Here is a 54,559-nt window from a genome sequence, read left to right as displayed (position 1 = left end):
CCTCCGCACACCGCCCCGCTCCCCGTCCGCCACCCGCTGGAACCCCCGGTCCGGGCCGACTCCGCGTCGGTCCGGACCGGCGAAACGAGCCCCCTCATGCCCGACACCTCGCCCTGCACCTCGGTTACCGCGCCTGCTCAGCCGGCGTCTTCGTCGGCAGCGATCTGTGCCTGCACTTCGGCGCTGTCGGTGTCGGCGGCGCGGTTGCCGTAGCCGCGGTGAATGACCATGAGTTGGTCTTGCGTGCCGTTCTTGTCGCGGTAGACGACGACCGCTGGTCCGGCGCCGCTGGTGTGGCCGGGGAACTTCTGGTCGTCGGCCCAGGGGCCGCTGCCAGGCTTGTAACCGGTCCACCACAGGTTCTGGTCCCCGCTGCCGTGGCCGCGGTGGACGCAGTAGAGCCTGTTGTCGAAGACTGCCAGGCCGGGCCCTTCCAGGCTGGAGTGGGCGCGGAACTTGTTGTCCGTTCCCCAGCCCTCGGCGCTCGTGCAGGTGGTGTGCCACAGGGAGGTGTCGTTGCCGCTGCCTCGGTGGACCATGTGGAGCGTGCTGCCATACACCGCCAGTGCAGGGTTCGAGGCTGTGGAGTGGCCGGGGAGCGGGGTGTCTTGGGTCCAGCCCCCCGAGTTGGTGAAGCTGGTGTGCCACAGCGTGCTGTCAGAGCCGGCACCCTTGTGGACGCAGTGCATCTGCCCGTCGTACACCGCCAGGGCCGGGCCGGCTGTCACCTGGCGCCGACGGGAGCGACGGCGTAAGCGCGACGCCAGGCCGAACGGGTGACAGCAGGCGCGCGGACCATGCCATGGGGACGGTGAACGTGAGCCGCTGGGGCACTGTGCTTCCCAGCATGTCCGCCGGATACCGCCTGGTCGCCCCCGTCAGCCGGTCCTGAGACTCGGCAACCGTCAGCGCGCATAGGGCGCGTTGGTCTCGCCCGCGATGGCGTCGAAGACGCGCAGGGCGGACTCGGACATCTCCTCACGCCAGCGCAGGTCCAGCACGATCGCGGGTGGGTGGCCGAGGTAGTAGGCGCGCTCGGTGCGCTTCAGGTTGACGGGCCGGCCCGTGGCCCGTGCGGCGCGTTCCCGCGCCACGATGTACTGAGTGCCCGCGTTGCCGCCCAACGGATGCTGGACGCTGAGCCAAGGGTCGAGCATCGCGGGAAGGAAGGAGAAGCCCAGTGTCGCGCTCAGGCGGGACAGGACGTCTTCGGGGTGGGTGGCGACGTCCTCGTAGTGCACCCGGCTGACGATGCCGGGCCAGCGGGCCGCAAGATCCTCTGTCCGGCGCATCTGGGCGACCCACTCCGCGGCCAGCTCCGCGGGGCGGGCGTCGGGGTACTTGCGCAGCAGGGAGTTGACCACCGCCCGGCCATCACGGGCCAGCACCACCAGATGACGGTGGACGGCGCCGGGCAGCAGTGCCGTCTGCTGATCGATCCAGCCGACCGCTTTCGTGGAGTCCACGACGAAGGGGCGCCCGCAGCGCCGGGCCAGCACCTCGTAGAGGTCGGGACCGGTGCTCGGCAGCGGGTCGCCCCACACGGGACAAGCGTCGGTGCAGAAGTTGCAGCCGACGGTCCGCCCCTGCGCGTCGGTGGTGCCGAGGCGGGTGCTGTTCCACGCCTCGCCGGCGAAGCAGACCGCCGGGTGCGCACCCAGCATCAGCCCAAGCAGCGTGGTTCCGGAGTGCCCGGCCCCCATGATGAAGATCACCGTCTTGTTGCGCCGCTCACTGTTCATCACTTCACAGCACCTCCGTCGCCGGGGCCGAGGAACCGTCACCGATCTTGTGACAGCTTGTGGAGTTCCGCGAACAGCTCGCCTCGCTCGAGGAGTTCATCGAAGGTGCCCTCCTCTGCGATGCTCCCGCCGGCCAGCACGATGATGCGGTCGGCGACGCGGGTGTTGGTGAGGTTGTGCGTGACGAACACGGCGGTCCGGCCTTCGGCCAGCGTCTTGAAGCGGCTGATCACCCGGTGTTCGGCGCGCGGATCCATCGCGGAAGTGGGCTCGTCGAGGACCAGGACGCCGGCCTCTCGGTAGCAGGCGCGGGCGACGGCGAGGCGCTGCCACTGGCCGCCCGAGAGATCGTGCCCGCCCCAGAACGACTTGGCCAGCAGTGTGTCGAGACCGTTCGGCAGTCCTGCCAGCACGCTGTCCGCGCCGGCCTCGCGGGCGGCAGCGTGCACGAGGTCGTCCTCGCCGCGGGTCTGACCGAGCGTGATGTTCTCCCTCGCGGCCATCGGCCACTTGGTGTAGTCCTGGGGGACCAGACCGACGCGCGACCAGACCGAGTGCGGATCCGCCTGGGCCAGATCGATGCCGTCCCAGCTGACGGTGCCGTGTGTGGGCAGGTAGAGACCGGTGAGGAGGTGGGCGAGAGTCGTCTTGCCGGAACCGTTCTCACCCACCAGGGCGACGACTTCACCGTTGCGCAGGGTCAGGCTGATGTCGTGAACCGCGAAGGCGTTCACCGGGCTGCCGGGGTGACGGTAGGACACTCGGTGGGCGCGGATCTCCCGGGGGCCGGCCGAGTCGATCGCCAGCGGTCCACGCGTGGCGCGCAGGGTGTCGGCGAGAGCCAGGAAGTTGCGCCAGTCCTGGAGGTGGAGCGAGGTGCGGAACAGCCGGGCGCTCGCCATCACCAGGGAGTTGAGCGCGCCGGTGGAGGAGCGGACGGCGACCACGGCCGTGACGGCGACCGCGAGCGCGATGGTGCCGTTCATCGTCAGCAGCCCGACGGTGAGCCAGGTGAGGGTGAGCATGATGCCGGTCCCGGCCGCTCCGCCGAGTGTCACCAGCAGCACTCGGGGTGCGGCCGCCCGGTGCCTGATCCTGATCCGCATCGCGACTTGGGCGTACCACTGGCGCAGGAACGCGGCCATGGTCCCCGCCCTGACTTCCGCGGCCGTCCGGCGGTCCGTGCTGTGCTGGCGCAGGATGTAGCGCAGTCGGTTGTCGGCGAGGCTGGTGTGAGCGGTGTGGTGGGCGATACGAGCCGTGCCCAGAGCGGCCGCCCCCTTGGGAAGCATCGCGAGAACCAGCAGCGGCAGCAGCAGGGGATTCAGCAGAGTGAGGATGGTCGCCGCGGCCGTCAACTGCGCCACCGCGCTGATCAATTGCTGCGCGTCGGCGATCAGGTCCTGGGTGGCCATCGCCCCCAGGCCGGCTGCCTGGAGCGAGTCGTTGAACTCCGGCTGGTCGTAAGCGGTCAGCTCGACCTCCGGGGTCTTGGCGAGGATGCGTTCCTCGGCGAGGGCGGTCACCTCCGGCCCCAGTTTCACCGCCGCGTACTGGGAGACCGCGTCCGACGCCGCCCGGGTGGCGGCCGCACCCGCCGCGATGAGCAGAGCCGGCACCGCGGCGTGCAGCCGCTCGGTGGCCTGGCCCTGCCCGACGAGGGCTCCGATCACCTGGGCGGTCGCGGCCAGGACCACCGCGGCGGAGGCAGCCGCGAGCAGCTGGGCCACCAGCAGTTGGAGGGCCGCCCACCGGTCGGCGGCCCAGCTCAACCGGGCGGCGGCCGCGATCGTGGCGGGCAGACGGGCCGCCATCTGCGCCAGACCCGCCGCCGCGACGTGGTCGTGATGCGGGTCGTCCCAACCCAGGCGCAGTTCGGGCTGTTCGGCGGAGGTCGAGGGAGCATGGGTCGGCACCCGTGTCATCCTGCCGTCACTTCCGGCGCCGCACGGTGACACCGCTCCGGACCGCGCCTCTCCGGGCGCGAAAACCCCACGTGCGGATGACAGCGCGGTGGAGGATTTCACACTGCCGGGAACGGTCCCGGTGGAATCGGCCGGCCGAGAAAAGGGGCGAGCTTCTCCCAGCCCTCGCCCGCGCCGATGTCCAATACCAGCAGATCCCCGGGGCGCCGGGCGAAGTGACGCTGTACGCGGACGAGTTGATCCTGGTAGACCCGAGCCAGTCGGACCGGGTCGAAGGTCTCCCCGCCACAGATCCGCGTACGGAACAGATACGCCGCCTCCCTGTGGGCGGCCCGCTCGGCCGCGGGCGCCCCCGACGGCCAGCCGGTGTCCCAGAGCCGCTCCACCGCACGCAACCAGCTCTCCGTCTCCCGTACGGTGACGACGAACCGTGCCCGCGGATGCCGCGCGTCCAGTGCCGTCAGGGACGCGAGTGCGAAGACGCTCGTCAGGCCGTCGTAGTGCCGCAGCGCCGGGAAGTCACCGTCCCCGCGGCGCAGGGCCGCCAGGTCCGCCGGGCCCAACGGGTAGTGGGCGAGGTCGAAACCGAGCAGATGGAGGGCCTCGACCAGGCTCCGGGTCGCCGTACCGGGCAGGCCGAGGGAAAATACCTTGGGCCGGTCGGCGGCGGGGCCATGGGTCTGCGGGGCGCGGGCCACGGTCTTCCGGACGTTGGCCATGGTCAGCCGAGGACGGCTGGGCAGGCGCAGCTCCCCGACCACGCGGGCCGCCAGTTCGGGCAGGCCGTCGAGGTACTGGCCCAGCGCGTGCGGGGTGACATCGGCGGGTACCACCGAGCGGCTGTGCTGTATCGCCTTTCTGGCGACCACGAAGTCCAGGTCGTCCCCCCAGCGCAGCAGGGCCGACTTCAGCACCGCGTGTGTGCTCTCGGTACGGCTGCGCACCTCGCGCAGAGCGTACTTGGCGAAGATGTGGTGATAGTGCTGGAAGTGGTCGTGCAGGATGTGGAAGCCCTTCAGCTGCACGTCGGGCTGGAGATGACGTCGGGCGAGGTGCCGCCGGAACGCCTCGGGCCGCAGCATCGGCCCGCGCCCCGCCGCTGGTGCCTCCGCTTCGACATCCACCTCCCGCATCGCCCGGACCAGGTCGGTTCGGCTGATGTGCACCCCGCAGTGGACCCGGCCGCGGAACCGGTCGTGCACGAAGCAGTCGACGTACGCAAGGTCGTTGGCGTCGAGAAAGGGCCTCATGTCCTCGAGGATCAGGCAGTCGGCGTCGACGTGGACGACATGCGAGGCCTCGCCGTGGTCGATGTGCACCTGGCGGTCCACGGCACGGGCGAGCGGCCGGATGTTCTCTGCGATGTGAACCCGGCGTGGTCGGATGTGCCGGATCGCGAGGCCGAGAGCGAGGTGGGTGGTGCGCTCACCGACCGTGCGGAGTACCAGGTCGACCGGGCGGCCGGCGGGCGGTGACCAGTCGCCGGGGAGGGTGCGGATCGCGCCGCTCACGGCCGGTCCGGGACGGGCGAGGGCCGGTTGACGTTCGGGAAGGGGCCGTCGGGGACCTCCTTGCCCAGGAAGGGGGCCAGCCGTTCATAGCCCTCGCCCCCGGCGATGTCGAGGACGAGTAGGTCGTCGTCCCGGTCCGCGAAGTGGTGCAGCACCCGCTCGACGTGGCGGCGGTGGACGCGGGCGAACCGTTCCGGGTTGAATTCGAGACACCCGTAGACGGCGGCACGCAGGAAGCGCTGCATGTCCGGATACCCCTCGCCACGGTCGGTCTTGCTGTCCACCGGTCGTGCCCAGTGTGTCGCGCACGAGCGCAGCCAGGCCTGCTCCTCCCGGACCGTCAGGATGAACTTGGCTCCGGGCCAGTCGAGATCGAGTTCCTCGTAGTACGGAACCACGCTGATGTCGGTGATCCCGTCATGGTCCGCCAGCAGCGGAAAGCGCCCGGTACCCGCGAGCAGGGTCCGGTAGGTGGCGGGGTCGGAGGGGTAGTGCACGGTGTCGAAGCCCAGGGTGCGCAGCGCGGCGGTCAGCGAGCGGGTGCCGGTGCGCGAGAGGCCGATACCGAACACCTTGGGACGAGGACGGGAGCGGTGCGGTGCCGCACCGGGAATACCACCGGTCACGTGATCCCCCTCCACATGGCTCGTGGGCCGGTGCTTCCGGACTCGGGCCGACGTGCCAGATCGATGACGGTCTGGTCGGCCATCGCCGCCAGGCCGTCGTCCAGCTCCGTGCGGGGCCGATATCCGAATGCCCGCGCCGCCAGGGCGATGTCGGCCGCGGTGTGCCGGGCCTCGCCACGGCTGCCGGGCCGTGGATCCAGGTTCACCGGGCCGACTAGACGCTCGACGGCCGCGATGGCGTGCTTCATGGACACCGGGGCGTCACCGCCGAGGTTGGCCACGCCGGTGAAAGAGGAACAGGCCGCGTCCCGCATCGCCGTGACGACATCGCGCACGTAGGTGAAGTCGCGGACCTGCTCGCCGTTCCCGTGGAGCGGGAAGGGCCCGCCGGTGAGCGCCGCTTCGATCAGCCGGGCCAGGGCCATGTCGGGCCTCTGCCGCGGGCCGTACACGCTGAACAGGCGTAGCGACACCGCGGGCAGGCCAAAGCTCATCCGATAGACCTCGCACAGATGTTCCGCCGACAGCTTGGTCACGCCGTACGGCGTGAGCGGCCGGGGGCACACCGACTCGCCCGTGGGAATGACCGGGGCGTCGCCGTACACGGAGGAACTGGAGGCGTAGACGAACTTCCGCAACGGTCGGTCCCGCATTGCTTCCAGGAGCCTTTGCGAGGCGAGCACATTACGACGGGCATACAGCTCGAAGTCTTTTCCCCATGAGGGCCGTACGCCTGGTTGACCGGCCAGGTGGTAGACGACATCCGCTCCGTCGAGGAGGGGTTCGAGAGCGGCTTCCAGCAGGTCCCCGCGGCGGAAGGCGAAGGACGGGTGCGGGATCAGGTCGCGCAGGTTGCGTTCTTTCAGTGCCGGGTCGTAGTAGTCGGTGAGCGAGTCGATGCCGAGGACGCTGTCACCGGACGCGAGCAGGTGAGCACAGAGGTGGGAGCCGATGAAGCCGGCGGCGCCGGTCACCACGGCCCGCGTCAAGGCCGCGACCTGGTTGTGTCGCCGAGCCCGGCCAGCACCCGGTCGGCCCGGATCCGCCAGGTGTGCCGGTCGTGGAGCTGCCGTCGTGCCTCGCCGCCCAGGGTGGCGCGCAGGTTTTCATCACCGACGAGCCTCTTGACCGCGGCCGCCCAGGTCTCGGCGGAGTCCGACGGGCAGAGCAGGCAGTTGACTCCGTCGGTCAGAATCTCCCGGAGTACCGGCAGATCAGAGGCGATGACCGCCTTGCCGTAGGACATGTACTCGAACAGCTTCATCGGCGATACCCAACGGCTGATCTCGCCCACGCCTCCGGCACAGTACGTCCGGCGCTGGTAAGGCGCCAGGACGACCTCGAACGCACGCTGGTAGGGGGCCAGCTCGGCAGGCGGGAGATGTCCGTGGAAGTAGACGTTGGGGCGTGTGCAGCGGCTCTGCCAGTGGGCGCGGTCGGCCGCGGTGCCGCCGACCAGATGGAAGTCGGCCTCGGGTACGCGGGCGGCGAGTTCGAGAATGACGTCGGTGCCGCGGCCCGGGTACAGATGACCGACGTAGCCGATCTTCGGTGCCTCCGGGCGGCCCGGCAGGTCTGCCACCGGCCCGTCGGCCGGGGCGGGGTCGGCACAGTCATGAGCCGTCACCAGATCCGCCCACCGCGACGAGACGAGCTCCGGAAAGACGCGATGGTAGTCGTCGGCGAGCGCCTGGGACACGAAAACCACGCGTCGCAGGTTCCTTCTGCGGAACAGGACGCCCTCGATCCTCCGGACGATCCGCCGCGGCCACATCAGATGCGTTTCGTACACCAGGGGGGCCAGGCCCGACGAGACGAGCAGAGCGCGCAGGTCTCGTCCGTACAGCAGATCGGGGGTGCCTCGTCGGTGGAGGTCGGCGCGGATCCGCCAGGCACGGATCCATACGCCGAGCCCCCGCAGGGCGGGCTGAGCGATGCTCCGCACCTCGAAGCGGTTGCGGGTGCCGTAGTAGCGGTGCACGTCGCCGGCGGGCACGGTCCCCGGCAGCGCGTAGAGGACGACCTCGTGCCCGGCGTCGGTGAAGGCATCGCACATCCGCATGACGTGGACGCCGTTCGCGTAGACGGAGGGGATGCTGCCGGAGTGCAGGTAGGCGATCCGCATGACTGGATGGGCCTCCGAGATGCCGGTGAGGGACACCCATGCTCCGCAGCGGGGCGTCGGGGCACAATGCCCGCCACCGGGCGGCCGTGGCACACAGGGGCGCACGGCAGCGCACGAGCGGGCCCGGCCTCACCCTTGCCAGCCAGATTTGACGGGCCGGCAGGGCCCATGGCGCCCCACGCGTCACACGCGCATCGACAAGGGCCGGTCACCGGGACGCCGTTCGCCTGTTCCATGCCGTGGCGGGCGGGCCGGAGCACGGAAACCCAGACCTGTCCGGTTCCCGCACCGGCCTTTCTCCCCCGATGGTGTGCCGTCCTGGTGTGCGGTACTTCTGATCGGGGCGTCACCCGACGCATCCACCGGGCCCGCGAGCAGCCATGGAGGACATCGTGGAGAACGAGGACATCGAGCAGGTCACCGAGGAACTCCCCGAGTACGCGCTCATGATCGACATTCCGGACCAGGACTGAACTGAGTAGTCCGGACAGGTCGCACCCCGCCCGTTGCGCCGGTGCTTCTGTCGGCCAGGTTCGTTCCGTCGGAGCCCCGGCAGTCCGGCGAAGGACGGGCCTTGGCCGGACACGGCACCGGCCCCTACCCCGGAGAGTCCTTGCCGCGGAGAGAGAGCGAACGCGTGGAGGTGAGCAGTTGCTGCGAGTAGCACCCGACACGCGCGAGGCGGTGCGAGATGAGGGAGCGGTCCATCGAGTGGTCTGTTCCGTCCTGACGGCGGCGGGACTCCCCGCGCCGCCGCAGGCGCATCCCGCCGTGGTGGCCGCCGCGTTCGCCCTTCGGACGGAGCCAGGACTCGCTCCTTCGGCGATCTTGCGCAGCATGCGTGACACCGAGGCCCGGGAGAGCCTGGCGCCCGCGGAGCCGTCCTCCCACCTCGTCCGATCGGTGACCCGCGCACTGTCCGCGCTGCCAAGCGGAGCCGACGTCTCCGAGGGCTCCCGGGTGACGTCCTGGCAGCGATCGGACCGGGCCGTACTCGACGAGAGCATCGCGCGGCTGGCGGCCACCTGGCCGCTGATGCTGAGCGAACTGCGCATCGGTGTCGCGCAAGTGGCTCTCTTGGAGGGCCCGGCGATCGACGGCTTCACCGACTTCACGACTCATGGCGCCATCTACGTCAACCGGTCGCGGCTGCGCACCAGTCCCCGCGGGCTGCCCGGTCCGGTGCGGTGCGCGGAGGCACTGGTGCACGAAGGCACCCACACCCGCTGCAACGCCGCCCAGCTGAGCGCTCCGTTCCTCACCCCGGCAGCGGACTCCGCGCATCCTCTGCGCACCCCCCTGCGCGCCGATCCCCGGCCTGTGGCGGGGCTGTTCCAGCAAATGGTCGTCCTGACCCGGAGCAGCGCGCTCTACGCGCTGCTTCTCGGCGGCGACACCTCGGCCGCGGACGTTCTGGACGCCCGCCGGGCCCTGCTGGTGAAGAGGGCGCGGCAGGCGATCGGCACCCTTCGGGACCGTACCTCACTGCTCACCGGACACGGGCTGACCGTGCTGGAGGAGTGTGCCGCCCTGCTGAGGACCATCGCCGTCTGACCCGACACCCCGGAGCCACGCCGATGCCACAGCCCGCAGCTCCCTCCTCCCCGACCGCGTGGGCACCCCAGGTCTTCGCACCGTTCCCCGTCGAACCCGCGGTGCTCTTCGGGCGGGTCGCCGCCCGCAGCGCGCTGTTCGCCGCCACGGACAGCGCCGGGGGCGACCACGTCCTGATCGGCAGCGCTTCGGGGGCGCACCCCGACGATGTCGCCGTACGGGCCCGCGGCGAACTGCTGGAGCGCCTGGGCAACGTGCTGGCGGGCCGCGCCGCCGAGGAGTCCCGCACTCTGCTCGCCGACCACGCCGAGCTGGTCCGTCGAGGCGCTCCCGCCCTGGACCCCGCGCCCTGGTCCGGGCCGGACACCCGGAGCGTGCGCCAGCTGTGGGTCACCGGACGCTCCCTGCTCTCCGGTTCGGAAGTACTGGTTCCGGCAGGTCTGGCCTATTTGCAGCACCGGCCGCCCGCGGGTTGCGCGGCGCCCGACCGGGCCGGCTCCACGGGCCTCGCGGCCCACCCCGACCCGGGCACCGCCGTCGAGCATGCCGCCTGGGAGACACTCGAACGCGATCTGCTCCGCCGGAGCTGGCAGGATCCGGCACGGCATCCGCCCCGCCGCCGGCCCGTACACGACGAACTGCCCCTCCCCCTGCGCCGCGTATGCGAGCACCTCGGACTGCGGGCGACCGCCTTCACCCTGCCCGCGCCCGGCTGCCACGCCGTCGCGATCTGTCTGCACACGCCCGAGCACACCGAGCAGACCTTCGGTGCTCGTTGCGGCCCTCCAGGGCAGGATGCGGAGCTGATCGCCCGCGCGGCCCACGAGGCGCTCATGGTCCGCTGGAGCATGAGCACGCCGGCGGCCCGACGGGTCCGCGGGCGGCCCTTACCCGGCGACAGACCGGTCTCCGCGGTCCAGCACGCGGTGTGGACGTATCTCGGCTGCCAGGACGCGATGGCGCGTTGGCTTCCGCACACCACGGCAGACCGGTGCCCGACCAGGCAGGGGCCGGTGGACCCTGTGCGTCTGCTCTCCGAGCACACCGGCCAGGACGTGATCGCGGTCGACACGACCCCCGCCGCGTTCGCCGCCTCCGGTACGGCCGTCGTCCGGCTGATCGCCCCCGGCGCCCTGCCGCTGCCGTCCGCCTCTCCCCTCGGCTCGCGTATTCCGCCGCACCCCTTCGGCTGAACCACTCACAGAGGAGCAGCATGCCCCCGAGCCCCGATTACGCCGTGGACCTGGCCGACCACTACGACGACTGGTTCACCCCGCCGACGGCCACCACCGACGCGACGGTCTCCCTGCTCGACCGGCTGGCGGCGACCGCACCGGAAGGTCCCATGCTCGAACTGGGCATCGGCACAGGGCGGATAGCCCTTCCGCTCGCGGCGCTCGGGCACGACCTCCACGGCATCGATGCCGCGAAGGCCATGGTCGAACAACTCCGCGCCAAGACCGGGGGAACCGACATCGCCATCAGCATCGGCGACTTCTCCGATGTGGACCACGACGGCCGGTTCGGGATGATCTACGTGGTCAACGGCACGTTCTCCGAACTGACCTCCCAGGAAGCACAGATCCACTGCCTGGCCCGGGCCGCGGCGCGGTTGCTCCCGGGCGGGCTCTTCGTCCTGGACGCGCATCTTCCGGAGGCCCTGGCCGCCAAAGCCGGGGCTGATGCCCAGCCCGTCCGGGCGGCCGGCGGCGACGCGGTCACGCGTATCCGCCGGATCCACCCGGCGACCCAGCGCTACACCTCCGACTACCAGGTCGTCCACGACGGCGAGGTCCGGCACATCCGGGTGGCCTTCCGCTACGCCTCTGCCGGCGAACTCGACCTGATGGCCGCCATGGCCGGCCTGCGGCTGCGCCAACGGTTCGGCGGCTGGTCCGGGGGCCCGTTCACCGACAGCAGCAACTACCACGTCAGCGTGTACGAGCTGCCGGCGTGAACGCGGCCGACCTGCCCCGTGGGACTCGTGACCCAGAGGCGTACCTGCGCAACAATCGCGAATTGTGGCGCCTGTGGACGCCATTGAAGGCCGCGTCGGCCCAGTACGACCTGGCCGGTTTCCGGGTCGGCGGCTCACGCATGCGCGCACTTGAACGTGCTGAGGTCGGTGAGGTGCGCGGCCGCTCGCTGCTGCACCTGCAGTGCCATGTCGGCATCGACACACTCTCCTGGGCGCGGCTGGGTGCCCGGGTGACCGGTGTCGACTTCGCCGCCGAGGGCGTGGCGACGGCGCGCTCCCTGGCCGCCGACATCGACCCGTCGGCGGTCTTCGTGGAGGCGGATGTCCTGGCACTGCCCGACCATCTGGACGGCCATTTCGACATCGTCTACACCTCTCACGGTGTGCTGGGCTGGCTGCCCGATCTGCGCCGCTGGGCCGAGGTCGTCGCCCACTTCGTCGCACCGGGCGGCTTCGTCTACGTCTTCGAGTCCCACCCCGCGGCCTGGATGCTCGACAACCGCCTCGACACAGCCGAATTACGCCTCCGCTACTCGTACTTCGGTGAACCGGAGCCCCTTTCCTTCGAGTACCGCAGTCCCACGGCTGTACCGGACCGCGAGGTGCCGGGAGTCGAATACGCCTGGGGACACTCACTCGGCGAGATCGTCAGCGCCCTGGCGTCCGCGGGACTGACCATCGAATTCCTTCACGAATGGCCCTTCGTGGCTTGGCGAATGCTCCCCTGCATGGTGGCGCACGACGAATACTGGTGGCGGCTGCCGGATGGTCTGCCGTCCATACCCCTGTCCTTCTCTCTCCGTGCTTCCAAGCCGCCCGCCTGAAATCAGGTCCGAGACAGGGAGAAGCAGCTTGCCCGCCGTGACCTCACACCGCTCCCTCGACGAACTCGATCTCCGCCACGTCCTCGACGGCCGGATGGTGGTCGTCCGGGACGGTCTCGCACAGCTCACCCCCACAGGATCATGGACCCGGGCGGCACTGGCAGCCATCGCCTCCACCGTCTCGCCGGAGGCCGCCGAGCAGGTGTCGGAGCGAGGGCTGGAGCACATCCACACCGTCGCCGACATCGATCAGTTGCGCGCCGTCCGCGACGACCTGGACCGTCGCCTCAGACCCGCCGCACGTCACCTGCTGCTGCGCTTCACCGACCTGCTCCCGCCGCAGAGCCGCAAGGTGTACGTCAGCGACCACCTGGGTGTACGGATCATGCCCCCAAGGGCCACTGTTAACGGCCGGGAAGAAGAACTGGACGAGTACACCGGCTTCATGGTCCCGACCGGCGCCCACGTGGACTCGTGGTTCAACACGGCCGTCAATTCCGTCAACCTCTGGATGGCTCTCAGCCGGGTCCGCCGCGACAACGGCCTGCTCATCTGGCCCGGGGCATATCGGCGCTCGCTGCTCCACGAGGGGGTACGGCTGCTCCCCGGCCAAGCGGTCGGCGAACCGGTGGAAGTCCAGCTCGACCCGGGTGACCTGCTGCTCTTCGCGGGCGACCATCTTCATGCCACTCGTCCCAACAGTGGGCCGGAGACCCGGTGGGTGGTCACCAAGCGCATCTGCCTCGGCCCACCCCGCTACCACCCGCGCGCCACCGGCTGGGTGCCGTACCTCGATCCGCGCCTGCTCGGCACACCGCTTCGCCCCCTGGCCCCGCTGCGGTCGGTCCTGACCGCCGGACGCGCCCGCCAACTCGTTCGTCAGACCCGGGGCCGTCTCAACTCGCGCGTAACTTGAGCATGTGCGGAGCACCACTCGGCACTCCGCACGACAGCTCAACGCACCCGTCCCCGCGGTTTCAGGGCGACCGGCGGCAGTTGCGGGGCGGGTAGCGGCGGGCCGTCGTAACCCTTTACCTCGCCGAAGCGGGTGCCCGTCGTCCAGTCACTCCGCGCCTGCTCGATCTCCTCATGGCTGCGGCCCACGAAGTTCCACCACATGACCAGTTCCTCCTCGAACGGTTCGCCGCCCAGGAGCATCACGGACGCGTTCGACTCGGCGCGCAGCGGGAGTTCGGTGCGGCCGCAGCCCAGGTAGAGCATGGAGCCGGGGAGGACCGGGACGCCGTCGACGTGGGCCTCGCCGGACATGGAGAGGACCGCGTACTCGAAGTCCGGGTCCAGCGGGAGGCGTACGTCCGCGCCGTCGGCCAGGGTGAGGTCCGCGCCGACGAGCGGGGTGTACGTCGTGCCTGGCGAGGTCGCTCCGTCGAGACCGCCCAGGATCAGCGTCGCGCTTAGGCCCGGCGCGGTGACCCGGGGCAGCTCCGCGTGGTGCTCGAAGCGCGGGGCCGTGTGGCGGTCGGCGTCGGGGAGGGCGACCCACAGTTGCGCGCCGTGCAGGTAGCGGGCGTGCGGGCGCGGGCTCTCCTCGGAGTGGGAGATGGCCCGGCCCGAGGTCATCAGGCCCAGCTCGCGGGGGCGGACGGTCTGCAGGCTCCCCGTGGAGTCGCGGTGCAGGACCTCGCCGTCGTGCAGCCAGCTGACCGTCTGCAGACCCATGTGCGGGTGGGGCGGCACCTGCATGCCGGGCTCGTCCGCGATGTCGTCGGGGCCGTAGTGGTCGACGAAGCACCAGGCGCCGACCATGCGGCGCCCGAGGTTGGGCAGCAGTCGGCGGACCTCGGTGGACTCGCCGAGCTTGACGCGCCGGGGGCTGAGGAGTTCCCGTACCGGTTCCGCGACGACGAACCCCCGGCCGCCGCATCGGCTCGGAACCGCCTCGCGCTCAAGATTGCTCATGCCGCACAACCTAGCCCCGGGGGCGCCGCACGTCAGTCACCCGTCCGGGCATCGGCCGTATCGCGCGGTGACGTCGAGAGCGGTCCGGGCGGGCGGGGCGCGTGGCCGGGTCCGCCGCACTGCCCCGCGGCGGCCTCCGGCGTATCGTCGCAAATGAGGGCGACGACTACCGCGAGGAACGCCATGCGAAAGATCATCTTGTCGATGTCGGTGTCCCTCGACGGGTTCATGGAGGGACCGGACCGCGAGATCGACTGGCACGTGGTCGACGACGAGCTGCACCGCCACTTCAATGACTGGTGCAAGACGCTGGGCGCCTTCCTCGAGGGCCGCGTGACCTGGCAGCTCATGGCCGATTACTGGCCGACCGCGGACCAGGATCCGGGCGGCAGCGAGGTGGAGGCGGAGTTCGCCGGGATCTGGCGGGACACGCCCAAGTACGTCTTCTCGCGCACCCTGCGGGAGGCGGGCTGGAACACCACCATCGTGCGCGAGGTGGTGCCCGAGGAGATCCTGGCGCTCAAGGAGAAGGCGGGCCGTGACCTCGTCGTCGGCGGGGCCGATCTCGCCGCGTCCTTCCTGCGCCTGGGCCTTGTCGACGAGATCCACACCTACGTCCACCCGGTCCTGATCGGCCGCGGGAAGCCCATGTTCCTGGCGCCGGAGGTGAAGGCCGGCCTGCGGCTCGCCGGGACGCGGACCTTCGGCAGCGGCGTCGTCCAGCTCCGCCACGAACTCGTCAACTCACCAACTAATGCGCATTAGTTCTGTCTCTCCCTAGCGATTCGCCGCGGCCCCCCGTAAGAATTGCGGCGACTTCGACTCAGGGGAGCGATGAGCATGAAGAGGCGCAGCGTCCTGCTCGCGGCACTGGCGGCCGCCGCCGCATCGAGTGGTACGGCGATGGCGGCGAGGAAACCCGCCGGGCCGGGGAAGCGCGTGGTCGTCTATTACCAGACGCAGTACACGAATGGCACGTACGTGTCGCCGCTCGCGCTCACCGAGCGCAACACCGGCGTGACGGACGTACTGGTGGCCGCGGTGCACCTCAATGACCTCAACGGGCCTTACGCGCCGGTGCACTTGAACGACGACCCGCCGCACTCGGCCAAGTACGACCGGATGTGGCGGGATCTGAAGACCATGCAGGGCAAGGGCGTCCACGTGCTCGCGATGATCGGCGGCGCGGCGCCGGGCAGCTTCACCCGGCTCGACAACGAATTCGACACGTATTACCCGCTGTTGCGGGACTTCATCCGGCGGTACGACCTCGACGGCGTCGACCTCGATGTCGAGGAAGACATGTCGCTGGCCGGAATCGAGCGCGTCATCAGCGCGCTGCGCGCCGACTTCGGCGCCGATTTCCTCATTACGCTCGCGCCGGTCGGCAGCGCGCTCAAGGGCGGTGGAAATCTCTCCGGCTTCGACTACGACGCGCTTTACCGCAGCCGGGGTGGTGACATCGCGTGGTTCAACGCCCAGTTCTACAACGGCTGGGGCCGGATGAACTCCACGGCCGATTACGACGCCATCATCGCGCGCGGGCTGATTCCCGCGTCCAAGGTGGTCGCGGGCACGCTCACCTCACCGGCCAACGGCGGCAGCGGCTATGTCGGCATGACGACGCTCAAGTCGACGCTCCGCGCGCTCACCGCCAAGCATCCCGGCTTCGGCGGTGTGGCCGGCTGGGAGTACTTCAACTCCGCGCCCGGCGGCACGGCGGCGCCGTGGAGGTGGGCGGCCGAGGTCTCCTCGGTGCTGAGGCGCCGGGCGGCCTGAGCGCTGAAGCGCTGGTTCCAAGACGTGAGGCCGTGAAGCCTGCCGTCACAGCCAGATGGCCTCGGCGACGGCCACTCCCGTGAACGCCGCGCCGAGGCTCGCGGCGACGCTGCTGAGCGCGTTGGCGACGGCGTAGAGACCCGCCCCCTCCTCGGCAAGCCGCAGCGTCTCGTACGAGAACGTCGAGTACGTGGTCAGGGCGCCGCACAGGCCGGTGCCGAGGAACAGCTGCGCCGGGGAGGAGGCCGCGCCCGCCGTGACGGCCCCGGTGAGTACGCCGAGTACCAGGCTCCCCACGACGTTGACGGTGAGGGTTCCCCAGGGGAAGGCCGTGTCGTGGCGTCTTTGCACGGTGCGGTCGGTCAGATAGCGCAGCGGCGCGCCGACCATCGCTCCGGCGATGACGAACAGCCAGTTCACCGCGGCTTCTCCCGTCCCCGGTACCGGCGCACCCGGAGCGCCGTGCCGGTCAGCCTCGTCATGAGCGCCGCCATGCCACCAGGCGGCGGGTCGCCCAGGCCCCGCCCCACACCGCGGCGAGCGCCGCGACCAGGGTCAGGGCCAGGTAGGCGAGGCCCATGCGGGCGTGGCCGCCGCCGACGAGGCGCTCGACGTCCACCGCGTACGTCGAGAAGGTGGTGAAGCCGCCGAGCACGCCCGTGCCGAAGAACGGCCGCACCAGGCGGTGTGCCGTCCACACGTCGGTGATCAGCACCATGAAGACGCCGATGACCGCGCATCCGACGGCGTTCACCGCGAAGGTCGTCCAGGGGAAGCCGTCGGCGGGCGTCGGCCAGAGGAGGGAGGCGCCGTAGCGGGCCGCCGCCCCGATGGCGCCGCCCGCCGCCACGGCGGCGAGGATCTGCCCCTGGCCGCGCGCCGGCCCGCCTCGACGCGGCGTCCCGGGCGCCGGAGCGGGCACGGGCGGGGACGCGGGCACGGGCGGGTCGATATCGGGATCCGTGGGTTCGCCGAACGCCTTCGGCGGCTGGGCTTCCATGGGCGTACGCCTCCTACTCGCCGTCACCCGTCGGCGGGCGACACTCGTTCGCAAGTAGGGACCGTTGGCGGCATCCTTCGCCGCGGTTCGGGTACGGCGGGCCCCACCGCCGCGCGGCGCCGGAGTGACCGATCACCGCTGCCACCAGGCTAACCGCCCGGACCGGGCGCCGCGCCATCAGGCCGGTGGGCCCCACCCCGGCACCGGCGGTGCCGACGCCGACGGTGGGACGAGGCGCCGGCGAAGCTCCCCCCACCAGAGCGCCAGACGCTCAGCCCCCACCGTCCACAGCACCGCCACGGTGCCCGCCCGGTGCCGGGCCCTGCCGTGCGGCTGGTGCCGCTACCGCCGGCGGCCACGCGGTCGGGGCGAGGAGGCCCAGGACGTACGCCCGGGCCACCAGCGCCGTCCGGTTCGGGGCGCGGAAGCGGCGGCACAGCCGTGTCAGGTGGTAGTTGACGCCGTCGACGCCGATGCCGACCGACCGCGCGACGACCGAGGTCGTGGCGCCGCCCGCGACCAGGCGCAGGATGCGCGCCTCCTGCGTACTCAGGGAGGGGTGCGCGAACTCCTCCCCCGCGTCGCCGGGGCCCGCTGCCGCGCCGCCGCCGGGGCCCGGTCCCCGCTCCTCCGCCACGCGCAACGTCACCAGCAGGGGCGGCGTGTCCTCCAGCGGGTCGGTGACCGGCTCCACGGTCAGCTGTCCATGGCGGGCCGAGCCCTCCCTCGTCCAGCTCACCTCGACGGGGTAGCGGGACCTGCGGCCGGAGCGCATGGCTTCGTCGAGCTTGCGGAGCTGCTGTCGGTTGGTGGGCGTGAGCAGGTCCAGGAGGAGCCGGTTCGCGACCCGGCCTGGACGGAGTCCCAGGGCTCCGGCGAAGGCGGGGTTGGCGACCGTGACAAGCCCGTCGCTGCTGCTGATGGCGGTCGGCGCCGGGGAGCGGTCGAGCAGGCTCAGGAACCTGCCCCGCCAGATGGCCGCGTCCGCCACCCTTGGCCTGACCTGTGGCCCCTCCGAACGGGACACGTCCGTACCTCCTCTGCGCCCCTGGAACACGTCACCCCTGCTCGCGCAAGCCGCGGCGGGCAAAAGGCTCCTACAAGATTACGTAGTTCTCGGGGCGGACCGTCGGCCGGGGCGCGCGACGGTGGAGGCGGCGCCCGGCGCAGCGGGCGCTCAACTCCCCCGCACCCCAGGGAAGAGGCACCTGCCATGAGCGAATCCCCCACCATCGTCGACGTCACGGCAACCGGACTGAGCAGCACCCCCGTTCAGCAGGCGGTGGAGCTGGCGCGGCGGCACGGCCCGCTGTACGTCCGCCGCCATCACGGGCGCGATGTCGTCTGGGCCTCCTCCTTGGAGCTGGTCGAGGAGCTGTCCGACGAGACGCGTTTCGCCAAGGGCGTCGGGCCCGCCCTGCAGAACGTCCGCGGCATCGCGGGTGACGGTCTGTTCACGGCGTACGACGACGAGCCGAACTGGGCCAAGGCACACGACATCCTCCTCCCGGCCTTCGCCATGAACTCGATGCGTACGTACCACCCCCACATGCTGCGCGTGGCCCGGCGCCTCATCGCCTCCTGGGACGGCCGGTTCGCGCCGGGCGCGGCCGAGTCGGCCCCGGTGGGCGTGTCGGAGGACATGACGAGGATGACGCTTGACACCATCGGCCTGTCCGGTTTCGGCTACGACTTCGAGTCCTTCGCCCGCACCGATCCGCATCCCTTCGTCGAGGCGCTGGTACGGGCGCTGGCGCACAGTCAGGCGAAGCTGGCGCGGGTGCCGGGCGGGGACTACGCCGCGGAGGACGAGCGGTTCGCCGCCGACGCCGCCTTCCTCGCGCGGGTCGTCGACGAGGTGATCGGGGCCCGCAAGGCGGCGGGTGACACCTCCACCGACGATCTGCTCGGCCTGATGCTCAACTCCCCCCACCCCGAGAGCGGTGAGGCCCTGGACGAGGCCAACATCCGCAATCAGGTCATCACCTTCCTGATCGCCGGGCACGAGACGACCTCGGGCACGCTCGCCTTCGCTCTCTACCATCTGCTGAAGAATCCGGCGGCCCTGCACCGCGCCCAGGCCGAGGTGGACGCGGTGTGGGGCGACACGCCGGATCCCGAGCCGTCGTACGAGGACGTGGGCAGGCTGCGTTACGTACGTCAGGTCCTCAACGAGGCGCTGCGGCTGTGGCCCACCGCTCCCGCGTTCCAGCGCCGGGCCCGCGTCGACACGACGATCGGCGGGCGGCACCTGGTGAGGGCCGGTGAGTTCGTGGTGGTGCTGACCCCGATGCTGCACCGCGATCCGGTGTGGGGCGACAACGTCGAGGAGTTCGATCCGGAGCGCTTCGCCCCCGAGGCGGAGGCGGCGCGCTCGCCGCATGCGTACAAGCCGTTCGGGACGGGTGAACGCGCCTGTATCGGGCGGCAGTTCGCACTGCACGAGGCCACGATGCTGCTCGGCATGCTCGTGCACCGCTACCGGTTCATCGACCACGCGGGCTATGACCTGAAGGTCAAGGAGGCCCTCACCCTCAAGCCCGACGGCTTCACCATGACCCTGGCCGCCCGCACGCCCGAGGACCGCGAGCGGAGCCGGTCCGCGCTGCGCGAGCTGGCCTCGCTCGCGGGCCCGGCCGGTTCGGCGGAGGGGGCGGGCACGTCCGAGGGGCCGCAGGACGGCCTGCCGACCCGGGTGCCGGAAGGGACCGCGCTGACGTTCCTGCACGGCTCCAACTTCGGGACCTGCCGCGCGTACGCGGAGCAACTGGGCGAGCAGGCGGCGGAGCTGGGCTTCGACGTACGGGTCTCGTCCCTGGACGAAGCGGTCGGCACCCTGTCCGCCGGGTCGCCGGTGGTGATCGTCGCCGCCTCGTACAACGGCCAACCCACCGATGACGCGGGCGAGTTCATGTCCTGGCTGGCGGCGGGAGCGGCGCCGGGGACCGTCGCCGGAGTGCCGTACGCGGTCCTCGGGGTCGGGGACCGGAACTGGGCCGCGACCTACCAGCGGGTGCCGACCCTCATCGACGACGGGCTCGCGGCGTCGGGCGGGGCCCGTCTGATGGAGCGCGTGGAAGCCGATGCCTCCGGTGACCTGGCCGGTGCCGTGCGGCGCTTCGCCTCGGCGCTGCGCCGCACGCTGCTGGAGCGCTACGGCGACCCCAAGAGCGTAGGTATGAGCGACACTGCCGCCCCGGCCAGGGCCTATGACGTCGTGGAGGTCACCGGCGGGCCGCTGGACGCGCTGGCGGCGCGGCACGGCACGGTGGCGATGACGGTCGTGGAGGGCGCCGATCTCGTCGACCCCGCGCACCCGCTCGCCCGCCCGAAGCGGTTCCTGCGCGTCGCGCTCCCCGACGGTGTGACCTACCGCACCGCCGACCATCTGAGCGTTCTCCCGGTCAACGAGCCGGAGTCGGTCGAGCGCGCGGCGCGGGCGCTCGGTGTCGACCTGGAGGCGGTCCTGAACATCCGGGCACACAAGCCGGGCCGGGCCACCCTGCCGCTGGACCGGCCGATCGCCGCCCGTGAACTCCTCAGCCGTTACGTGGAGTTGCGTGACGCACCGACCGTGGACCAGGCCGCCCTGCTCGCCGCGCACAACCCGTGCCCGCCCGAGCGGGTCGCCCTGGAGCAACTGGCCGCCGATCGAGAGGGGTTGGCCGCGCGGCAGGGCAGCCTGCTCGATCTGGTCGAGGACCACCCGGCGCTGCGGGGGCAGCTGCCCTGGCCGGTGCTGCTCGAACTGCTGCCGCCGATCCGGACCCGCCACTACTCCATCTCGTCGTCGCCCGCCGTCTCGGCGGACCACGCCGACCTGATGGTCTCGCTCCTCTCGGCACCGGACCGCTCGGGGCGCGGGAACTTCCGCGGCACCAGCTCCTCCTACCTGCATCGCCTGCGGGCCGGGGACACCCTTTACGCGCGCGTGCAGCCCTGCCGGGACTCCTTCCGCCTCCCCCGCGACGGGCGTACGCCGGTCATCATGGTCGGCGCGGGCACGGGCCTCGCCCCCTTCCGCGGGGCCATCGCCGACCGCCTGAGCCAGCTGCGCGAGGGCGCCGAACTTGCCCCCGCGCTCTGCTACTTCGGCTGCGACCACCCCGACGTCGACTATCTGCACCGGGCGGAGCTGGAGGACGCCGAACGCGCGGGCGCGGTGTCCATGCGCCCCGCCTACTCCAAGGCCCCCGAGGGTGACGTGCTCTTCGTGCAGCACCGGATCGCGGCCGAGGCCGAGGAGGTCTGGCGGCTGCTGGAGGCCGGGGCCGTGGTCCATGTCTGCGGTGACGGCTCCCGGATGGCTCCCGGCGTGCGGGAGGCGTTCCAGCGGTTGCGCACGAAGTTCGCGGGCGGCGACGCGGCCGGGGCCGAGGCCTGGTGGCGTGACCTGGTCGCCGAGGGGCGCTATGTCGAGGACGTCTACGCGAGCAGCTGACCGCCACCCGGGGGGGTGCGTGGCGGTGGATGTCAGGCGAGCCACGCACCCTCGCGCATGATGACTCTGCCGCGCAGCTCCCCCTCGTCGCGCCAGGCCAGGACGGTCTTCGGCGCCACCCGTATGTACAGGAAGGAGCCTTCCTCCTTGCGGGGATCCCACCCGAACTTCTCGGTGAACGCCTCCGCCGCCTGCTCCGGCACCTCCTGGTCGGCAAAGCACTCCGCCTCGCCCCGCAGGAGCACCACGTCGGCGGTGTCCGGCAGCGCCAGGCGCACCCGGGGCTCCTCGCGGAGGTTGCGCGCGGTCGCGGACGTCGCCGACGTGCACATCCAGACCGCCCGCCCGTCCCACCGGAACCACAGGGGCACTTGGTGGGGGCCGTGGTCCGGATGTGCCGTCGACACCCAGATGTCCCGTTCCTGGGCGAGGCGTTCGAGGGTGTCGCGCTGACGCGCCGTCGTATCGCGGTGCGTGTCTTCCGTGGTCTGCATGAACGCCGACCCTAATCAGCGGTTCCGCCGCGCACATGGGGCGCTGGACCTACGTCCTGCCGCCTACGCCCCTGCTCCCGTCGTCCTGGATCAGCCGCGGTACGTCTCCAGGAGCCGCAGCCACACCTCGCTGATGGTCGGGTAGGCCGGTACCGCGTGCCACAGGCGGTCCAGGGGGATCTCGCCCGCCACCGCCATCGTCGCGGAGTGGATGAGTTCGCCGACGCCGGGGCCGACGAAGGTGACGCCGAGCAGGATCTCGCGGTCCAGGTCGACGACCATGCGGGCGCGGCCGCGGTAGCCGTCGGCGTAGAGGCCCGCTCCGGCGACGCCCGCCATGTCGTAGTCGACGGCCCGGACGCGGTGGCCCGCGGACTCGGCCTCCGCCAGGGTCAGGCCCGCCGAGGCCGCCTCGGGGTCGGTGAAGACCACTTGCGGGACGGCGGCGTGGTCGGCGGTGGCGGAGTGGGCGCCCCAGCGGTCGCTCTCCAGGAGCGGGACGCCCTGGGCGCGGGCGGCGATGGCGGCGCCCGCGATGCGGGCCTGGTACTTGCCCTGGTGGGTGAGGAGCGCGCGGTGGTTCACGTCGCCCACCGCGTACAGCCAGTCGCTGCTCTCCACGCGCAGGCTCTCGTCGACCGGCAGCCACGAGCCGGGCTCCAGGCCCACCGTCTCCAGGCCGATGTCGTCCGTGCGCGGGGCGCGGCCCGTGGCGAAGAGGATCTCGTCGGCCCGGAGGGTCGTCCCATCGTCGAGGGTGGCCGTGACGGTGCCGTTCTCGCGGGTGACGGCGGTGACAGAGACGCCGCAGCGGATCTCGGCGCTCGCCTCCGTCAGGGCCTCCTGGACCAGCTCGCCCGCGAACGGCTCCATGCGGGGCAGCAGGCCGCCGCCGCGCACCAGCACCGTCACGCTCGATCCGAGCGCCTGCCAGGCGGTGGCCATCTCCACGGCGACGACACCGCCGCCCACCACCAGGAGGCTGCCGGGCACGTGGTCCGCGGCGGTCGCCTCGCGGCTCGTCCAGGGCTTGACGTCGGCGAGGCCCGGCAGGCCGGGCAGGGCCGCGCGGGTGCCGGTGCAGACGGCGACCGCGTGGCGGGCCTGGAGCGGGGTCTCGGTGCCGTCCGTGCCGGAGACGGTGACCTTGCGGGGGCCCGTGAGCCGGCCGTGGCCCCGGTACAGGTCGACGCCGACGCCCTCCAGCCAGCCGACCTGGCCGTCGTCCTTCCAGTGCGAGGTGTAGTCGTCGCGGTGCGCGAGGACCTCGGCCGTGTCCAGCGGGCCGGCCACGGACCGGCGCAGCCCGGGGACGCGGCGGGCGTCCGCGCGGGCGATGACGGGGCGCAGCAGGGCCTTGCTGGGCATGCACGCCCAATAGGAGCATTCGCCCCCGACGAGTTCGCTCTCCACGATCGCGGCGCTCAGGCCCGCCGCGCGGGCCCGGTCCGCGACGTTCTCCCCCACGGGGCCCGCACCGATGACTACTACGTCGTACGTCTTGGCATCCGTCATGAGGACAGTCTGTCGGCAGGTGTGCGCGGTGGCCACATGGGTACGCGCGCGGAACACGCCCACGCACGCACGGACCGGCTCCGTGCGCCATGCGGGCGGAATACGTTCGCACCATCGGCCGTTGTGGACAGCGGCCACGCCCCACACAGGAAGCAGGGACAGACCATGAGCAGCGCGACGCTGGAGCTCACCAAGGAGAACTTCGACCAGACGGTCACGGACAACGAGTTCGTTCTGATCGACTTCTGGGCTTCGTGGTGCGGTCCTTGCAAGCAGTTCGCCCCGGTGTACGAGAAGGCCGCCGAGGCCAACCCCGACCTGGTCTTCGCCAAGGTCGACACGGAGGCCCAGCCGGAGCTGGCCGCCGCCTTCAACATCCAGTCCATCCCGACCCTGATGATCGTCCGCGATCAGGTCGCGGTCTTCGCCCAGCCGGGCGCGCTGCCCGAGGCGGCGCTGACGGACGTCATCGGCCAGGCCAGGAACCTGGACATGGACGAGGTGCGCAGGCAGGTCGCCGAGGAGCAGGCCAAGCAGCAGGAGAAGGAGCAGTGAGCCACCGGTAGGCCGGGCAGGGGGGCCGGGCCGTGGGGTCCGGTCTCAGCTGGACTCGCGGTGCACGACCTGTGCTCCGAGCACGTCGTGCGCCTCGGGTTCGCCGCCCGGGTCGCGCACCACGCGGTCGACGAGTTCCGCGAGGCCCCGGCCGGAGGGCAGCTCGATGCGGACGGTGCTGAGCCGGGGCCTGAGCAGTCTGCCGAGCATCAGGTCGTCGGAGCCGATGACGGCCGTGTCGTCGGGGATGGCGATGCCCTCGTCCTGGAGGGCCCGCATCAGCAGCATCGCGTACTCGTCGTTGTACGCGAATACGCCCTCGATGCCGAGGGAGCGCCAGCGCGCCGCGAGCCGGGCGGCGGACCCCTCCTCGTGGGCGAGGGGCAGTTCCATGACCGAGGCGCCGGCGATGTGCGCGGCGTCGACGGCCGCGCGCAGGCCCTCGACGCGGGGCCGGGAGAAGAGCTCCAGGCCGGGTTCCTCGGGGACGATCGCGCCGATCCGGCGCCGCCCCCGGCTCAGCAGGTGCAGGGCCGCGGCCTCGCCGACGCGGCGGCCGTCCATCAGGAGCGCGTGCGCGCCCTCGACGCTGTGCGGGCCGAGGGTGAAGACGGCCTTGGCGCCGGAGCGCTTCAGGACCGTCACGCCGCGCGGGCCGAGCGCGGAGGTGTCGGGCGCGAGGACGGCCACGGGGCGCAGCTCGGCCCAGGCGCGCGCGGCGTCCTCGCCGGTCAGGCCGAGGCTCGCGTACTGCACGACGGTGTAGTCGAGGCGGCTGAGTGCCCACTGCAGTTCGTTGAAGAACCGGCTGAAGAGCGGGCCCATCGGTATCTCGGAGGTGGGCATGAGGACCATGCGGCTGTGACCGGCGCGCAGGCTGCGGGCGGCGGCGTGCGGGACGTAGCCCAGTTCCCGCGCGGCCTCGTGGACGCGGCGGCGCGTGGGCTCGCTGATGCGTACGGCGCTGGCGTTGTTGAGGACGTAGCTGACGGTCGCGCGGGAGACCCCCGCCAGGCGTGCGACGTCGGCGCTCGTCGGCACGGAGCGTGGCGCCGGCTGCTGGTTCGGTATCTGCACCATGACATCGGCATCCTCGCAGACGGCGGCGGGGCGCCCGACGGCGGGCGCGGGGTGAAATGCCATGCTCCGGTGCGGTTTTGGCCTCTTCGCCGCCGTTCCGTGGGGGGCCGCGGCGTCATTCGGCGGGTGACCGGGGCGTCATTCCGCGGACGGCTACTCGCCGGTTAACGTGCGGGCACGTGTCGTCGAGCGAAGGTGTCCCCCCATGACTGCCGACCGTGCCGATGGTCTCGCCCGCACCGCCCGCGCGCTGGCCGAGGGCGAGGTGTCCGCACGTGCGCTGACCGAGCGGACGCTGGCCAGGATCGAGGCGGCGCAGCCCTCGCTGAACGCCTTCAAGCGGGTGCGGGCCGAGGCCGCGCTCGCCGAAGCGGACGCGGCGGACCGGGAGTTGGCGGCGGGCGGCCCGTTCGCGGGGCGGCCGCTCCTTGGCGTGCCGCTGGCCGTCAAGGACGACATGGATGTGGCGGGTGAGCCGACCGCGTTCGGGTGCAGGGGCGATTTCCCGCCGAAGTCCGAGGACTGTGAGGCCGTACGGCGGCTGCGGGCGTCCGGTGCCGTGATCGTCGGCAAGACCAACACCTGCGAGCTGGGGCAGTGGCCCTTCACAGAGGGCCCCGGCTTCGGCGACACGCGCAATCCGTGGAACACCGGTCACACCCCGGGCGGTTCCTCGGGCGGGTCGGCGGCGGCGGTGGCCGCCGGCCTGGTCCCCGCCGCGCTCGGCTCGGACGGGGCGGGCTCGGTGCGGATCCCCGCCGCCTGGACGCATCTGGTCGGCATCAAACCGCAGCGGGGGCGGATATCGACGTGGCCGTGGCCCGAGGCGTTCCACGGCATCACCGTCAACGGTCCGCTCGCCAGGACGGTCGCCGACGCGGCGCTGCTCCTCGACGCGGCGAGCGGCAGCCACCCGGGCGACCTGCACCGGCCGCCCGCCGTGCGCGCCGCCGAGGCGGCGACCCGCGACCCGGGGCGGCTGCGGATCGCGCTCTCGCTGCGCATGCCGTTCACGGCGACTCCCAAGCGGCTGCACCCGGCGGTGCGGGAGCGGGTCGTCGCGCTCGCGGACCGGCTCGCCGCGCTCGGGCACGACGTGGAGGAGGCCGACCCGCACTACGGCCGGATCGGCCTGGCCTTCGTGCCGCGCGCCACGGCGGGCATCGCGGAGTGGGCGCGGCACGTTCCCGACTCCTCGCTCCTGGACCGGCGAACCCGCGGGGCGGCCCGCGCGGGGCGCCTGCTGGGCGGCGCCCCGCTGCGGCTCGCGCGCCGCGCCGAGGCCGCGCTGCACCGCCGGGTGGGCGCGGTCTTCTCGACGTACGACGTGGTGCTCGCGCCGACCACGGCCACTCCCCCGCCGCGGATCGGCGCGCTGGCCGCGCTGAGCGGCTTCCGCACCGACCAGGCGATCATCGCCGCCTGCCCCTACGCCTGGCCGTGGAACGTCCTCGGCTGGCCCGGCGTCAACGTCCCCGCCGGACGCGTCGCGGGGGGCCTTCCGGTCGGCGCCCAGCTGCTAGGACCTGAGGGCAGCGAGCCGCTCCTGATCTCGCTGGCCGCGCAGCTGGAGGCGGACCAGCGGTGGTACGAGCAGTGGCCGGTCCCGGAACCGCGGACGGCTCGCCCCGCCACGTGAACCCGGACGACTCCCCGGCCGGGCAGCGCCGCGGGCTGGGCCGGAGAGGTTCTACGGTGACCTTGTGACTGCCTTCATTGATGACCCGCATCAGCCCGCCTCCCCCGGCCGTTCCGGCGCCACGGCGACCACCGAGGCGAAGCCGCGCGAGGTGGGCCGGGTCCGCACCGAGTACGCGCCGGACCGCGACGGCGATCCCGACCCCGGGGAGATCGTCTGGACGTGGGTGCCGTACGAGGAGAACGACGGGCGCGGCAAGGACCGCCCCGTCCTCGTCGTGGCGCGCGAGGCGGGAGGCACCCTGCTCGCCGTGCAGCTGTCCAGCAAGCGGCATGCCGATGAGCGTGACTGGGTGCCGATCGGGAGCGGGCCGTGGGACCGCGAGGGGCGGGACTCGTGGGTGGCCGTCGACCGGGTGCTGCGGGTCCACGAGCGCGGGATGCGGCGGGAGGCGTGCGCGCTGGACCGCATGCGGTTCAACCTGGTCGTACTGCGTCTCAGGGAGCGTTACGGCTGGCGCTGAGCACCTCGGCGCCGCGACCGGCGGTGACCTCCTGTGCGAACGTCCGCTCGAAGGCGCCGCGTGTCACCGCGCCCTTCGTGCGGTCGAGGACCCCGAACACGATGTGGGCGAACTGCCCGGCGAACCGGCCGCCTTCGCCGAGCAGCGTCCGGAAGGCGCCCGCGACGTGCGCGGGGTCGTTCATGAAGACCCCGCAGCCCCACGCGCCGAGCACCAGGCGTTCGTAGCCGCAGGCGAGTGCCGTCTCCAGGACCCGTTCGGCGCGGGCCGCCACCGCTTGCGGGATGTCGGCGGCACGCTCCGGGAGGCGGCGGCGGATCACGCCCGCGTTCGGCGCCGCCGAGGTCAGGAAGCCGACGCGGTACGGCGCGTCCAACAGCTCGCCGCTGTCGTCGCGGAAAACGGGGACGCCCGGCGAGTGGATCACCCGGTCGGTGTAGAAGGGGTCGCGGTGGGCGCGGTGGTGGTCGTAGAACGGGCGGGCCTCCAGGAGGCAGGCGTAGAGCGCGGAGGCGCGGCAGATCGCCTCCTCCTGCGCCTGGGCGCCGTTGAGGTAGCCGCCGCCGGGGTTGCGCGCGGACGAGAAGTTCAGCACCGCGACCGGGGAACCTTCACCGGCGCGGGGGCCTTCACCGACCCGGGATGCGTCACCGGCGAGGGGCCCTTCGACGAGCCTGCGCGCCGCCTCCAGGCTGCTCTCGCCGGTGACCTCGAAGACGGTCGGGCCGGGCGCGCGCCGGGGCGCCTCCACCGGCCCCGGCCCGAACATCCGGGTGCCCGCGCGGGCGGCGGCCACCGCCTCCGCGATCTGCGCCCTGTGGCCGCCCGGCGCGGTGTACGCGCCCGCCGCGACGATCTGCTCGGTCTGCTGCGCCACCGCGCGCAGCCGGGCGCTCATGCCCGTACCCCCGTGTCGTTCATGAACGCATGGTGAGCGGTGCGTGTCGGGCGGCGCAACAGGAATTCTGGTGCGGGAACGGTTTCAGGGGCACTCTTGTGCGAACGGCCTTGAGGGTTTTGGGTGTGACGAGCGCCCACGATTGGAAGGATCCCCGCATGCCCGAGGGAGACTGTACGAAGCACCTCACACCGCCGCACACGAAGGCACCGGACCCGGTGACCGAGGCGGAGGTGGAAGCGCTGGTCCGCGGTATCTGCTTCAAGACGGGGCCGCCCCGCGCCCTTGGTGTCGAACTGGAATGGCTCGTCCACGAGCCCGGACTGGCCCAGGTGCCCGTCCCCGCCGCCCGCCTCGAAGCGGCCTACGCCGCACTGCGGGCCCTGCCCCTGCACGCGTCCCTCACCGTCGAACCCGGCGGCCAGCTGGAGCTCAGCTCGCTGCCCGCCGCTTCCCTGACGGAGTGCGTGACGGTCATGCGGGCCGATCTCGGCCTCGTCCGTGACGCGTTACGCTCCCACCGCCTCACCCTCAGCGGGATCGGCGCCGACCCCTGGCGGCCGCCATCCCGGATCCTGCGCGAGCCCCGCTACGATGCGCTGGAGTCCTGCCTCGACCGCGGCGGTCCCGCCGGGCGGCGCATGATGTGCTCCACGGCGTCCGTGCAGATCTGCCTCGACGCCGGGTACGAGGAGCCGGGCCCGCTCGGTTACGCGCGCCGCTGGCGGCTCGCGCATCTGCTCGGCCCCGTGCTGGTCGCCGCGTTCGCCAACTCCCCTCTCCAGGACGGCCGTCCGACCGGCTGGCGTTCCACGCGGCAGGCCGTGTGGGCGGGCATCGAACCCGGCAGGTCCGGCGCGCCGCCGCTCGAAGGGGAACCGCGCGAGACGTGGACGCGGCACGCGCTCGACGCGCCGGTCATGTGTGTCAAGAGGCCGCCGGGCGAAGGGCCGTGGAGCGCACCGGAAGGGCTGACGTTCCGCGCCTGGGCCCGCTCGGGCGTGCCCCGGCCGCCCACCCGCGACGACCTCGACTACCACCTGACCACGCTCTTCCCGCCGGTCCGCCCGCGCGGCCACCTGGAGCTGCGGATGGTCGACGCGCAGCCCGGCGAGGACGGCTGGATCGTGCCGCTCGCCGTGACGAGCGCGCTCTTCGACGACCCGGAGGCCGCCGAGACCGCCTACCGGGCCGTCAAGCCGCTCGCCGAGCGGGACGGGCCGCCGGGCTCTCCCGCCGGTCCGCACAGTCCGCTGTGGCTGGACGCGGCGCGCCACGGCATGGCCGACGCCGAGCTGCGCGAGGCCGCCGCCGTCTGCTTCGCGGCCGCCCTCGACGCACTGCCCCGGATGGGCGCGGACGCGTCCGTGCGGGACGCGGTCGCGGCGTTCGCCGACCGGTATGTCGCGCGGGGCCGCTGCCCGGCCGACGACCTGCTGGACGGCCCGGGCGACGGCCTGCCGGACGGGCCGGGCGGCGCACATCGACACCAAGAAGCCACGGGGAAGGACTCCCGCCGATGAACGGCTCCATCACCGACCCGGAAGCCCTGCGCGAGCGCGCCCGCGCCGCGCTGCTCACCGCCCGGGACCGCACGACGCTCCTCACCTCGTGCGTCGAGGACACCGAACTGACCGCGCAGCACTCGCCGTTGATGTCGCCGCTGGTCTGGGACCTCGCGCACATCGGCAACCAGGAGGAGCAGTGGCTGCTGCGCGCGGTCGCGGGCCGCGACGCCATGCGGCCCGAGATCGACCCGCTCTACGACGCCTTCGAGCATCCCCGCTCGGAGCGGCCGAGCCTTCCGCTCCTGGCGCCCGCCGAGGCCCGGGGCTACGCGGCCGAGGTGCGGGGCCGCGCGCTCGACGTACTGGAGAAGACGACGCTGCGGGGCACCCCGCTCACGGACGCGGGCTTCGCGTTCGGGATGATCGCGCAGCACGAGCAGCAGCACGACGAGACCATGCTCATCACGCACCAGCTGCGCTCGGGCCCCAGCGCGCTCACCGCACCGGACCCGGAGCCAGGGCCGGACTTCACCGGACCCGACGAAGTCCTGGTGCCCGGCGGCCCGTTCACGATGGGCACCTCCACCGAGCCGTGGGCCCTGGACAACGAACGTCCGGCGCACCGCCGTCTGGTACCGCCGTTCTTCCTCGACACCACTCCGGTGACGAACGCCGCGTACCAGCGGTTCATCGACGACGGTGGCTATGAGGAGATCCGCTGGTGGGCTCCGGCGGGCTGGGCGATGGTCCGGCAGAACAAGCTGCGCGCGCCGCTGTTCTGGCGGCGCGAGGGCGGCCAGTGGCTGCGCCGCCACTTCGGGACGGTCGAGCCGGTGCCGGCCGACGAGCCGGTGCTGCACGTGAGCTGGTACGAGGCCGACGCGTACGCGCGCTGGGCAGGCCGCCGGCTGCCCAGCGAGGTGGAGTGGGAGAAGGCCGCCCGGCACGACCCGGTGGCCGACCGCTCCCTGCGCTACCCGTGGGGCGACGCGGACCCGACCCCGGAGCGGGCGAACCTGGGGCAGCGGCATCTGCGCCCGGCCCGCGCGGGCAGCTACCCGGCGGGCGAGTCGCCGCTGGGCATCCGGCAGTTGATCGGCGATGTGTGGGAGTGGACGTCCAGCGACTTCCTGCCCTACCCGGGTTTCGCCGCCTTCCCCTACCGCGAGTACTCGGACGTGTTCTTCGGCGGTGACTACAAGGTGCTGCGCGGCGGCGCGTTCTCCGTGGACGCGGTGGCCTGCCGGGGCACGTTCCGCAACTGGGACCATCCGGTACGGCGGCAGATCTTCGCCGGATTTCGCACGGCACGGGACGCCGGACCGGCGGAGGCGCCGGCCCCGGAGGCCGTCTGATGTGCCGTCATATCGCCTTCCTCGGCGCGCCGGAGCCGCTGGGGAGGCTCCTCGTGGAGCCCGCGCACAGCCTGTTCCGCCAGTCGTGGGCGCCGCGCCGGCAGCGCTACGGCACGGTCAACGCCGATGGCTTCGGGGTGGGCTGGTACGCGGACGGGGACCCCGTGCCCGGCCGCTACCGCCGCTCCGGGCCGATCTGGGGCGACCGGTCCTTCGCCGATCTCGCCCGGGTCGTGCGCTCCGGGGCGCTGCTCGCGGCGGTGCGGGACGCCACGCTGGCGGGCGCGGACGGGGAGGCAGCGGCAGCGCCTTTCGCCGCCGGGCCCTGGCTCTTCAGCCACAACGGCGCGGTGACGGGCTGGCCGGGCTCGCTCGCCGCCCTCGCCGGGGGCCTGCCGCCGGCCGAGCTGCTCTCGATGGAGGCGCGCTGCGACTCCGCGCTGGTGTGGGCGCTCGTCCTGCACCGGCTGCGCGGCGGCGACGAGGAGGGCCAGGCGCTGGCCGACACCGTCCTCGAGGTCGCCGCCGCGGCCCCCGGCTCGCGCCTCAACCTCCTGCTGACCAACGGCGACACGATCACCGCGACCGCCTGGGGCGACACCCTGTGGTACCTCGCGGAGCCCGGCCGCCGCACCGTGGTCGCCTCCGAGCCCTACGACGACGATCCGCACTGGCGCGAGGTGCCCGACCGCACCCTGCTCGCCGCAAGCCGCACCGACGTACTGCTGACACCGCTCAAGGAGCCCCCTGCGTGAGCCCGTTCCTGCTGACCCGCACCCTGCCCGAGGACGCCACCGGCGCCGCGCTGCGCGCCGACGTACTGCACGGCCTGACCCGCACCCCGAAGACGCTGCCGCCCAAGTGGTTCTACGACGCGCGCGGCAGCGCCCTCTTCGAGGAGATCACCACCCTGCCCGAGTACTACCCCACGCGCGCCGAGCGGGAGATCCTGGTCGCCCGCGCCGCCGAGATCGCCGAGATCACGGGCGTACGCACCCTGATCGAGCTGGGCTCCGGATCCTCGGAGAAGACCCGCCATCTGATCGACGCCATGACCTCCCTGCACACCTACGTCCCCGTGGACGTCAGCGAGAGCGCGCTGACCGGCGCGGCGAACACCCTGCTCGCACAGCGGCCCTCGCTCGACGTGCACGCCCTGATCGCCGACTTCACGCGCGGCCTCGCGCTGCCGGGCACGCCCGGTCCGCGCCTGGTCGCGTTCCTCGGCGGCACGCTCGGCAACCTGCTGCCCACCGAGCGCACGGCGTTCCTCTCCTCGGTACGCGACCTGCTCTCCCCCGGCGACGCGCTGCTCCTCGGCACCGACCTGGTGAAGGACGAGTCGGTGCTCGTCTCGGCCTACGACGACGCGGCGGGGGTGACGGCCTCGTTCAACAAGAACGTCCTCGCGGTGATCAACCGCGAGCTGGGGGCGGACTTCGACCCCGCCGCCTTCGACCACGTCGCCGTCTGGGACCGCGAGCACGAGTGGATCGAGATGCGGCTGCGCTCGACGGCCGACCAGACGGTGAAGATCCCCGCGCTCGACCTGGCCGTCGACTTCGCCGCGGGCGAGGAGACGCGCACGGAGATCTCGGCGAAGTTCAGACAGGAGGGGGTACGGGCCGAACTCGCCGCCTGCGGGCTGGATCTGACGCACTGGTGGACCGATGAGAGGGGGCGCTTCGCGCTGTCGCTGAGCACGCCGGTGTAGGCGCGCGCCCGCTCACAGTCCGCCGAGGTCCAGCGTCCTGGTGATCTTGCGGGAGGCTTCCCGGGCCCGGGTCGCCGGGTCGCCGCCCGTCAGGACGGCGGTCATATAGCCCTTGATGGGGTTGTCGGCCTCGACGGCGGCCCAGCGCGGCGAGTTGGGGGTCGCCCGGCCGTTGGCGGCGCCGACGGCCATCGCCGCGACGCCCTCCTCGCCCGCCACGGCGGGGGCCAGCTTCGCCTTGTTGGGCACGTAGTTCATGGTCCTCGCCAGGTCGGTCTGCCACTTCTCGCCCGCCAGCGCCGCGATCACCTCCACGGCGCCCTTGTGGTCGTCGCTGTGCTCGGGCACGACGAGGTCGGAGCCGCCGGTGAAGACCGCGCCGGGCTTGCGGGCCGTCTTGCCGGGGATCGGGAAGTAGCCGAGCTTGCCCTTCAGTTCGGGGTTCTTCTCCTCGATGGCCCGCGCCGCGCCGGGCACGGCGACGATCTGGGCGACATCGCCGCCCGCGAAGACCCCGGCCTGCGGCGGGTGCTCCTCGTCGGCGTCGCGCGGGCCCCTGCCGAAGGCCTGGAGGCGCTGGTAGAACTCCATGCCGCGCAGCGCCGCGGCCGAGTGCAGGGCGCCGCGCCAGTAGCCGGAGGACTCCTTGGTCTCCTCGGCGAGGTCGCCGCCCTCGTCCCAGATGAATCCGGCGAGCGTGTACCAGTCCTGGCCCGCGAGGTAGATGCCCTGATTCCCTCCGGTGTTGAGCTTCTCCGTGTCGGCCAGCCACTCCTCGCGGGTCCGGGGCGGGCGCTTGATGCCCGCCTTCGCGAAGAGGTCCTTGTGGTAGATGACGACGCGGTTGGCGGCGTACCAGGGGATGCCGTACTGGGCGCCCTTGTAGTTGCCCGGCTCGGCGAGGCCCGGCAGCCAGTCGTCCATGCCGAGGTCGCGGGCGGACTCCAGCGTCAGGTCGTACAGGCCGCCCTCGTCGACGTACTGGGCGACCTGGGTGTTGCCGACCTCGATGACGTCGGGCCCGTCCGCGCTCTTGTCCTTGAGGGCCTTCTTGACCTTGGCGCCGATGCCCGTCCACTCCTGGACCCGGATCTCCAGGTCGATGGCCCGGTGCTCCTTCTCGAAGTCCTCGGTGAAGCGTGCGACGAACTCCGGGGACGCGCTGCCCTTCATCATCCAGACGGTGACGGTGCGGCGCTCGTCCTCCCCCGGCAGCAGCCCGCACCCGGCGAGCAGCAGGGTCGAGGAGAGGGCCAGGGCAAGGGGCATGGCGGCGCGGCGGTGCGGGTTCACGTGGGTCACTTTCTGCCTGCGGACAGGGGAAGGTCAGCCCGACGCGGGGGGTGAGCAGATGGCTCGAACGGGTACTGGCTGGATTTTGGTCTGTACCAAAGGGCCGGTCAAGGGGTAACTCCCGGATACCTGTGACACCCCGGATACTCCGTTACCTCGGGTACTGCGCCGGCACTCCGTCGGGTACGCCGTCTCGCGCGTCCGCGCGCGCTGGTGCACGGTGGAGTGACGCACTCCACGACGTCACCCACGGCCGGGAGGAATTCCCCCATGTCGAACCACACCTACCGTGTCACCGAGATCGTCGGCACCTCTCATGAGGGCGTCGATCAGGCGATCCGCAACGGGATCGCGCGGGCCTCGCAGACGTTGCGCTCCCTTGACTGGTTCGAGGTCACGCAGGTGCGGGGGCACATCGAGGACGGGGAGATCCAGCACTACCAGGTCGGCCTGAAGGTGGGGTTCCGCCTGGAGGACGGCGATCTCACGTAGTCGCGTCCCCCTGACGGCGCCTCTCGGGTCCTCTCAGGTCCGCTCAGGTCCGCTCAGGTGCGGCCTTCCTTCTCCTGGGCGGTCTTCAGCGCCTCCGAGCTGTCCGCCCAGTCCGCTCGTACGACCGTGAAGCCCGCGCGGGCCGCGTCCGCGCAGACCAGCTCGTCGTCGTCCACCAGCATCCGGATCTCCCGTGTGCGGGCGAGGTCGCGCAGGATCTCCAGTTTGGTGCGGCGCGCCGGGCGCCGGTCGGCGTTGCCGCGCATCCAGATGCGGCCCGCCGGCAGGCCCTGGCGTGCCAGCCAGGCCTCCGTGTCCGCGCGGCAGCGCTCGGGGCGGCCCGTGAGGTAGACGACCTCGCACTCCTCCGCGCTCGCCAGGGCCAGCTCGATGCCGGGCGCGAGCGGCGGATCGTGCGGGGCCGCGGCGAAGAAGGCGTTCCAGTCACGCGGCTTGCGCTCCAGGTACCGCTGGCGGTGCGCGGTGTCCGCGAGGGTGTTGTCCAGGTCGAACACGGCCAGTGGTCTCTTGTCGTCGGTCACGGCATCAGCGTAATCAGCGTGATCGGCGCGGCGGGAATGATCGCGGCTGTCAGGTGTTGAACCGAGCGTGAGTTCAGTGATCGCGGCAACCCGGTTCTCCGTCCTCGACCGTTCGCGCACCCGTGAGGGGCACGACGGGCCCGAGGCCCTGCGCGACACCGTGCGCCTGGCCCAGGAGCTGGAGGCGCTCGGCTACCACCGCTTCTGGGTCTCGGAGCACCACGGCGTGCCGGGCGTCGCGGGATCCGCTCCCACGGTCCTCGCCGCGGCCGTCGCGGCGGCCACCCGGACCATCCGGGTGGGCACGGGCGGTGTGATGCTGCCCAACCACCAATCGCTGGTGGTGGCCGAGCAGTTCGGGGTGCTTGAGTCGCTTTTCCCGGGCCGGATCGACATGGGGCTCGGCCGTTCCGTCGGGTTCACGGACGGGGTGCGCAAGGCGCTCGGACGCGACAAGCACGTCGCCCAGGACTTCGCCGCGCAACTGACCGAGCTGCTCGGCTGGTTCCGCGGCACGTCCGGCACCGGTGTGCGGGCCCGCCCCGCGGAGGGCCTCACCGTCCCGCCGTACGTCCTCGCCGTGGGCGAAGGCGCCACGATCGCCGCCGAGGCCGGTCTTCCGCTGGTCATCGGGGACATCAGGGGCCGCGAGAAGATGCTGCGCGGCATCGAGGCGTACCGCGGCGGGTTCCGCCCCTCGCCCTGGCTGGCGGAGCCGTATGTCGTGATCGCGGGCACGGTCGCCGTCGCGCGGAGCGAGGAGGAGGCCCGCCGGCTGCTGATACCGGAGGCCTGGTCGATGGCGTACTCCCGGACGCACGGGACGTTCCCGCCGCTTCCCCCGGCCGAGCGCGTGGAGGCCCTGACGATGACGGAGAAGGAGCGCGGCCTCTACGAGTCGGGGCTGCGGGGCCATCTGTACGGCACGCGGGAGCAGGTCGCCGACGGTCTTGAGCGGGTGATCAAGGAGAGCGGCGCCCAGGAGGTACTTGTGACGACCAGTACGTACGACCGTGAAGGCCTCCTGGACTCCTTCCGGGGCCTGGCCGAGATCGCCGGACTGCCCCGGGCCTGAGGTCCCGCCCGGACCGCCTGAGGTCCCGCCCGTGCCGCCTGCCGGGATCGGCCCGGGGCGGAACGGGCGGGCGCGGTGCCCCCGTGGCACGGGGGATGGTTCCAGCGGGCGCACCGCGGTCCCAGGTGGTGCCTCTCGGCGGGTCAGGTGGTGGCCAGTGCCTCGGTCGGGGGCAGCCTGGCGGCCCGTACCGCCGGATAGAACCCGGCGAGGCCACCGATGACCAGGGTGGCGCCCACTCCGCCTGCCATCGCCCAGAGGGGGACGACGGACGGCCAGCCCTGGTAGGAGGCGTAGCCGCCGGTGACAGCGATGCCGAGCAGGACACCGCCGAGCCCGCCGAGGGCGGACAGGAGCAGCGCCTCGGCCAGGAACTGGGTGCGTATCTGGCCCCGGGTGGCGCCCAGTGCGCGGCGCAGACCGATCTCGGAGCGGCGTTCGAGTACGGAGATGACCATGGTGTTGGCCACGCCGACCCCGCCCACGAGCAGGGCGACCCCGCCGAGGCCGAGCAGCAGTCCGCTGAGGGCGTCGTCGGTGGCTTCCTTGGCGGCCAGCGCGTCGGAGGGCCGGGAGACGGTGGTCTCGCTGGGGGTCTCCGGGTTGGCGGTGGCGCCGAGGACGCTCTGGACGTCGTTGACGGCCGCTTCTTCGGCGCGGGTGTAGATGGCGGTCGGGTAGCCGTCGAAGCCCAGTTCCTGCTCCGCGATCTTCCAGCCGACCAGGACCGAGGAGTCCAGCGAGGGCACGAGTTCGTTGGCCGCGAGCAGGCCGACGACGGTGTACCAGCGGCCGCCGAGCCAGACCTTCACATCGGGGCCCGCCCTGTGCACGCCGAGCTGTTCGGCGGCCTTGGGGCCGAGGACGGCGGCCGGGTAGCGGCTGTTGGCGGCGTTGAGCCAGCGGCCGTCGACGATCTCGGCGCCGACCGACTTCGGCAGGTCGGTGCGGGCGGCGGCGACCGTGAGGCCGCCGGTCTCCTGTTTGGGGGTGTGGTCGTTGCGGTAGACCTTCGCGCTGGTCTTGCCGATGGCGGAGACCGACTCCACGTCGTCCATGTTGCCGATCATCTCGACGGACTCGGCGGGCAGATGGGCCGCGTCGCCCACGAAGGACTGGCCGGGCGTGACGGTCAGGAGGTTGGTCCCCATGGCCTGGAGCCTGCGGTTGAGGTCCTCGGTGGAGGAGGTGGAGATGCCGACCACGCCGATCATCGCGGCGATGCCGATGGCGATGCCGAGCGCCGAGAGGAAGACCCGCATCGGCCGTGAGCGCAGTCCGGAGCCGCCGACCCGCAGCACGTCGGCCGGGTTCATCCGGGCGGGCTTCGGCCGCCGCGGCGGCTCGGGGCTCGTGGCGCCCGCCAGTTCCCCGAGCGTGTTCGTCGCGCTCATCGCACGGCCTCCTCGGGCACCAGGGAAGTGGACGCGCCCGCGCGGCCAGAGTGTTGCTCCAGGCGGCCGTCCTTGACCCGTACCTCGCGGGGCAGGGTGGCGGCGATGTCCCGGTCGTGCGTGATGACGACCACCGTCGTGCCGGCCTCGTGCAGCTCGTGCAGCAGCTCGATCACCACGGCGCCGGACCGCGAGTCCAGGGCGCCGGTCGGCTCGTCGGCCAGCAGCAGCGGGGGGTCGCCGAGCACGGCCCTGGCTATCGCCACGCGCTGCTTCTCGCCGCCGGAGAGCTGGTGCGGCTGGTGGTAGAGGCGGTGGCCGAGGCCGACCCGGCGCAGCGCCTTCTCGGCGAGGCGGCGCCGTTCGCCGCGCGGCCTGCCGCTGTAGAGGAGCCCGTCCGCGACGCTGTCGAGCGCGGGCACTCCGGAGGCCAGGTGGAACTGCTGGAAGACGAAGCCGATGGTGCCGGCCCGCAGCGCGGACAGCTCGCGGTCGCTCAGGCTCGCCGCGTCGTGCCCGTCGATGCGCACGGTGCCCCGGGTGGGGCGGTCCAGGGTGCCCATGATGTTGAGCATGGTGGACTTGCCCGAACCCGAGGGGCCGACGATGGCGAGGAGTTCACCGCGCCGGATGACGAGGTCCGCGTCGCGCAGGGCGGCGACGTCCCCGTACGTCTTGGAGACCCCCGCCAGTTCGACCACCGGGCGGTCCGTGGTCACCCCCGTTGCCTGCCAGGTCACTTGGGGACCCCCACGACGGTGCCTTCCTTGATGCCGGACCCGGAGATCTCGACCCTGCTGTCCGCGAACATGCCGGGCTTGACCGGGCGCAGCGCGGTGCCGTCCGCCGTGACGACCTCCACGGCGTAGCCGCCTCCCTTCCGCGCCACGAGGGCGTTGACGGGAACGACGAGCACGTCCTTACGGGTCTCGGCCTTCAGGGTGACCTCGACGGCGGCGGCCTGGTAGCGGCCGAGCCCCTTCTGGTCCTTCACCGTCAACTCGACGGGGAGCGTGGGGTCCTCGTTGCCGCCCGAGCCGCCGGAGCCGGAGTCGGACTCGCCGGAACCGGAGTCGTCGCCCTTGGACGTCGACGGGGTGCCGATGTCGGTCACCTCGGCCTTGACCGTGGTGTCGTCCGGGAGCCTGACCGTGGCCTCGGTGCCGTTGTCGACCAGATCCTCGAACTGCACGTCCAGGTCGACGCCGACGATGCGCTCGGTGCCGGTCCAGGAGAACAGGTTGCCGCTCAGGGCGGCGCCGGGGGTGGCCGTCACGTTCGCGACGCGCCGGGCCTCCGGGGCGACCAGGGCCTCTCCCGGCCGGACCTCGCCGGTCTCCTCGCGGTTGAGGTCGTCCTGCCAGTCCCGCACGGCTTCGGCGGTGGCCAAGTCGTAGGTGTCGTCGACCGTGAAGCCGGTGTGGCCGAGGGCGCGGAGGTTCTTCTCCAGCATCTTGACGTCGGCGCCCTCGGTGCCGGACTTGAGGGTGCGGTAGAGCGGGAAGGACCCGTACAGGAGCGGGACCTTCTGCTCGTCGACGCGGTAGGCGGTGTCACCGCGCTTGATGACCTTGCTCTCCTCGGGGAGCCAGGTGAGGATGCCGTCGCCCTTGTCGCCGCCGGAGGCGCCGCCCTGTCCTGAGCTGCCGGTTCCGGTGCCGGTCGAGGAGGCGGGGGCCTGCACGGTCTGCGCGTCGCCGTAGCCGAGGTTGCCGTCGACCGTCTCGGAGTCGGTCAGCGTGGTCCGTTCCACCTTGGCCGTCGCGGGCGGCCCCGTCGGGGCGGCGCTCGCGGAGTCGGTGCCGTCGCCGCCGAGGGCCCCGGTGGCGGCGATGCCCACTACGGCGGCGACCACCGTGGCGGCGAGCACGATCAGCGAGGTGCGCAGCGGGCGGCGCCTGCGGGCGCTGCCGGGCTGCTCCTCGTCCTTGGCCGGGGGTTCCTGTGCGGCGGCCGTGTCGAGTTCCCTGACGGGCTCTTCCTCGACGGCCGTATCGACGTCCCTGGACGTCTTGGTCGACACCTGGCCGTTGCTGTGGCGCTCCAGCGCCCCGGCCGACCTGTCGGCCCCGGATGACCGGTCCGGTGCCCTCCCGTCCGTACCGTCCGGAGTCACTGCCCACCCCCGGCGGGCCCGAACATGACGCCGCCGCCCGGGTACTTGCTCTGGCAGGTCTGCATGGCCTTGGTGAACGCGGCGCTCTGCGGGTCGACGCCCGCGCCGACGAGGTCGATGTTCATGGTGCCGCCGTTGATCTCGGGGTCGGGGAACTTCGGCACGCCGTTCTTCCGCAGGCACTTGGCCCACGCGGCGACCTTGGCAGAGTCGATGGCCTCGCCACCGCCCCCGCCGCCGCCTCCGCCGAGGCCCTGCGGCGCCTTGTCCTGGCAGGCCTCCACGGCCTTCTTGAACCCCTCGGAGTTCGGGTCGGCGTTGCCCTCCGGCGTCAGCTTGACGCCACCGGTGTCCTGCTGCGGATCGGGGAAGTCGGGGACTCCGTTGCTCCGCATGCACTCCGAGTAGGCAAGGGCCCGGTCGAAGGCGCTCGTCGGCGATGCCTCCTTCTCCTTGGACGCGGCGGATGAGTCGCCGGAGCAGCCCGTGAGCGCGGCCCCCGTGACGAAGACGGAGGCGGCCAGGAGGGCGGGTGCGACGGCTCGCTTGGGTGCGACTCGATTGCGCGCGGTCGCTCGCTTGTGTGTGAGGAACATGGACCACACTTCTACGCGGCCGCCGGTCACACGGCGGACACAAAGCGGGGCGCCCGCACAGTGCCCTCATCGTTGGCCGGCCCGGGGGCGGTCGGGACGGCTGTCACCCGCGGCTTCGCGTCCGGGCATGCCGAAGGGCCACGGGCCTGGGGGCTCGTGGCCTGCGCTGTTCCGGAGTGTGTCTCGGGCCCGTGCGTCGAGTGCCTATGCGTCCTGCGCGTCCCGCGCGTGCAGGGTGATCGCGCCGGTGGGGCACCTCGCGGCCACGCCCCGGACCGCCTCCGCCATCTCGGCGCCGGGCACCGGTGTTCTGAGCAGTACCTTGCCGTCGTCGTCCGACTGGTCGAAGACCTCGGGCAGGTAGCTGAGGCACAGGCTGGAACCGGCGCAGCGCTCCCGGTCCACTCGTATCTCCATCCTCGTCCCCTCTCCCTCTTTCATCCCTTCTCCCTTCTTGCCCCAGCGCTCACCAGGTGACCGGCAGCCGTTCCACCCCATAGGCGGTCGACCGGATCCTGAACTCCACGTCCTGCGCCGGTATCGCGAGGCGCAGGCCGGGGAAGCGGCGCAGCAACTCCCCGTAGGCGATGCGCAGTTCCATCCGGGCGAGGGCGGCGCCCAGGCAGTGGTGGATGCCGTGCCCGAACGCGACGTGGGGCACGGGCTCGCGGGTGATGTCGAGCCGGTCGGGCTCGTCGATGAGCGCCGGATCGCGGTTGGCCAGCGGGATCGAGCAGACGAGGGTGTCGCCCGCCCTGATCCGCTTGCCGCCGAGCGTCATGTCCTCCACCGCGGTGCGGGGCGTGGGGGCGTGCGGTACGGACAGATAGCGCAGCAGCTCCTCGATGCCCCGGTCGAGGGCGGCCGGGTCGTCGCGGACGAGGGCGAGCTGGCCGGGGTTCTCCAGGAGCGCGAGCGCCCCGAGGCCCAGCATTCCGGAGATGTTGTCGAGGCCCGCGAGCATCAACAGGATGCAGATGCCCCGCAGTTCCTTGTCGGTGAACTCGTCGCCGTGGTCGCGCACCAGCATGCCGAGGAAGCCCTCGTCGGGGTTCTTGCGCTGGCGGGCCACGAGGGCGGCGAGGTAGCGGGTGAACGCCGTCCCGGCCGCCGCCCGCTCACCGCGTTCCTTGCCGGTCTCCAGGTGGGCGTGGCAGCGGCGCAGGAAGTCGTCGCGGTCGTCGCGCGGCACTCCGATCAGCTCGCACAGCACGGGGCCCGGGACGGCGGAGGCGAACAGTTCTACGAGGTCGGCGGGGGGCCCGGCGCGTTCCACGGCGTCGAGGCATTCGGTGATGATGGCCTCGATCCGGGGCTGGAGTCTGCGCATCCGCCGGACCGTGAACTCGGGGGTGAGCATCTTCCGCAGCCGGGTGTGCTCGGGCGGGTCGTAGTCCATGAGCAGCCCGATGCCCTCGTCGGGCCGCTGGGCGGCTCCGCCTCCCGCCGCCGAGCGCGCACCGAAGCGGCTGGTGGAGAAGCGGACCTGGTCGCCGAGGACCTGGCGCACCTCGTGGTAGCCGGTGACCAGCCACAGGGGCCGGTCACCGGCGCCGGGTGCCAGGCTGACCCTGGTGACGGGGCCGCCGTCGGAGAGCCGGCGCAGTTCGTCGGCCGGATCGAAGCGGGTGCGGCGGGTGTGCAGTGGCACGGGCGCCGGTTCGTTCGGCATCTCGCCCCTCCCCTACCAGGCCACCGGAAGCGTCTCCACGGACCGTGCCGTGAAGCGGAGTTCGTCGCGCGGCACCGCGAGCCGCACCTTGGGGAAGCGGTGCAGCAGCCGCGAGATCGCGATCCGCAGCTCCATACGGGCCAGGGAGGCGCCCATGCAGTAGTGGAGGCCGTGCCCGAAGGCCATGTGGTGGCTGTTGTCGCGGGTGATGTCGAGGGTGTCCTGCGGATTTCCGGGCGCACGCGTGCCGTTGGCCTCCAAGAGTGAACACGCCACGAACTCACCGGACTTGATCACCTGGTCCCCGATGGTGACGTCCTGCGTGGCGGTGCGCGGCGAGGCGTGCGGGATGATCGTCACGCTGCGGATCACCTCCTCCACCGCGTGGTCGATCAGCTCGGGGCGTTCGATGAGCAGGGCCAGCTGGTCCGGGTTCTCCAGGAGCCCTACGAGGCCGAGGCCCAGGGTGCCGCCGGTGATCGGGATGAAGGAGGCGAGGAGGGTCGCCGCGGTTCCGGTGAGTTCCGGATCCGTGAGGCTGTCGCCGTGGTCGCGGATGAGCCGGCCGAGGAGATCGTCGCCGGGTTTGCGGCGCTTGTGCCGCATGAGCTTGTCGAGGTAGGCGAGGTACGCGGTGCCCGCCATGTCCCGCTGTTCCCGGTCGGGGTTGTCGAGGCGGTTGGTGTCGAGGTGGCGGACCAGCTCCGCCTGGTCGTCGCGCGGGATGCCGAGCAGGGCGCAGCCGATCAGGCTGGTGGTCGGCCAGACGAAGTGGGCCACGAGGTCGACCGGCTGCCCGGCGCCCTCCATGGCGTCCAGGCGGTCCTTCACGACGCCTTCGACGAGGGGTTCGAGGGCGCGGACGCGCCGGAGCGTGAACTCCCCCGTGAGCATTCTCCGCAGCCGGGTGTGCTCGGGCGGGTCGTACTGGAGGAGGTTGCCGGGCTGGATCAGCCGCCGGGAGGCCTCGGGGGTCTTCGCGGGCGGCATGGTGCTGAACCTGTCGTCACTGAGGATCGCCCGCACCTCGTCGTAGCCGTTGGCGATCCAGGCGCGGTCCGAGGTGCCCGGCACGACGGTCGCGACGAGCGGCGTTTGTTCGGAGTCCTTCAACGGCTTGGGCATGGACGGTCTTCCTTTCCCGCACGAGTGCGGCAGGGCGTGAGGTCACCAGACCACCGGCAGTACGTCGACTCCGTAGTTGGGCGTCCAGGTCCGGTACCGGAGCTGCTCGGCCGGCACGGTGAGCCGCAGTCCGGGGAACCTGTGCAGCAGGGCCGGGAGAGCGATCCGCAGCTCCAGCCTGGACAGGGACGCGCCGAGGCAGTGGTGGATGCCGTGCCCGAAGGCGATGTGGCCGCTGCTGTCACGGGTGATGTCGAGGGTGTCCTGCGGTACGCCCGGCAGCTGGGCGCGGTTGACGGCGAGCAGGGAGCACATGACCACCTCGCCCGTCCTGATCACCTGGTCCCCCACGCGTACGTCGGTGGTGGCGTAGCGGGGAATGGAGTTCGGGACGGAGGAGACGTAGCGGAGCAGTTCCTCCACCGCCTGGTCGGTCAGCTCCGGCCGGTCCAGGAAGAGGGCGAGCTGGTCGGGGTGCTGGAGCAGGGCGAGTGGGGCGAGTGCCAGCATGCCGCCGACGTTCTCGATGCTGGAGCCGAGGAGTGTCGCGGCGATGCCCGTCAGTTCCTCGTCGGTGACGTCCGTGCCGTGCTCGCGGATCAGCATGCCCAGCAGGTCGTCGCCGGGGGTGCGGCGCTTTTGGCGGACGAGCCTTCGGATGTAGGTGACGAACGCGTTGCCCGCCGCCCGCATCCGCTCCCGTTCGCGGGGGTCGGTGCGGTGGTCGGTGGCGGCGGCGGAGGTGGAGATGAAGTGGCGTGCCAGGTCGGCCGCGTCGTCGCGGGGCACGCCGAGCAGGGCGCAGCCGACCAGGCCGGGGACGGGCAGGGCGAAGGTGGGCATGAGGTCGGCGGGTGGCCCGGCGAGTTCCAGCGCGTCCAGGCAGTCCGTCACGATCTCCGTCACGAAGGGTTCGAGGCGGCGGATGCGCCGGACGGTGAACTCGGGCACCAGCATCTTCCGCAGCCGGGTGTGCTCGGGCGGGTCGTACCGCAGGAGATTGCCGATCTCGACGCGCCCCGCGGCGCCGTGCATCTGTGTGGGCGGCGGGATCATGCTGAACCTGTGGTCGTCGCTGAGGATCGCCCGCACCTCGTCGAGGCCGGTGGCGAGCCAGTGCCAGCCCGAGAACGACCCCTCGGCGTCGACCCGGACGAGCGGTGTCTGCGCGCTGATGCTCGCCAGTTCGGGCATGGGTTCGATGCCGTTGCGGCGGGTGTGCGCGGCGGTTTTGAGTCGCTTCGCCATTCGGGGTCCCTTCGTCATCCGTGTTCCGCGTCAGGGGATCGGGCGATTCACTGCGTTCCGGTCTCGTCGGGCGTCCGGAGTTTCGCCGCGAGGATGCCTCCGATGTCCGACGACGGCACGGGCTGCAGCATGGTGTAGTGGCTCGCGGCGATCTCGTGCGATTCGACGTCCCCCGTCACGAAGGGCTGCCAGCTCTCCCTCGCGACCGAGGCGGTCAGTTCCGCTGGCCGGTCATCGGCGGCGATGAAGAGGAGCAGGTCGCCTTGGAAGCGGCGTGGCGTGTGGTGCGGGGTGAGACGGCCGATGTTGTCGATGACGGCCTGCATGTTCGCCCTGAGGCCGTCATCCATACCCGTGCCGGCGTCGAGGCCGAGCGTCCTGCCGCGCTGTGCCGGGGTGGAGTCCGCGTCCTGGTCGGGGCCGCGCCTGCGGCCCAGGTCGGCTCCGCCCGATCCCTCGGGATAGCCGTCCATCACCGCGAGCAGCCGCACCTCTTCGCCCTGCTCCTCGAAGCGGGTGGCGACCGCGTGGGCGATCAGCCCGCCGAGGGACCAGCCGAGCAGGTGGTACGGGCCGGTGGGCTGTACGGTCCTGATCTGCTCGGCGTAGTCGGCGGCCATCTCCTCCACGCTCTGCGGCATGGGCTCCGGGCCCGCGAGTCCGCGCGCCTGCACGCCGTACACGGGCAGGTCCTGCGGCAGGTGTCGCAGGAGCGCCGCGTAGGCCCAGCTCAGTCCGGTGCCGGTGTGGAGGCAGAAGAGCGGGGGGCGGGTGCCCGTCGGGCGCAGTGGCAGCAGGGCCTCCAGGTCGCCGTGGTCTCCGCCGGCGCGGCGGGCCGTCCTGGCACCGTGCTCCGCGTCCCGGCTCTTGCCGCGCAGGGCGAGCAGGCCGGTGGCCGTCCGCTTCGCGCGCTCGCCGGTGCGGAGCATGCGCTCTCCCTGGGGTCCGAAGGGGCAGGCGACGAACCGTTCACCGGTCGGGCGCGGGCGATCCGCGTACCCCCGGGCCAGCGAGGATCCCGCGACGTACAGGTCGCCGGTGCCGCCCGGTGGGACGGGGCGCAGGAAGTCGTCCAGGACGTAGGCCCGGGTGCGGGAGACCGGACGTCCCGCCGGGGCCTGCGCGGGCAGCGGTTCGCCGGGCTCGGTCCTGTGATCGAGCCACGCGCCCGCGGTCTCCGCCGTGCCGTGGACGCTGACAAGGGCGGTCTGCGGATGGCGTGCCGGCCAGTCCCTTGTCTCCGCCGCGTCCGGCGTCCCGGTGTCGTCCACGACCGTGACGGCGGCGAACGCCGGTTGCCCGGAGGCCCGTTCGGGGACGGTGGGCAGCAGTTCTCGGGTGGTGACGAGGTACTGCGTGTCGTCCGGTCCCGCGGTCGGCGTCGTGTCGTCGCCGGGCACTCCGAGCCGGACGCTGCCGCCCTCGCACAGGGCCGCGAGCAGTGGGGTCAGGAACGTGAAGACGGGGGCGCGTACGTCAAGGACGGTCACCCCGTGCCCTGCGGGCGAGACGCGTGTGCGGTGCGCGGTCTGGTCGCGCAGCGTCCGGTGCTCGATGACCGCGCCCGCGACGGAACCGTCTCCGGCGCCGGGTGCGGTGGCGCCTAGGACGAGCGCAGCCTGGCCGGGCAGCGGCAGCCGTACACCGGGCCCGTCGACGGTCTCCGCGCCGCGCGCCTCGGCCTCCGGGGCGTCGAGCAACAGCATCGGCACCGTGACGCCGTCGGCCAGGAGCGGGGCCAGGGCCGTGTCGCAGACCAGGGTCGCGGGGGTGGCCCGGCGCAGGCACGAGGCGATGTCCTCCATGAGCCGGTTCGGGTCGGCGAACAGGCAGGCGGCGCCGGACCGGAGTACGCCGAGCAGCGCGACGACGAGGTCGGCCGTGGACGGCAGCGCCACGAGGACCACGTCCTCCGCGCCGACCCCCCGCGCGGCCAGCCGGCCCGCGAGCCGGCCCGCAGCGGCGTCCAGCGCGCCGTGGGTGAGCGTGCCGCCGTGCTGGTCGGTGACGGCCACCGCGTCGGGGTGCAGCGCGGCCTGCTCGGCGAGGAGTTCGACGACAGTGCGGTCCAGCGCCTCTGCCGCCGTGTCGTTCCAGGCCTCCACCACTTGGTGGCGTTCGGCCGGGTCGAGGAGGACGTCCACCTGGCTCAGGCGCAGCCCCGGCTCGGCGGCGACCTGTGCGAGGACGCGGACGACGCGCCGGGCGAGCGCGGTGACGGTGGACCTGTCGAACAGCTCGGTCGCGTAGCGGATGGTGCCGTCGACGCCGTTCGGGCGGCCCTCGGCACCCTGCCGCTCGGTGAGGCTCAGCTCCAGGTCCAGTTCGCCCACCGGTGTCCCCACGGGCAGGCGGGTGGTGCTCAGGCCCGGCAGAGCGGGTGACTCCCAGATCTCGGCGGCGTCACCGTGGACTTCGAGCAGTACCTGGAACACGGGGTGCCGCGTCGTGGAAGGCGGCAGGGAAAGGGCCTCCACCAGGCGGGCGAACGGCACGTCGGTGTTCTGCGCCGCCCTTTGGTGCGTGTCCCGTGCCCGGCCGAGCAGTTCGCGGAACGTGGGGTCGCCGGAGACGTCGGTCCGCAGGGCCATCGGGTCGGCGAAGGGGCCCACGAGGCCGTCCAAATCGCCTTCCTCGTCGCGGAGCGGCAGCACCGTGCCGAGGGTGACGTCGGGCCCCGCGCCGAGCGCCGAGAGGAGCAGGGTGAGCCCGGCGTGCAGCGCCATGGAGACCGTCGCCCCCTCGCCCTCGGCCACCTCCTTCAGCCGGGCGTGCGTGTCACCGTCGAGGACCAGCGGCACCGAGTCGGCCCGGTGGGACGCGACGGCCGGCCGCGGCCTGTCGGTCGGCAGATCCAGCTCCGCGCCCAGGCCCGCCAGGACCTTCTTCCAGTGGGCGAACTGCTCACCGATCAGGCTGTCCGGGTCGCGCTCGTCCCGGAGCATCTCGCGCTCCCAGAGCGCGTAGTCGGCGAACTGCAGGGGCAGCGGGGCCCGTTCGGGGGCGCGGCCCTCCCGGCGCGCTCCATAGGCGGCCGCCAGGTCGCGGACCAGGATGACCAGTGAGGCGTCGTCCGTCGCGATCCTGTGCACCACGATCAGCAGGACGTGGTCGGTCTCCGAGAGCGCGAACAGGCGGCACGTCCACGGGGTCTCGCGGGTGAGGTCGAACTCGTACCCGGCATGGTCGGCGAGCAGGTTCGGCAGCTCCTCCTCGGTCGCCGGTGTCACCGGCAGGGCGGGCCGGGCCGCGTCGGTGTCCAGGACGTGCTGGTGCAGCTCACCGCTCTCGGAGTCGGCGAAGGTCGTGCGCAGCAGGTCGTGCCGGGCGGCCACGTCGCCGAGCGCCTCCCGCAGTGCCTCGCGGTTCAGCGTGCCGTTCAGCCGCAGGGCGATCGGGGCCCGCCGGACCGCCGCGCCGGGGTTCTCCCGCTCCAGCCGCCAGACGCGCGTCTGGCTCGCCGTGGCGGGGATGTCGTCGGGGTGGTCGACCGGCCGCAGCTCCGGGAGCTCCTTCGACGTCAGGAGCCTGGCGACGCCGAGCGGGGTCGAGGAGCCGAAGAAGCGCCGCATGCTCAGCTCGATGCCGAACTTCTCGCGGATCCGCGCGGCGAGCCGCATCGCGAGGCCCGAGTCGCCGCCCAGGTCGAAGAAGTTGTCGTCGACGCCGACCCGTTCGAGGTCCAGGATCTCGGCGAAGAGCGCGCAGAGGGTCGCCTGGGTCTCGTTCTCCGGTTCCCGCCCGGAGACGCGCCCCGCGAAGTCCGGGACGGGCAGCGCCCTGCGGTTCACCTTGCCGTTGCGCGTCAGCGGCAGCTTCTCCAGGACCACGACCGATGCCGGGATCATGTACGAGGGCAGGGTGCGGGCCAGGTGCTCGCGGACCGCCTCCACATCCACGGAGGCGTCCCCGTCCTTGGCGTCGGCGTCGCCCTGGGTGGCGGCCACGACGTAGCCGACCAGGCGCCGCTCGCCGGGCCGGTCCTCACGGAGCACGGCCACGGCCTGCCGCACCTGGGGGTGCGAGGTGAGGGCGGCCTCGATCTCGCCGAGCTCCACCCGGAATCCGCGGATCTTGATCTGCTCGTCCGCGCGTCCCACGAAAAGCAGCTGTCCGTCGGTCGTCCAGCGGGCCAGGTCCCCGGTCCGGTACATCCGGGTGCCCGCGCCGAACGGGCAGGCCACGAACCGCTCGGCGGTCAGGCCGGGGCGCCCGATGTAACCGCGCGCCACACCCGGCCCCGCGATGTAGACCTCGCCGGTGACGCCCGGCGGCACCGGGTGGAGGTAGGTGTCGAGGACGTACGTGCCGGTGTTGCCGAGCGGGCGGCCGATCGGCGGTGGCCCGTCGTTCGACCTGATGTCCTCGTCCACGGGCCCCGCGGTGGCCATCACGGTCGCCTCGGTCGGGCCGTAGGTGTTCCACACCCGTGCCTGCGGGGTCCACCGGCTCGCCAGGTCGGCGGTGAGCAGCTCCGCGCCGAGTACCCAGTTGCCGACGCCGGTGACCGCGTCGGGGTCGAGCAGGCTCAGCAGCGACGGCACCACGCTCGCCGTGCTGACGCCGGAGGCCTGGATCATCTCGGCCAGCGCCCCCGGCTCGGCCCGCTCCTGTCCCGAGGCGATGACCAGCGTGCCGCCGCCCGTGAGAGTGACCGCCACGTCCAGGACCGCCGCGTCGAAGCTGAACGAGGCGAACTGCAGGACCGCCACGCCCTCGGCGACGCCCAGGGCGGGCCGCATCGTCTCGGCCAGGTTCGCGACGCCGCCGTGTGCCACGGCCACGCCCTTCGGAGTGCCGGTCGACCCCGATGTGTAGATCACGTAGGCGAGTTGATCCGGCGTCACCGTCACAGCGAGGGGTTCGGCGGGCTGCGCCGCGAGCGCCTGCGCGGTCTCCACCTGGTCGAGCAGGACCGCCCGCGCCGCGCCCATCGACAGGCCGTCGAGGGAGTCACCGGCGCCCAGCACGACCCGCGCGCCGCTGTCGGCGATCACATGCCCCAGGCGGTCCGCCGGGTACTCCGGGTCCAGCGGCACGAAAGCGCCGCCCGCCTTCCACACCGCAAGCTCGCCGACGACCATGTCGACCCCGCGCGGCAGGCACAGGCCCACCCGCACCTCGCGCCCCACACCGAGCCCGGCCAGATGGCGGGCCAGGCGGTTCGCCCGCGCCTCCAACTCCCCGTACGACAGGGCGTCCTCGCCGCACCGGACCGCCACCGCGTCCGGCGCGCGGTCCGCCCGGGCCCGGAACAGCTCCGCCACCAGCGCGTCCGGGACCGCCACCGCCGGCGTGTTCCACCGCTCGGTCACCAGGGACCGTTCGGCGTCGTCCGACAGCTCGATGCGGCCCACGGGGAGCGCGGGGTCCGCGGCCATCTGCCGCAGGGCCCGCACCAGACGGTCGAGCAGGGCGTGGGCGGCCGGCTCCTCGAAGGCGTCCGACCGGTAGGTGAGCCGCAGCCGCAGCCCGCCCAGCGGGTCCACCACGAGACCGAGCGGGTAGTTGATCGACTCGCGCATCCCGGCCTCGGTGAAGCTCAGACCGGGCGGTGTGGCCTCCCGAGGCCCTTCTCCGGGCTGGGCGGGCGCGTCCATGCCGGTGGGGAAGCTCTCGAACGCCATGAGGGAGTCGAAGGTCGCCCCCGGTCCCGCGATCCGCTGGATGTCGCCCAGGCTCAGGTACTGATGGTCCATCAGGACGGACTGCCTGGCCTGTACGTCGGTAAGGACCTCGGCGACGGTCCGCGCCGGTTCGCAGCGCACCCGGACGGGGACGGTGTTGATGAACAGGCCCAGCATGTCCTCCATGCCCGGCAGTTCGGCGGGCCTGCCCGCGACGGACGCGCCGAACACCACGTCCTTGCGCCCCGCGAGCTGGCCGATGACCAGCGCCCACGCGGCCTGGATCACGGTGTTCAGGGTCACGTCGTGGGCGCGGGTCAGCTCACCGAGCGCGGCGTTCAACTCCTCGTCCGCGACGGCGAAGACCTCGCCGGAGGCGCCGGACGCCTCGACCGTCGCGCCCGGCGTCACGGGTACGACCAGCGTCGGCTCCTCCGCGCCGGACAGCTCGGTCCCCCACGCCTCCTGCGCCGCTTCCTTGTCCTGGCGCCCCAGCCAGGCCAGGAACTCCGAGTAGGGCGTCACCGGAGGCAGGCCGTCGGCGCTGCCCCCTGCCTCGTAGCAGGACCACAGCTCGCGCCGCAGTACGGGCAACGACCAGCCGTCGAGAATGATGTGATGGAGCGTCACCATCATCCGGTACCGCTCGTGGCCCGTCTTGACGAGCAGCACCTTCAGGAGGGGCGGCCGCGCCAGGTCGAAGCCCTTCTCCCGTTCCCCGTTGCCGATCCGCTCCGACTCCTCCCGGGCCGCGTCGTCGCCGAGGTCCGACAGGTCCTCCTCGCGCCACGGCAGGTCGACCCGGGGCATGACGATCTGGACGGCCTGCCCGGACCCGGCCACCTGCCGGAAGCCGACGCGCAGGCTCGCGTGCCGGTCGAGGAGCGACTGCCAGGACGCCCTGAGGGCTTCGGTGTCCAGCGGCCCTTCGAGGCCTACGATCATCTGCTCCACGTACACGTCCGGGCCCTCGTCCGCGAACATCGAGTGGAACAGCAACCCCTCTTGCAGCGGCGAGAGCGGCCAGATGTCCGCGAGGCCGGGCGCCGCGTCCTCCAGCTTCCCGACCTGGTTCTGGGTGAGCGTGACCAGCGGGAAGTCGGAGGGGGTGTGGCCGCCCGCGGCGGGGTCCGCGGCGTGGGCGGCGAGGCCGGTCAGCATGGCCGCCCAGCCCTCGACCAGTGCGCGCGCCCGTGTCTCGTCCAGGAGGTGTTCCGGGCAGGCCAGGCTCAGGGTGAGGCGCGGCCCTTCGGGGAGGTCGTGGACGACGCCGACGGCCTCGATGGGGTGGGCGACCGGGAGCTGCCCGTCGGCGGGGTCGGGCGCCGCCCCGTGGTCGTCGTCGGCCGGTGCGCCAGGGACACGGCCGAGGTAGGTGAAGCCGATCCGGGCGGCGGGCAGGGCGGCGAGCTGCCGCGCGGTCTCTTCGTTGAGGTGGCGCAGCAGGCCGTGGCCGAGGCCGTCGCCGGGTATCGCGCGCAGTTGTTCCTTGACCCGCTTCACGGTCTCGCCGGCGGCCGGGCCGCCGGTCAGGATCTCTTCGAGGTCGGCGGCGCCCGCGTCGAGCCGCACCGGATGTGTGCCGGTGAACCAGCCGACGGTCCGGGACAGGTCCATGCCGTCGGACAGCTCCACCCGGCCGTGGCCCTCCACGTCCACCAGGAAGCCGCCCTCGGGGTCGGCGCCTTCGCGCCAGTGCGCGACCGCGGCGGCGAGGCCGGTCAGGAGTACGTCGTCGGCGCCCGCGTGGTAGGCGGCGGGCAGGCCGGTCAGCAGGGCGGAGGTGACGTCGGCCGCTACCGTCACCGAGACCCGCCGCACGGTGGCGGCCACGTCGCGTGCCGGGTCCGGGGGCACCTCGGTCAGCTGCGGGTCGGGGCCCTGGAGCAGCTCGGTCCAGCGCGGGAGTTCGGCGATCCGCTCCGGGCTTCCGGCCTGTTCGGCAAGGGCGCGCGCCCAGTGCCGGAACGAGGTGGGGACCGGTTCCAGTTCGGGCTTGCGGTCGGCGGCGAGCGCCGCGCAGGCCTGCTCCAGGTCGGGCAGCAGGATCCGCCACGACACCGCGTCCACCACGAGGTGGTCGACGACGAGGAGGAGCCGCCCGGCGGTGTCGGGCCCGCGGTCGAACCAGACCACCTGCGCCATGACGCCGGAGCGCGGGTCGAGCCGCGCCGCCGCCGACCTGCTCTCGTCGGCGATCGTGCGTGCCAGGTCGTCGGCGTCCAGGGCGGTCGCGTCGACACGGCGCACCCACGATCCGGCGGGTGTCGTGCCCGGTCCGGAGACCACGAGCCGCCGTGCCGGTTCGGTCTCCAGGCGTGCGCGCAGGATGTCGTGGTGGTCCACGACGGCGCGCACCGCGTCGGCCAGTGTCTCCGCGCGCAGTGCGGCCGGGGCCTCGACCACGGCGGACTGGACGACCCGGCCCACCTGGTCGGCGCCGACGCGGTCGAGCAGTTCGTGCATGACCGGGGTCAGGGGCACCTCGCCGGTCCCTGGTTCGCCGCCGCCGACGGCCGCGCCGTCCACGGGCAGGGCCACGAGCGCGAGGGCGGCCGGGGTGCGGTGCTCGAACACCTGGCGTGCGGTGATCGCGAGGCCCGCGCGGCGGGCTCCGGAGACCAGCATCATCGACAGGATGGAGTCGCCGCCGAGGGCGAAGAACGAGTCGTCGGCGTCGACCCGTTCGACGCCGAGCGCGTCGGCGAACAGTCCGCACAGGACCGCTTCGACGGGCGTCCGCGGCTCCCGGCCGCCCTGGACGGCGCGTTCGGGTGCGGGCAGGGCGGCCCGGTCGAGCTTGCCGTTCACGGTGAGCGGTAGCGCGTCGAGGACGACGACCGTCGCGGGGATCATGTACTCGGGGAGCCGGGCTCCGGCGAACGCGCGCAGCGCTTCGGGGTCGATCGCGCGGTCGGCGCCTGCGGTCCCGGCTTCGGGACCAGTTCCGGCTTCGGCACCGGTTCCGGCTCCCGCTCCGGCTCCCGCACCGGTCGCGGGGGGCGTGGCGGGCACGACGTAGGCGACGAGGCGCTTGTCGCCCGGCAGGTCCTCGCGGGCGACGACCGCCGCCTGGCCCACGGCCGCGTGTCCGGCGAGCACCGCCTCGATCTCGCCGGGCTCCACGCGGAATCCGCGCAGCTTCACCTGTTCGTCGGCCCGTCCGGCGAAGACCAGTTGGCCGTCGGCCGTCCAGCGGGCCAGGTCCCCGGTCCGGTACATCCGCCCGCCCGCGCCGAACGGGCAGGCCACGAACCGCTCCGCCGTCAGCTCGGGCCGTCCCGCGTAGCCTCGCGCCAGGCCGGGCCCGGCGACGTACAGCTCGCCGGTGACCTCGGGCGGCACCGGGCGCAGGAAGCCGTCGAGCACGTACGTACGCATGTTGGCGAGGGGGCGTCCGATCGCCGGGGGTTCGTCGCCCGCCGTGATCCCGGAGTCGACCGGTCCGACGGTGGCCATCACCGTCGCCTCGGTGGGCCCGTACGTGTTCCACACGCGTGCCTGTGAAGTCCACCGGCTCGCGAGGTCGGCGGTCAGCAGCTCACCGCCGAGGACCCAGTTGCGTACGCCGGGCACGTCGGCCGGGTCCAGGACGCGCAGCACCGACGGCACGACGCTGGCCGCCTCGACGCCCGCCTCGCGGATCATCCCCGTCAGCGCGTCCGGTTCGGTGCGCTCATCGGCCGAGGCGATGGCGAGGGTGCCGCCGGCCGCGAGCGTGACGGCCACGTCGAGTACGGATCCGTCGAAGCCGAACGACGCGAACTGCAGCATGACCGTGCCCGCGTTCAGGTCGAGCGCCGGGCGCAGCGCGTCCGCCAGGTTCGCCACGCCGTGGTGAGCGAGGGCCACGCCCTTGGGGCGCCCCGTCGAGCCGGAGGTGTAGATGACGTAGGCGAGTTGGTCCGGCAGGAGGGTCACGGCAAGCGGCTCGGCGGACTCCGCGGCGATGGCCCGCGCGGTCTCCGGGTCGTCGATACGCACCATGCGCGGGGCCCCGACCGGCGGCTCACCGGCGCTGCGCGGGGCCGGGGGCTCACCGGTGCTGCACAGGGTCGGCGGTTCACCGGCGCAGAGCACCACCTGGGTGCCGCTGTCGGCGACCATGTACGCGAGCCGGTCCGCCGGGTACTCCGGGTCCAGCGGCACGAAAGCGCCGCCCGCCTTCCACACCGCAAGCTCGCCGACCACCATGTCGACCCCGCGCGGCAGACACAGGCCCACCTTGACCTCACGGCCGACACCGAGACCCGTCAAATGGCGGGCCATCCGGTTCGCCCGCGCCTCCAACTCCCCATACGACACAGCGTCCTGGCCGTACCGCACCGCCACCGCGTCCGGCGCCCGCCCCGCCCACTCCTCGAACGCGGCCACCACGGAGCCCGCGGACACCGGCTGGCCGGTGGCGTTCCACCGCTCCACCACCCGCGACCGCTCGGCGTCGTCCAGTACGTCGATGTCGCCGATCCGCGCGGCGGGGTCGGCCGCCACGCGCTCCAGGACCCGGATGAACCGCTGGACGATCGACTCCGCCGCGCCCCGGTCGAACAGGTCCGGCCGGTAGTCCAGCTTGAACCGCATCCGGTCGCCGCCGGGGACCGCGACGAGCGTGAGCGGATAGTGCGAGGCGTCGCGCGAGGCGCCCGCCGGGCTGAGGGAGACCGTGTCGGGGC

General features: G+C 72.5%; 43 protein-coding genes. 17 read left to right on the top strand and 26 right to left on the bottom strand.

Annotation, left to right across the window (positions count from 1 at the left end; translation table 11 throughout):
• Window positions 1-137 precede the first annotated feature (137 nt).
• From GKQ77_RS02085 to GKQ77_RS02055, 7 genes are all read right to left on the bottom strand, one after another.
• Entirely contained in the window at window positions 138-728 is a 591-nt protein-coding gene (locus tag GKQ77_RS02085; protein WP_504739853.1) for a DUF8189 domain-containing protein, read from the bottom strand.
• Window positions 729-905: 177 nt separating this feature from the next.
• Window positions 906-1,742 carry a sulfotransferase family protein gene (locus GKQ77_RS02080; protein WP_219686861.1) on the bottom strand — a complete coding sequence of 279 codons (837 nt, stop codon included), beginning with the start codon at window positions 1,740-1,742 and terminating at the stop codon, window positions 906-908.
• A 38-nt stretch (window positions 1,743-1,780) separates the two neighbouring features.
• Entirely contained in the window at window positions 1,781-3,667 is a 1,887-nt protein-coding gene (locus GKQ77_RS02075) for an ATP-binding cassette domain-containing protein (RefSeq protein ID WP_219686860.1), read from the bottom strand.
• A 98-nt stretch (window positions 3,668-3,765) separates the two neighbouring features.
• On the bottom strand, window positions 3,766-5,178 hold the full coding sequence (locus GKQ77_RS33815) for a sulfotransferase (RefSeq protein WP_219686859.1): 1,413 nt from the start codon (window positions 5,176-5,178) through the stop codon (window positions 3,766-3,768).
• Window positions 5,175-5,804, bottom strand: coding sequence for a sulfotransferase family protein (locus GKQ77_RS02065; RefSeq protein ID WP_219686858.1), 630 nt, complete (start codon window positions 5,802-5,804; stop codon window positions 5,175-5,177). The genes GKQ77_RS33815 and GKQ77_RS02065 overlap by 4 nt, the downstream gene beginning before the upstream one ends.
• Entirely contained in the window at window positions 5,801-6,793 is a 993-nt protein-coding gene (locus tag GKQ77_RS02060) for an NAD-dependent epimerase/dehydratase family protein (RefSeq protein ID WP_219686857.1), read from the bottom strand. The genes GKQ77_RS02065 and GKQ77_RS02060 overlap by 4 nt, the downstream gene beginning before the upstream one ends.
• Complete coding sequence (locus GKQ77_RS02055; protein WP_219686856.1) at window positions 6,790-7,965, bottom strand: glycosyltransferase family 4 protein; 1,176 nt, start codon at window positions 7,963-7,965, stop codon at window positions 6,790-6,792. Before GKQ77_RS02055 ends, GKQ77_RS02060 begins: the two co-directional genes overlap by 4 nt.
• An 801-nt stretch (window positions 7,966-8,766) precedes the next feature.
• On the opposite strand from GKQ77_RS02055, the gene GKQ77_RS02050 reads away from it, so the two are divergent.
• The 5 genes from GKQ77_RS02050 to GKQ77_RS02030 are packed head-to-tail and all read left to right on the top strand — an operon-like array spanning window position 8,767 to window position 13,201.
• Window positions 8,767-9,483, top strand: coding sequence for an aKG-HExxH-type peptide beta-hydroxylase (locus tag GKQ77_RS02050; protein ID WP_219686855.1), 717 nt, complete (start codon window positions 8,767-8,769; stop codon window positions 9,481-9,483).
• Between the two features lie 23 nt (window positions 9,484-9,506).
• Window positions 9,507-10,676: a YcaO-like family protein gene (locus GKQ77_RS02045; protein ID WP_219686854.1), complete on the top strand. Its 1,170-nt coding sequence runs from the start codon at window positions 9,507-9,509 to the stop codon at window positions 10,674-10,676.
• A gap of 20 nt (window positions 10,677-10,696) precedes the next feature.
• On the top strand, window positions 10,697-11,440 hold the full coding sequence (locus GKQ77_RS02040; RefSeq protein ID WP_219686853.1) for a class I SAM-dependent DNA methyltransferase: 744 nt from the start codon (window positions 10,697-10,699) through the stop codon (window positions 11,438-11,440).
• Window positions 11,437-12,285: a methyltransferase domain-containing protein gene (locus GKQ77_RS02035; protein WP_219686852.1), complete on the top strand. Its 849-nt coding sequence runs from the start codon at window positions 11,437-11,439 to the stop codon at window positions 12,283-12,285. Before GKQ77_RS02040 ends, GKQ77_RS02035 begins: the two co-directional genes overlap by 4 nt.
• 37 nt (window positions 12,286-12,322) lie before the next feature.
• Window positions 12,323-13,201, top strand: a complete 879-nt coding sequence (locus GKQ77_RS02030; protein WP_308117523.1) for a phytanoyl-CoA dioxygenase family protein — start codon at window positions 12,323-12,325, stop codon at window positions 13,199-13,201.
• Window positions 13,202-13,239: 38 nt separating this feature from the next.
• Here GKQ77_RS02030 and GKQ77_RS02025 read toward each other — a convergent pair whose 3' ends face one another.
• Window positions 13,240-14,205: a pirin family protein gene (locus tag GKQ77_RS02025; protein ID WP_219686850.1), complete on the bottom strand. Its 966-nt coding sequence runs from the start codon at window positions 14,203-14,205 to the stop codon at window positions 13,240-13,242.
• Window positions 14,206-14,388: 183 nt separating this feature from the next.
• Here GKQ77_RS02025 and GKQ77_RS02020 point away from each other — a divergent pair, with 183 nt between their 5' ends.
• Entirely contained in the window at window positions 14,389-14,970 is a 582-nt protein-coding gene (locus tag GKQ77_RS02020; RefSeq protein ID WP_219686849.1) for a dihydrofolate reductase family protein, read from the top strand.
• Between the two features lie 75 nt (window positions 14,971-15,045).
• Entirely contained in the window at window positions 15,046-15,984 is a 939-nt protein-coding gene (locus tag GKQ77_RS02015; RefSeq protein WP_219686848.1) for a glycosyl hydrolase family 18 protein, read from the top strand.
• Between the two features lie 45 nt (window positions 15,985-16,029).
• Here GKQ77_RS02015 and crcB read toward each other — a convergent pair whose 3' ends face one another.
• The 3 genes from crcB to GKQ77_RS02000 form a co-directional block, all read right to left on the bottom strand.
• Entirely contained in the window at window positions 16,030-16,404 is a 375-nt protein-coding gene (gene crcB / locus GKQ77_RS02010; RefSeq protein WP_219686847.1) for a fluoride efflux transporter CrcB, read from the bottom strand.
• A 58-nt stretch (window positions 16,405-16,462) separates the two neighbouring features.
• On the bottom strand, window positions 16,463-16,984 hold the full coding sequence (locus GKQ77_RS02005; protein WP_219686846.1) for a fluoride efflux transporter FluC: 522 nt from the start codon (window positions 16,982-16,984) through the stop codon (window positions 16,463-16,465).
• A 271-nt stretch (window positions 16,985-17,255) separates the two neighbouring features.
• Window positions 17,256-18,011, bottom strand: coding sequence for a PAS domain-containing protein (locus GKQ77_RS02000; RefSeq protein WP_308117521.1), 756 nt, complete (start codon window positions 18,009-18,011; stop codon window positions 17,256-17,258).
• A gap of 186 nt (window positions 18,012-18,197) precedes the next feature.
• Here GKQ77_RS02000 and GKQ77_RS01995 point away from each other — a divergent pair, with 186 nt between their 5' ends.
• Window positions 18,198-21,425 carry a bifunctional cytochrome P450/NADPH--P450 reductase gene (locus tag GKQ77_RS01995; RefSeq protein WP_219686845.1) on the top strand — a complete coding sequence of 1,076 codons (3,228 nt, stop codon included), beginning with the start codon at window positions 18,198-18,200 and terminating at the stop codon, window positions 21,423-21,425.
• Window positions 21,426-21,457: 32 nt separating this feature from the next.
• Here the strand turns inward: GKQ77_RS01995 and GKQ77_RS01990 are convergent, their stop codons facing one another.
• Complete coding sequence (locus GKQ77_RS01990) at window positions 21,458-21,919, bottom strand: pyridoxamine 5'-phosphate oxidase family protein (protein WP_219686844.1); 462 nt, start codon at window positions 21,917-21,919, stop codon at window positions 21,458-21,460.
• Window positions 21,920-22,009: 90 nt separating this feature from the next.
• Window positions 22,010-23,434, bottom strand: coding sequence for a dihydrolipoyl dehydrogenase family protein (locus GKQ77_RS01985; RefSeq protein ID WP_219686843.1), 1,425 nt, complete (start codon window positions 23,432-23,434; stop codon window positions 22,010-22,012).
• A 165-nt stretch (window positions 23,435-23,599) separates the two neighbouring features.
• Here GKQ77_RS01985 and trxA point away from each other — a divergent pair, with 165 nt between their 5' ends.
• Window positions 23,600-23,989 carry a thioredoxin gene (gene trxA / locus GKQ77_RS01980; protein ID WP_219686842.1) on the top strand — a complete coding sequence of 130 codons (390 nt, stop codon included), beginning with the start codon at window positions 23,600-23,602 and terminating at the stop codon, window positions 23,987-23,989.
• A 45-nt stretch (window positions 23,990-24,034) separates the two neighbouring features.
• Here the strand turns inward: trxA and GKQ77_RS01975 are convergent, their stop codons facing one another.
• On the bottom strand, window positions 24,035-25,069 hold the full coding sequence (locus GKQ77_RS01975; protein WP_219686841.1) for a LacI family DNA-binding transcriptional regulator: 1,035 nt from the start codon (window positions 25,067-25,069) through the stop codon (window positions 24,035-24,037).
• 205 nt (window positions 25,070-25,274) lie between these two features.
• Between GKQ77_RS01975 and GKQ77_RS01970 the strand changes: the two genes are divergently transcribed.
• Together GKQ77_RS01970 and GKQ77_RS01965 are read left to right on the top strand one after the other, a co-directional pair.
• Complete coding sequence (locus tag GKQ77_RS01970) at window positions 25,275-26,708, top strand: amidase (protein ID WP_219686840.1); 1,434 nt, start codon at window positions 25,275-25,277, stop codon at window positions 26,706-26,708.
• A 64-nt stretch (window positions 26,709-26,772) separates the two neighbouring features.
• The gene (locus tag GKQ77_RS01965) at window positions 26,773-27,231 is read left to right on the top strand and encodes a type II toxin-antitoxin system PemK/MazF family toxin (protein WP_308117520.1); all 459 of its coding nucleotides are present in this window, start codon (window positions 26,773-26,775) and stop codon (window positions 27,229-27,231) included.
• Here GKQ77_RS01965 and GKQ77_RS01960 read toward each other — a convergent pair.
• Window positions 27,206-28,129 (bottom strand): TIGR02452 family protein, encoded by a 924-nt coding sequence (locus GKQ77_RS01960; protein ID WP_219686839.1) that lies wholly within the window; start codon window positions 28,127-28,129, stop codon window positions 27,206-27,208. The genes GKQ77_RS01965 and GKQ77_RS01960 overlap by 26 nt on opposite strands.
• A 158-nt stretch (window positions 28,130-28,287) precedes the next feature.
• Between GKQ77_RS01960 and egtA the strand changes: the two genes are divergently transcribed.
• The 4 genes from egtA to egtD are packed head-to-tail and all read left to right on the top strand — an operon-like array spanning window position 28,288 to window position 32,706.
• Entirely contained in the window at window positions 28,288-29,652 is a 1,365-nt protein-coding gene (gene egtA / locus GKQ77_RS01955; RefSeq protein WP_219686838.1) for an ergothioneine biosynthesis glutamate--cysteine ligase EgtA, read from the top strand.
• A complete protein-coding gene (gene egtB / locus GKQ77_RS01950) occupies window positions 29,649-30,992 on the top strand; it encodes an ergothioneine biosynthesis protein EgtB (RefSeq protein ID WP_219686837.1) in 1,344 nt (447 codons plus the stop codon). Before egtA ends, egtB begins: the two co-directional genes overlap by 4 nt.
• Window positions 30,992-31,747 carry an ergothioneine biosynthesis protein EgtC gene (gene egtC, locus GKQ77_RS01945; protein WP_219686836.1) on the top strand — a complete coding sequence of 252 codons (756 nt, stop codon included), beginning with the start codon at window positions 30,992-30,994 and terminating at the stop codon, window positions 31,745-31,747. The genes egtB and egtC overlap by 1 nt, the downstream gene beginning before the upstream one ends.
• On the top strand, window positions 31,744-32,706 hold the full coding sequence (gene egtD / locus GKQ77_RS01940; RefSeq protein WP_219686835.1) for an L-histidine N(alpha)-methyltransferase: 963 nt from the start codon (window positions 31,744-31,746) through the stop codon (window positions 32,704-32,706). The genes egtC and egtD overlap by 4 nt, the downstream gene beginning before the upstream one ends.
• Before the next feature lie 12 nt (window positions 32,707-32,718).
• On the opposite strand, the gene GKQ77_RS01935 is transcribed toward egtD, so the two are convergent.
• The gene (locus GKQ77_RS01935; protein ID WP_219686866.1) at window positions 32,719-33,975 is read right to left on the bottom strand and encodes an extracellular solute-binding protein; all 1,257 of its coding nucleotides are present in this window, start codon (window positions 33,973-33,975) and stop codon (window positions 32,719-32,721) included.
• Window positions 33,976-34,269: 294 nt separating this feature from the next.
• Here GKQ77_RS01935 and GKQ77_RS01930 point away from each other — a divergent pair, with 294 nt between their 5' ends.
• Window positions 34,270-34,491 carry a dodecin gene (locus GKQ77_RS01930; protein WP_219686834.1) on the top strand — a complete coding sequence of 74 codons (222 nt, stop codon included), beginning with the start codon at window positions 34,270-34,272 and terminating at the stop codon, window positions 34,489-34,491.
• A 53-nt stretch (window positions 34,492-34,544) separates the two neighbouring features.
• On the opposite strand, the gene GKQ77_RS01925 is transcribed toward GKQ77_RS01930, so the two are convergent.
• Complete coding sequence (locus tag GKQ77_RS01925) at window positions 34,545-35,153, bottom strand: phosphatase domain-containing protein (RefSeq protein WP_308117519.1); 609 nt, start codon at window positions 35,151-35,153, stop codon at window positions 34,545-34,547.
• On the opposite strand from GKQ77_RS01925, the gene GKQ77_RS01920 reads away from it, so the two are divergent.
• Window positions 35,101-36,108, top strand: a complete 1,008-nt coding sequence (locus GKQ77_RS01920) for an LLM class flavin-dependent oxidoreductase (RefSeq protein WP_219686833.1) — start codon at window positions 35,101-35,103, stop codon at window positions 36,106-36,108. The two genes, GKQ77_RS01925 and GKQ77_RS01920, sit on opposite strands and share 53 nt — an antisense overlap.
• Before the next feature lie 143 nt (window positions 36,109-36,251).
• Here the strand turns inward: GKQ77_RS01920 and GKQ77_RS01915 are convergent, their stop codons facing one another.
• From GKQ77_RS01915 to GKQ77_RS01875, 9 genes are all read right to left on the bottom strand, one after another.
• Window positions 36,252-37,502, bottom strand: coding sequence for an ABC transporter permease (locus GKQ77_RS01915; protein WP_219686832.1), 1,251 nt, complete (start codon window positions 37,500-37,502; stop codon window positions 36,252-36,254).
• Window positions 37,499-38,242: an ABC transporter ATP-binding protein gene (locus GKQ77_RS01910; RefSeq protein ID WP_308117518.1), complete on the bottom strand. Its 744-nt coding sequence runs from the start codon at window positions 38,240-38,242 to the stop codon at window positions 37,499-37,501. The genes GKQ77_RS01915 and GKQ77_RS01910 overlap by 4 nt, the downstream gene beginning before the upstream one ends.
• Window positions 38,239-39,525, bottom strand: coding sequence for a peptidoglycan-binding protein (locus tag GKQ77_RS33810; RefSeq protein WP_308117517.1), 1,287 nt, complete (start codon window positions 39,523-39,525; stop codon window positions 38,239-38,241). The genes GKQ77_RS01910 and GKQ77_RS33810 overlap by 4 nt, the downstream gene beginning before the upstream one ends.
• Before the next feature lie 89 nt (window positions 39,526-39,614).
• Window positions 39,615-40,214: a hypothetical protein gene (locus tag GKQ77_RS01900; protein WP_219686831.1), complete on the bottom strand. Its 600-nt coding sequence runs from the start codon at window positions 40,212-40,214 to the stop codon at window positions 39,615-39,617.
• 204 nt (window positions 40,215-40,418) lie between these two features.
• A complete protein-coding gene (locus GKQ77_RS01895) occupies window positions 40,419-40,631 on the bottom strand; it encodes a ferredoxin (protein ID WP_219686830.1) in 213 nt (70 codons plus the stop codon).
• Window positions 40,632-40,680: 49 nt separating this feature from the next.
• A complete protein-coding gene (locus GKQ77_RS01890; protein WP_219686829.1) occupies window positions 40,681-41,886 on the bottom strand; it encodes a cytochrome P450 in 1,206 nt (401 codons plus the stop codon).
• Window positions 41,887-41,898: 12 nt separating this feature from the next.
• Window positions 41,899-43,011, bottom strand: a complete 1,113-nt coding sequence (locus tag GKQ77_RS01885) for a cytochrome P450 (protein WP_219686828.1) — start codon at window positions 43,009-43,011, stop codon at window positions 41,899-41,901.
• A gap of 42 nt (window positions 43,012-43,053) precedes the next feature.
• Window positions 43,054-44,259, bottom strand: a complete 1,206-nt coding sequence (locus tag GKQ77_RS01880; RefSeq protein ID WP_219686827.1) for a cytochrome P450 — start codon at window positions 44,257-44,259, stop codon at window positions 43,054-43,056.
• 47 nt (window positions 44,260-44,306) lie between these two features.
• On the bottom strand, window positions 44,307-54,559 hold a 10,253-nt coding region (locus GKQ77_RS01875), incomplete at its 5' end, for a non-ribosomal peptide synthetase (RefSeq protein ID WP_219686826.1).

The organism is Streptomyces anatolicus, assembly GCF_019400875.1.
Taxonomy (GTDB): domain Bacteria; phylum Actinomycetota; class Actinomycetes; order Streptomycetales; family Streptomycetaceae; genus Streptomyces; species Streptomyces anatolicus.
Note: the sequence above shows the minus strand (reverse complement) of the source record. Positions and strands in the feature narration are given on the sequence as shown.

What these genes read in the sequence shown, in the direction of transcription:
- GKQ77_RS01935 (WP_219686866.1), bottom strand. Translation starts at nt 33,975, where the DNA reads ATGCCCCTTGCCCTGGCCCTCTCCTCGACCCTGCTGCTCGCCGGGTGC.
- GKQ77_RS01975 (WP_219686841.1), bottom strand. Translation starts at nt 25,069, where the DNA reads ATGGTGCAGATACCGAACCAGCAGCCGGCGCCACGCTCCGTGCCGACG.
- GKQ77_RS01885 (WP_219686828.1), bottom strand. Translation starts at nt 43,011, where the DNA reads ATGCCCAAGCCGTTGAAGGACTCCGAACAAACGCCGCTCGTCGCGACC.
- egtA (WP_219686838.1), top strand. Translation starts at nt 28,288, where the DNA reads ATGCCCGAGGGAGACTGTACGAAGCACCTCACACCGCCGCACACGAAG.
- GKQ77_RS02075 (WP_219686860.1), bottom strand. Translation starts at nt 3,667, where the DNA reads ATGACACGGGTGCCGACCCATGCTCCCTCGACCTCCGCCGAACAGCCC.
- GKQ77_RS01990 (WP_219686844.1), bottom strand. Translation starts at nt 21,919, where the DNA reads ATGCAGACCACGGAAGACACGCACCGCGATACGACGGCGCGTCAGCGC.
- GKQ77_RS01890 (WP_219686829.1), bottom strand. Translation starts at nt 41,886, where the DNA reads ATGCCGAACGAACCGGCGCCCGTGCCACTGCACACCCGCCGCACCCGC.
- GKQ77_RS02040 (WP_219686853.1), top strand. Translation starts at nt 10,697, where the DNA reads ATGCCCCCGAGCCCCGATTACGCCGTGGACCTGGCCGACCACTACGAC.
- egtC (WP_219686836.1), top strand. Translation starts at nt 30,992, where the DNA reads ATGTGCCGTCATATCGCCTTCCTCGGCGCGCCGGAGCCGCTGGGGAGG.
- GKQ77_RS01900 (WP_219686831.1), bottom strand. Translation starts at nt 40,214, where the DNA reads ATGTTCCTCACACACAAGCGAGCGACCGCGCGCAATCGAGTCGCACCC.
- GKQ77_RS02080 (WP_219686861.1), bottom strand. Translation starts at nt 1,742, where the DNA reads ATGAACAGTGAGCGGCGCAACAAGACGGTGATCTTCATCATGGGGGCC.
- GKQ77_RS02045 (WP_219686854.1), top strand. Translation starts at nt 9,507, where the DNA reads ATGCCACAGCCCGCAGCTCCCTCCTCCCCGACCGCGTGGGCACCCCAG.
- GKQ77_RS01895 (WP_219686830.1), bottom strand. Translation starts at nt 40,631, where the DNA reads ATGGAGATACGAGTGGACCGGGAGCGCTGCGCCGGTTCCAGCCTGTGC.
- GKQ77_RS01930 (WP_219686834.1), top strand. Translation starts at nt 34,270, where the DNA reads ATGTCGAACCACACCTACCGTGTCACCGAGATCGTCGGCACCTCTCAT.
- GKQ77_RS01960 (WP_219686839.1), bottom strand. Translation starts at nt 28,129, where the DNA reads ATGAGCGCCCGGCTGCGCGCGGTGGCGCAGCAGACCGAGCAGATCGTC.
- GKQ77_RS01985 (WP_219686843.1), bottom strand. Translation starts at nt 23,434, where the DNA reads ATGACGGATGCCAAGACGTACGACGTAGTAGTCATCGGTGCGGGCCCC.
- GKQ77_RS02025 (WP_219686850.1), bottom strand. Translation starts at nt 14,205, where the DNA reads ATGAGCAATCTTGAGCGCGAGGCGGTTCCGAGCCGATGCGGCGGCCGG.
- trxA (WP_219686842.1), top strand. Translation starts at nt 23,600, where the DNA reads ATGAGCAGCGCGACGCTGGAGCTCACCAAGGAGAACTTCGACCAGACG.
- GKQ77_RS02005 (WP_219686846.1), bottom strand. Translation starts at nt 16,984, where the DNA reads ATGGAAGCCCAGCCGCCGAAGGCGTTCGGCGAACCCACGGATCCCGAT.
- GKQ77_RS02015 (WP_219686848.1), top strand. Translation starts at nt 15,046, where the DNA reads ATGAAGAGGCGCAGCGTCCTGCTCGCGGCACTGGCGGCCGCCGCCGCA.
- GKQ77_RS01915 (WP_219686832.1), bottom strand. Translation starts at nt 37,502, where the DNA reads ATGAGCGCGACGAACACGCTCGGGGAACTGGCGGGCGCCACGAGCCCC.
- GKQ77_RS01995 (WP_219686845.1), top strand. Translation starts at nt 18,198, where the DNA reads ATGAGCGAATCCCCCACCATCGTCGACGTCACGGCAACCGGACTGAGC.
- GKQ77_RS01970 (WP_219686840.1), top strand. Translation starts at nt 25,275, where the DNA reads ATGACTGCCGACCGTGCCGATGGTCTCGCCCGCACCGCCCGCGCGCTG.
- GKQ77_RS01880 (WP_219686827.1), bottom strand. Translation starts at nt 44,259, where the DNA reads ATGGCGAAGCGACTCAAAACCGCCGCGCACACCCGCCGCAACGGCATC.
- GKQ77_RS02020 (WP_219686849.1), top strand. Translation starts at nt 14,389, where the DNA reads ATGCGAAAGATCATCTTGTCGATGTCGGTGTCCCTCGACGGGTTCATG.
- egtB (WP_219686837.1), top strand. Translation starts at nt 29,649, where the DNA reads ATGAACGGCTCCATCACCGACCCGGAAGCCCTGCGCGAGCGCGCCCGC.
- GKQ77_RS02050 (WP_219686855.1), top strand. Translation starts at nt 8,767, where the DNA reads ATGCGTGACACCGAGGCCCGGGAGAGCCTGGCGCCCGCGGAGCCGTCC.